Origin of the sequence: Lactococcus sp. S-13 (genome assembly GCF_004210295.1) — a bacterium.
Taxonomy (GTDB): domain Bacteria; phylum Bacillota; class Bacilli; order Lactobacillales; family Streptococcaceae; genus Lactococcus.
Window position 1 is genome coordinate 1 of the sequence record NZ_SDAK01000002.1, and the last position, 57671, is coordinate 57671.

Annotated in this window: 60 protein-coding genes and 1 pseudogene; 16 read left to right on the plus strand and 45 right to left on the minus strand. The window is 36.2% G+C overall.

The window, feature by feature from the left end; genetic code table 11:
- The 6 genes from EQJ87_RS10635 to EQJ87_RS10660 all read right to left on the minus strand — a co-directional run.
- Positions 1–345, minus strand: a 345-nt coding sequence (locus tag EQJ87_RS10635; protein ID WP_370449782.1) for an arsenic resistance protein, incomplete at its 3' end; no start/stop codon positions are given.
- Positions 346–359: 14 nt separating this feature from the next.
- Complete coding sequence (locus tag EQJ87_RS10640; protein WP_130124642.1) at positions 360–2021, minus strand: FAD-dependent oxidoreductase; 1662 nt, start codon at positions 2019–2021, stop codon at positions 360–362.
- Positions 2022–2038: 17 nt separating this feature from the next.
- On the minus strand, positions 2039–3754 hold the full coding sequence (gene arsA / locus EQJ87_RS10645; protein ID WP_130124702.1) for an arsenical pump-driving ATPase: 1716 nt from the start codon (positions 3752–3754) through the stop codon (positions 2039–2041).
- 14 nt (positions 3755–3768) lie between these two features.
- Entirely contained in the window at positions 3769–4203 is a 435-nt protein-coding gene (gene arsD / locus EQJ87_RS10650) for an arsenite efflux transporter metallochaperone ArsD (protein ID WP_130124643.1), read from the minus strand.
- The gene (locus EQJ87_RS10655) at positions 4200–4547 is read right to left on the minus strand and encodes an ArsR/SmtB family transcription factor (protein WP_061775491.1); all 348 of its coding nucleotides are present in this window, start codon (positions 4545–4547) and stop codon (positions 4200–4202) included. Before EQJ87_RS10655 ends, arsD begins: the two co-directional genes overlap by 4 nt.
- 246 nt (positions 4548–4793) lie before the next feature.
- Entirely contained in the window at positions 4794–5474 is a 681-nt protein-coding gene (locus tag EQJ87_RS10660) for an IS6 family transposase (RefSeq protein WP_130124644.1), read from the minus strand.
- A gap of 278 nt (positions 5475–5752) precedes the next feature.
- Here EQJ87_RS10660 and EQJ87_RS10665 point away from each other — a divergent pair, with 278 nt between their 5' ends.
- Positions 5753–6202, plus strand: a complete 450-nt coding sequence (locus tag EQJ87_RS10665; protein ID WP_130124645.1) for a hypothetical protein — start codon at positions 5753–5755, stop codon at positions 6200–6202.
- Between the two features lie 643 nt (positions 6203–6845).
- Here the strand turns inward: EQJ87_RS10665 and EQJ87_RS10670 are convergent.
- The 29 genes from EQJ87_RS10670 to EQJ87_RS10810 all read right to left on the minus strand — a co-directional run bounded on the left by EQJ87_RS10670 (position 6846) and on the right by EQJ87_RS10810 (position 34801).
- Positions 6846–7601 carry a hypothetical protein gene (locus EQJ87_RS10670; protein WP_130124646.1) on the minus strand — a complete coding sequence of 252 codons (756 nt, stop codon included), beginning with the start codon at positions 7599–7601 and terminating at the stop codon, positions 6846–6848.
- Positions 7602–7608: 7 nt separating this feature from the next.
- The gene (locus EQJ87_RS10675) at positions 7609–8481 is read right to left on the minus strand and encodes a hypothetical protein (protein ID WP_130124647.1); all 873 of its coding nucleotides are present in this window, start codon (positions 8479–8481) and stop codon (positions 7609–7611) included.
- 11 nt (positions 8482–8492) lie between these two features.
- A complete protein-coding gene (locus tag EQJ87_RS10680) occupies positions 8493–9269 on the minus strand; it encodes a DNA/RNA non-specific endonuclease (protein WP_130124648.1) in 777 nt (258 codons plus the stop codon).
- Complete coding sequence (locus EQJ87_RS10685) at positions 9266–10267, minus strand: DUF3991 and TOPRIM domain-containing protein (RefSeq protein WP_130124649.1); 1002 nt, start codon at positions 10265–10267, stop codon at positions 9266–9268. Before EQJ87_RS10685 ends, EQJ87_RS10680 begins: the two co-directional genes overlap by 4 nt.
- Before the next feature lie 29 nt (positions 10268–10296).
- Positions 10297–11541, minus strand: coding sequence for a MobP2 family relaxase (mobP2, locus tag EQJ87_RS10690; protein WP_130124650.1), 1245 nt, complete (start codon positions 11539–11541; stop codon positions 10297–10299).
- Complete coding sequence (locus EQJ87_RS10695) at positions 11538–11987, minus strand: hypothetical protein (RefSeq protein WP_130124651.1); 450 nt, start codon at positions 11985–11987, stop codon at positions 11538–11540. The genes mobP2 and EQJ87_RS10695 overlap by 4 nt, the downstream gene beginning before the upstream one ends.
- A 3-nt stretch (positions 11988–11990) precedes the next feature.
- Entirely contained in the window at positions 11991–12233 is a 243-nt protein-coding gene (locus EQJ87_RS10700; RefSeq protein WP_130124652.1) for a ribbon-helix-helix protein, CopG family, read from the minus strand.
- Positions 12223–12480 (minus strand): hypothetical protein, encoded by a 258-nt coding sequence (locus EQJ87_RS10705; protein WP_130124653.1) that lies wholly within the window; start codon positions 12478–12480, stop codon positions 12223–12225. The genes EQJ87_RS10700 and EQJ87_RS10705 overlap by 11 nt, the downstream gene beginning before the upstream one ends.
- 328 nt (positions 12481–12808) lie before the next feature.
- Positions 12809–13594, minus strand: coding sequence for a hypothetical protein (locus EQJ87_RS10710; RefSeq protein ID WP_130124654.1), 786 nt, complete (start codon positions 13592–13594; stop codon positions 12809–12811).
- Between the two features lie 8 nt (positions 13595–13602).
- Positions 13603–14226: a hypothetical protein gene (locus EQJ87_RS10715; RefSeq protein WP_130124655.1), complete on the minus strand. Its 624-nt coding sequence runs from the start codon at positions 14224–14226 to the stop codon at positions 13603–13605.
- A 60-nt stretch (positions 14227–14286) separates the two neighbouring features.
- Positions 14287–14739, minus strand: coding sequence for a single-stranded DNA-binding protein (locus EQJ87_RS10720; RefSeq protein ID WP_130124656.1), 453 nt, complete (start codon positions 14737–14739; stop codon positions 14287–14289).
- A gap of 19 nt (positions 14740–14758) precedes the next feature.
- Positions 14759–15391: a hypothetical protein gene (locus EQJ87_RS10725; protein ID WP_130124657.1), complete on the minus strand. Its 633-nt coding sequence runs from the start codon at positions 15389–15391 to the stop codon at positions 14759–14761.
- 9 nt (positions 15392–15400) lie between these two features.
- Positions 15401–16585, minus strand: coding sequence for a phage tail tip lysozyme (locus tag EQJ87_RS10730; protein WP_130124658.1), 1185 nt, complete (start codon positions 16583–16585; stop codon positions 15401–15403).
- Positions 16578–17060: a hypothetical protein gene (locus EQJ87_RS10735; RefSeq protein WP_130124659.1), complete on the minus strand. Its 483-nt coding sequence runs from the start codon at positions 17058–17060 to the stop codon at positions 16578–16580. Before EQJ87_RS10735 ends, EQJ87_RS10730 begins: the two co-directional genes overlap by 8 nt.
- A complete protein-coding gene (locus EQJ87_RS10740) occupies positions 17060–19711 on the minus strand; it encodes an ATP-binding protein (RefSeq protein ID WP_223804549.1) in 2652 nt (883 codons plus the stop codon). Before EQJ87_RS10740 ends, EQJ87_RS10735 begins: the two co-directional genes overlap by 1 nt.
- Positions 19698–20126 (minus strand): hypothetical protein, encoded by a 429-nt coding sequence (locus EQJ87_RS10745; protein WP_130124660.1) that lies wholly within the window; start codon positions 20124–20126, stop codon positions 19698–19700. Before EQJ87_RS10745 ends, EQJ87_RS10740 begins: the two co-directional genes overlap by 14 nt.
- A gap of 30 nt (positions 20127–20156) precedes the next feature.
- Positions 20157–20465, minus strand: a complete 309-nt coding sequence (locus EQJ87_RS10750; protein WP_130124661.1) for a hypothetical protein — start codon at positions 20463–20465, stop codon at positions 20157–20159.
- A complete protein-coding gene (locus tag EQJ87_RS10755; protein WP_223804550.1) occupies positions 20458–22668 on the minus strand; it encodes a pLS20_p028 family conjugation system transmembrane protein in 2211 nt (736 codons plus the stop codon). Before EQJ87_RS10755 ends, EQJ87_RS10750 begins: the two co-directional genes overlap by 8 nt.
- Positions 22669–22678: 10 nt before the next feature.
- Positions 22679–25036 carry a type IV secretory system conjugative DNA transfer family protein gene (locus EQJ87_RS10760; RefSeq protein WP_190289091.1) on the minus strand — a complete coding sequence of 786 codons (2358 nt, stop codon included), beginning with the start codon at positions 25034–25036 and terminating at the stop codon, positions 22679–22681.
- Complete coding sequence (locus tag EQJ87_RS10765) at positions 25020–25814, minus strand: UbiA family prenyltransferase (RefSeq protein WP_130124663.1); 795 nt, start codon at positions 25812–25814, stop codon at positions 25020–25022. The genes EQJ87_RS10760 and EQJ87_RS10765 overlap by 17 nt, the downstream gene beginning before the upstream one ends.
- Before the next feature lie 12 nt (positions 25815–25826).
- The gene (locus EQJ87_RS10770) at positions 25827–26183 is read right to left on the minus strand and encodes a hypothetical protein (protein WP_130124664.1); all 357 of its coding nucleotides are present in this window, start codon (positions 26181–26183) and stop codon (positions 25827–25829) included.
- Positions 26170–26451: a hypothetical protein gene (locus tag EQJ87_RS10775; protein WP_130124665.1), complete on the minus strand. Its 282-nt coding sequence runs from the start codon at positions 26449–26451 to the stop codon at positions 26170–26172. Before EQJ87_RS10775 ends, EQJ87_RS10770 begins: the two co-directional genes overlap by 14 nt.
- A gap of 15 nt (positions 26452–26466) precedes the next feature.
- Positions 26467–26988 (minus strand): hypothetical protein, encoded by a 522-nt coding sequence (locus EQJ87_RS10780; protein ID WP_130124666.1) that lies wholly within the window; start codon positions 26986–26988, stop codon positions 26467–26469.
- A gap of 55 nt (positions 26989–27043) precedes the next feature.
- Positions 27044–31426, minus strand: coding sequence for a VaFE repeat-containing surface-anchored protein (locus EQJ87_RS10785; RefSeq protein WP_130124667.1), 4383 nt, complete (start codon positions 31424–31426; stop codon positions 27044–27046).
- A gap of 254 nt (positions 31427–31680) precedes the next feature.
- Positions 31681–32748, minus strand: coding sequence for a hypothetical protein (locus tag EQJ87_RS10790; protein WP_130124668.1), 1068 nt, complete (start codon positions 32746–32748; stop codon positions 31681–31683).
- 17 nt (positions 32749–32765) lie between these two features.
- Complete coding sequence (locus EQJ87_RS10795; RefSeq protein ID WP_130124669.1) at positions 32766–33218, minus strand: hypothetical protein; 453 nt, start codon at positions 33216–33218, stop codon at positions 32766–32768.
- A gap of 33 nt (positions 33219–33251) precedes the next feature.
- The gene (locus tag EQJ87_RS10800) at positions 33252–33440 is read right to left on the minus strand and encodes a hypothetical protein (protein ID WP_130124670.1); all 189 of its coding nucleotides are present in this window, start codon (positions 33438–33440) and stop codon (positions 33252–33254) included.
- Between the two features lie 655 nt (positions 33441–34095).
- Positions 34096–34464 (minus strand): hypothetical protein, encoded by a 369-nt coding sequence (locus EQJ87_RS10805; protein WP_130124671.1) that lies wholly within the window; start codon positions 34462–34464, stop codon positions 34096–34098.
- Positions 34465–34489: 25 nt separating this feature from the next.
- Positions 34490–34801, minus strand: coding sequence for a hypothetical protein (locus EQJ87_RS10810; protein ID WP_130124672.1), 312 nt, complete (start codon positions 34799–34801; stop codon positions 34490–34492).
- 889 nt (positions 34802–35690) lie between these two features.
- Between EQJ87_RS10810 and EQJ87_RS10815 the strand changes: the two genes are divergently transcribed.
- Complete coding sequence (locus EQJ87_RS10815; protein ID WP_130124673.1) at positions 35691–36008, plus strand: helix-turn-helix domain-containing protein; 318 nt, start codon at positions 35691–35693, stop codon at positions 36006–36008.
- 234 nt (positions 36009–36242) lie between these two features.
- Positions 36243–37397, plus strand: coding sequence for a RepB family plasmid replication initiator protein (locus tag EQJ87_RS10820; protein ID WP_130124674.1), 1155 nt, complete (start codon positions 36243–36245; stop codon positions 37395–37397).
- 228 nt (positions 37398–37625) lie between these two features.
- Here EQJ87_RS10820 and EQJ87_RS10825 read toward each other — a convergent pair whose 3' ends face one another.
- Positions 37626–37820: a DUF6019 family protein gene (locus tag EQJ87_RS10825; protein WP_130124675.1), complete on the minus strand. Its 195-nt coding sequence runs from the start codon at positions 37818–37820 to the stop codon at positions 37626–37628.
- Positions 37821–38623: 803 nt separating this feature from the next.
- Between EQJ87_RS10825 and EQJ87_RS10830 the strand changes: the two genes are divergently transcribed.
- The 3 genes from EQJ87_RS10830 (at position 38624) to EQJ87_RS10840 (ending at position 41767) form a co-directional block, all read left to right on the plus strand.
- Complete coding sequence (locus EQJ87_RS10830; RefSeq protein ID WP_130124676.1) at positions 38624–39982, plus strand: replication initiation protein; 1359 nt, start codon at positions 38624–38626, stop codon at positions 39980–39982.
- Between the two features lie 651 nt (positions 39983–40633).
- Positions 40634–41425, plus strand: coding sequence for a ParA family protein (locus tag EQJ87_RS10835; protein WP_130124677.1), 792 nt, complete (start codon positions 40634–40636; stop codon positions 41423–41425).
- Between the two features lie 105 nt (positions 41426–41530).
- A complete protein-coding gene (locus tag EQJ87_RS10840) occupies positions 41531–41767 on the plus strand; it encodes a hypothetical protein (protein ID WP_130124678.1) in 237 nt (78 codons plus the stop codon).
- Positions 41768–42520: 753 nt separating this feature from the next.
- On the opposite strand, the gene EQJ87_RS10850 is transcribed toward EQJ87_RS10840, so the two are convergent.
- The 4 genes from EQJ87_RS10850 to EQJ87_RS10865 form a co-directional block, all read right to left on the minus strand.
- Positions 42521–42871 carry a hypothetical protein gene (locus tag EQJ87_RS10850; RefSeq protein ID WP_190289093.1) on the minus strand — a complete coding sequence of 117 codons (351 nt, stop codon included), beginning with the start codon at positions 42869–42871 and terminating at the stop codon, positions 42521–42523.
- On the minus strand, positions 42861–44327 hold the full coding sequence (locus tag EQJ87_RS10855; RefSeq protein ID WP_130124680.1) for a Y-family DNA polymerase: 1467 nt from the start codon (positions 44325–44327) through the stop codon (positions 42861–42863). Before EQJ87_RS10855 ends, EQJ87_RS10850 begins: the two co-directional genes overlap by 11 nt.
- A 273-nt stretch (positions 44328–44600) precedes the next feature.
- Positions 44601–44960: a type II toxin-antitoxin system PemK/MazF family toxin gene (locus EQJ87_RS10860; RefSeq protein ID WP_130124681.1), complete on the minus strand. Its 360-nt coding sequence runs from the start codon at positions 44958–44960 to the stop codon at positions 44601–44603.
- 17 nt (positions 44961–44977) lie between these two features.
- Positions 44978–45277 (minus strand): hypothetical protein, encoded by a 300-nt coding sequence (locus tag EQJ87_RS10865; protein ID WP_130124682.1) that lies wholly within the window; start codon positions 45275–45277, stop codon positions 44978–44980.
- Positions 45278–46102: 825 nt separating this feature from the next.
- Between EQJ87_RS10865 and EQJ87_RS10870 the strand changes: the two genes are divergently transcribed.
- Positions 46103–47305 (plus strand): IS110 family RNA-guided transposase, encoded by a 1203-nt coding sequence (locus EQJ87_RS10870; RefSeq protein ID WP_130124683.1) that lies wholly within the window; start codon positions 46103–46105, stop codon positions 47303–47305.
- 142 nt (positions 47306–47447) lie between these two features.
- Here EQJ87_RS10870 and EQJ87_RS10875 read toward each other — a convergent pair.
- Positions 47448–47714: pseudogene (locus EQJ87_RS10875) on the minus strand (single-stranded DNA-binding protein); the annotation flags it as partial.
- A gap of 139 nt (positions 47715–47853) precedes the next feature.
- Here EQJ87_RS10875 and EQJ87_RS10880 point away from each other — a divergent pair.
- The 6 genes from EQJ87_RS10880 to EQJ87_RS11600 all read left to right on the plus strand — a co-directional run bounded on the left by EQJ87_RS10880 (position 47854) and on the right by EQJ87_RS11600 (position 51897).
- A complete protein-coding gene (locus EQJ87_RS10880) occupies positions 47854–48393 on the plus strand; it encodes a Crp/Fnr family transcriptional regulator (protein WP_130124685.1) in 540 nt (179 codons plus the stop codon).
- A 72-nt stretch (positions 48394–48465) separates the two neighbouring features.
- On the plus strand, positions 48466–49062 hold the full coding sequence (locus EQJ87_RS10885; protein ID WP_130124686.1) for an NAD(P)H-dependent oxidoreductase: 597 nt from the start codon (positions 48466–48468) through the stop codon (positions 49060–49062).
- Between the two features lie 370 nt (positions 49063–49432).
- Positions 49433–49534 carry a type I toxin-antitoxin system Fst family toxin gene (locus EQJ87_RS10890; protein WP_130124687.1) on the plus strand — a complete coding sequence of 34 codons (102 nt, stop codon included), beginning with the start codon at positions 49433–49435 and terminating at the stop codon, positions 49532–49534.
- 264 nt (positions 49535–49798) lie between these two features.
- Positions 49799–50950, plus strand: a complete 1152-nt coding sequence (locus EQJ87_RS10895) for a DUF6287 domain-containing protein (protein WP_130124688.1) — start codon at positions 49799–49801, stop codon at positions 50948–50950.
- A 281-nt stretch (positions 50951–51231) separates the two neighbouring features.
- Positions 51232–51636 (plus strand): hypothetical protein, encoded by a 405-nt coding sequence (locus EQJ87_RS10900; RefSeq protein ID WP_130124689.1) that lies wholly within the window; start codon positions 51232–51234, stop codon positions 51634–51636.
- Positions 51637–51735: 99 nt separating this feature from the next.
- The gene (locus tag EQJ87_RS11600; RefSeq protein WP_190289094.1) at positions 51736–51897 is read left to right on the plus strand and encodes a hypothetical protein; all 162 of its coding nucleotides are present in this window, start codon (positions 51736–51738) and stop codon (positions 51895–51897) included.
- A gap of 44 nt (positions 51898–51941) precedes the next feature.
- Here EQJ87_RS11600 and EQJ87_RS10905 read toward each other — a convergent pair whose 3' ends face one another.
- Positions 51942–52334: a hypothetical protein gene (locus tag EQJ87_RS10905; protein ID WP_130124690.1), complete on the minus strand. Its 393-nt coding sequence runs from the start codon at positions 52332–52334 to the stop codon at positions 51942–51944.
- Between the two features lie 314 nt (positions 52335–52648).
- On the opposite strand from EQJ87_RS10905, the gene EQJ87_RS10910 reads away from it, so the two are divergent.
- Positions 52649–52750, plus strand: coding sequence for a type I toxin-antitoxin system Fst family toxin (locus EQJ87_RS10910; protein ID WP_130124399.1), 102 nt, complete (start codon positions 52649–52651; stop codon positions 52748–52750).
- Positions 52751–52878: 128 nt separating this feature from the next.
- Here EQJ87_RS10910 and EQJ87_RS10915 read toward each other — a convergent pair whose 3' ends face one another.
- Both EQJ87_RS10915 and EQJ87_RS10920 read right to left on the minus strand, forming a co-directional pair.
- Positions 52879–53463, minus strand: a complete 585-nt coding sequence (locus EQJ87_RS10915) for a recombinase family protein (RefSeq protein ID WP_130124691.1) — start codon at positions 53461–53463, stop codon at positions 52879–52881.
- A 135-nt stretch (positions 53464–53598) separates the two neighbouring features.
- Positions 53599–54150, minus strand: coding sequence for a leucine-rich repeat domain-containing protein (locus tag EQJ87_RS10920; RefSeq protein WP_130124692.1), 552 nt, complete (start codon positions 54148–54150; stop codon positions 53599–53601).
- Positions 54151–54229: 79 nt separating this feature from the next.
- On the opposite strand from EQJ87_RS10920, the gene EQJ87_RS10925 reads away from it, so the two are divergent.
- Positions 54230–54910, plus strand: a complete 681-nt coding sequence (locus tag EQJ87_RS10925) for an IS6-like element IS1216 family transposase (RefSeq protein WP_190289095.1) — start codon at positions 54230–54232, stop codon at positions 54908–54910.
- Positions 54911–55059: 149 nt separating this feature from the next.
- Here the strand turns inward: EQJ87_RS10925 and tet(S) are convergent, their stop codons facing one another.
- Positions 55060–57000 carry a tetracycline resistance ribosomal protection protein Tet(S) gene (gene tet(S), locus EQJ87_RS10930; protein WP_002405437.1) on the minus strand — a complete coding sequence of 647 codons (1941 nt, stop codon included), beginning with the start codon at positions 56998–57000 and terminating at the stop codon, positions 55060–55062.
- Between tet(S) and EQJ87_RS11830 the strand changes: the two genes are divergently transcribed.
- Entirely contained in the window at positions 56985–57110 is a 126-nt protein-coding gene (locus tag EQJ87_RS11830) for a hypothetical protein (protein ID WP_193393255.1), read from the plus strand. The genes tet(S) and EQJ87_RS11830 overlap by 16 nt on opposite strands.
- The last annotated feature ends 561 nt before the right edge of the window (positions 57111–57671 follow it).

The following is a 57671-nucleotide window of genomic DNA, read 5'->3' on the forward strand; positions in this document are numbered from 1 at the left end:
TAAACCAACCATGTAGCTAGGATAACCTTGTAAAAATACAATTGCAAGGACAAACATCAATATTGGACCAATAATCCAGTTTTGAATAAGAGAAAGTAAGAGTACTTTCCAATCTTTAAATACTTTCCCCATTTCTCCATATTTCACTTTTGCCAATGGAGGATACATCATGAGAATTAAACCGATAGCAATAGGTATAGATGTAGTGCCGATTGATAGGTTATTAATAGTTGTTGCAACACTTGGTACAAAATATCCCAAAGCTACACCTATACCCATTGCTACAAAAATCCATAATGTGAGGTAACGATCTAAAAATGAGAGCTTCTTAGTTACTTGATTCATTTTTTACTTTTCTCCTAATTTTGTTGTTTCTTTACCAACTCCTGATAATTATTATTTCCACCCGATAAGTTATAAACTTCTTTAAAGCCTTTATTTCTCAATACATTTTGAGAAGCGTTACCTGTCACTCCTTTATTACAATAAACAATTGTTTTCTTATTTTTATCAAGTGTTGAAGCCTTTTCTCGTAGCTCTGACAATGGTATGTTAATAGCGTTAGCTACATGATTTTTTTCATAACTTTTTGGAGCTCGGGTATCAATAATTGTAATATTTTCATTGTTTTTTTGAAGTTCCATTAAGTCATGCGGAGTGATAAGTGGAGCTGTTGTTAGTGCATTGGTTAATGCCATACCTGTATATGCTAATGGATCTTTTGTAGTAGAAAATGGTGGTGCATAGGCTAAGTCCATGTGGAATAAGTCTTCTGCAGTGACTCCTAAAGTTATTGTTGAAGCAAAAACATCTATCCTTTTATCAACTCCTTGAGGACCAATAATTTGCACACCCAAAATACGATGAGTGAGCTTGTCAGCCACTGCCTTAATAACCATTTCTTTACCGTGCATATAGTCTGGTTTATCTGCCTTAATATTAAACAATACTGCAACTTCATAACCTTCAGCTAAAGCTTCTTTTTCTGTTAGTCCAGTTTGAGCAATTGTTAAATCAAAGAAACGCAAGATACCAGTTCCTAAAACACCTTGAAATCGAAGGGGACCACCTGTCATAGCATCTCCTGCAATTCTCCCCATCTTGTTTGCTGTGGAAGCTAAAGGACGATAAGTAGGCTTGCCTGTAATAACGTGGAAACTTTCTGCTACATCACCCACTGCGTATACTCCAGGTATATTCGTTTGAAGTGTACTATCTGTAGCAATTGCACCTGTTTCTCCAAGTTTTACGCCAATGGATTGAGCTAAGGATACATTAGGTTGGACACCAGTTGCTAAGATATACATATCCGCAGATAATTTTGTTCCTTTATTGGTGATTGCTTCATCAAGTCGAGAACTTCCAATTAACGTTTGTATTGTTTCTTCAGATCGGAAATCAATGCCTTGTTTTATCATTTCATCTTCAATACGAATAGACATATCCCAGTCTAAATGTGACATAGGATGCTTACCACGTTGAAGAATTGTGACTTCAATTCCACGTGCTTTAAGCTGCTCAGCAACTTCAAGACCTATATATCCTGCTCCTACAATTACAGCAGTCATAGGCTTTTCGTTTTCAATAAAAGACTTAATTTTTTTTCCGCTATTAATATTTCTCACTTGAAAAACATTTTCGAAATGTTTACCTAAAAATGCATCAGGAGTACGATATGTTGCTCCTGTAGCAAAAACTAAAACATCATAGTTATCTTCAAATACATCCCCAGTTAATAAATTTTTTACTGTTACTATTTTTGTAGAATGATTAATGCATAGTACTTCATGTGAAGTATGTATATCAACGTTATAACGCTTTTTAAACCACTTTGCATCACGTGGTGTCAACTCTTCAAAATCAGCTATTTCTCCACCAATTGCGTAAGGAATACCACATACAGCATAAGAAATATCAGTATCTTTATCATAAAGAGTAATCTCTGCACTTTCTGTATTTCTACGTGCTTTAGCAGCTACACTAGTTCCAGAAGCAACAGATCCAATAATAATTATTTTCATAGAAGTACTCCATTTTCCTATTTTTCAAAGTTAGGTTGCCATTTTTCAACAGCGTATTTATTATCAGAGAGCTTAGCAACCTTTTCAATCCATTTGATTTCATTTGAAGCTATAGCTTTCAAAACAGCATTATTTGTATGAGTAGCAACCATGCTTTGGTTTACTAACCACCAAGTATGAGCAATATTTGCTCTATCTAAATCATCAGCGAGTCTCATTGATTCATAAACAGGTGTTGTCTCAGGCAATGTGACCATAAGAACTTCTGTTTCTTCAGGATTTTGCAAACGAGGGAGTAGTTTCTGAATTGCTTCAGGAACTTCACCATTTGTTCTTTCCACTTCTTTAGCATAACTCTGTGTAGATTTTAAAAGTAACAATGTATGACCTGTTGGAGCCGTATCAATGACAACTATTTCATCTTCAGCTTTTCCAACTATTTCAGCAAAAGCACGGAATACAGCGATTTCTTGTGTACAAGGAGATTCTAAATCTTCTTTGATATAATCAAAATCATCCCCTGACATAGTTTCTCGTGCTTTAGCTAATACTTCTTCTTTGTATTCTCGAAGTTCTTTTTCTTCATCAATATGACTATAAGATAAGCCTGAAGTATCACCTAAATAAAAATTAAGATGGTCTGCAGGGTCTGTCGTTGCCAGATGAACTTTTTTACCACGTTTTATCAAGGCTTGCGCTATTTTTATTGCTATTGTCGTTTTACCAACTCCACCTTTACCCATTGTAAAAATAATTTTCTTATCTGTATTAACAAAATTATTAATAATATCAGATATATCGGAATAATCTATAAAGTTTGAACTTATTAATGCAATCTCTGGTTGTTTTTCAGATAGAAGCACACGTATTTTATCTAAACCAGTGACATTATATGGTCGTAACGGGATATAAAGCTGTTCGTAGTCTTTTAATTCTTGAGGTAGGTTATCTAAATCATTTCTTTGTTGATTATAAATAATTTCTGATATTTCATCGTCGGCACTATCTAACAAACCATTGATGATTAATTTTTGATTATGGATACCTAAATCAGAGAGATCCTTTGAAGCTTTGCTTGCTTCTTGAATTGCTGCTCTTTGTGGACGAGTTACAAGCATTAAGGTGGTTAATTTACCGTCAGATAGGGTTTCTACAGCCTGTTCGTAGCTTTCTTTTTTATCACCTAGTCCAGAGAGTTGACCTAAACAAGAAACACCTATATCATTTTCATCTAAATAATTAGACCATGCAGAAGGTAATGCAAGCATTCTTAACGTGTGACCTGTTGGAGCTGTATCGAAAATAACATAATCATACTCGCTCTCAACTGACTTATCAGTTAAAAACGCTGCAAATTCATTAAACGCTGCAATTTCCACCGTACAAGAGCCAGATAACTGTTCTTCCATATTTTCAACTACAGAATCTGGAAGAACTCCTCTATAAGGGCCTATAATACTCTCTTTATAATCATTAGCAGCAGTGATAGGGTCAAAATTAGCAACTTTTAGATTTGGAATTTGATCAATAGCTTTTGGTTTATTTGTTAGTTCAGTTTGAAAAACATCTTGAAGATTTGAAGCAGGGTCAGTACTTACAAGAATTACCATCTTTCCTGAATCAGCGAGATTAACGGCTGTTGCACATGCAGAAGTTGTTTTACCAACTCCACCTTTACCTGTAAAAAAGAGATACTTTGTTAAGCCTATTTCTTGCGGATTATATAACTTCATTTTCTTTCCCTCAATTAACAACATCCTGTATTTCCGCCACAACAAGGACCTTTAGTTTTCGATTCAACTTCTACTCCTATTTCTTCATCAACAACGCAACAACCTTCTGAGGTATCACAGCAAGAGCCACTCTCCGCTTCATCAAGAGTTTCACAATGTGCCTGAAATTCTGACATTGTTGGATAGTCACCTGTTTTTATCACTTTACCATCTACCATAGTTACAGGCAATATTTCATTACCTTTGCTTTGAAGAAGGTTCAAAATAGTTTTGTTGACAACAAACACTTGCGGATTGCTTGTCAAATTATATCGAAATGCTTTGATTTCTTTATTATCTTTTAAACTATCCATCAAATTTGTGATACGTAATAACTCTGAATCAACTGATGGCCCACATACTCCTGTAGAACAACACATTGCTGGTTCAAATATTTCAATTTTTTTCATTTTAATCTATTTCCTTCTTTATTGCTGCAAGAGCAATCATTTATTTCTATGCCACATATGCATGTTTTGTCATCATGAGAAAAAAGAGATTTACATAAATCTTGAAAATTGAATGTAAATTTTTCACTCAATGAATAGTAATTCCACGTTGCTTTTTTCTCAACCGTTATTATTTCCGCTTTTTCTAGCACTTTCATATGGTGTGAAAGTGCTGGTTGAGAAAAATCAAAGTGTTCTAAAAGATCGCAAGCACATTTTGTTCCACATGAAAGTAAATCAACAATCTTTAAACGGTTTGGTTCAGCTAAAGCTTTAAGTCCAACAACCATATTTTCATAGTCCATATTATTCCTTCCTAAAACATAAATAATCATTTATATATATAAATATAAATGATTATTTATGTTTTGTCAAATCAAATATAGATGAATTATCAAGAGTGTTAGAGTTACAACTAAGAGATTTTATTTGGACAAAATTAAGGGCACCTCTAATAACTACCAATTAATTCACCTCTAAATGAAATTAGAAAAAAAGGTTCTGTTGCGAAGTTTGAAAATCAAACTCGCCCTTTCTGAACTCCAAATATCTTAGGCTGGTATTCCCATTAATACCTTGATTTCAGTAGACACCGAAAAGCCGAAGAGCGTTCCATTTCTTCGGTTCTTTTTATATATTCCTCGAAGGGTCTCCATGCCTTTAATCGTGGAAGATGCTGTACGGAGACTTTGATAAAATTTATTCCGTCGTTTAATAGGTCGATGGTCTTGTTCTATTAAATTGTTAAGATACTTCACAGTTCGGTGCTCTGTCTTAGTATATAAACCCACACTCTGTAACTTTCTAAAGGTGGAGCCAAGAGAAGGTGCTTTATCGGTCACAATTGATTTCGGCTCACCAAACTGTTTATGGAGTCGTTTTAAGAAAGCATAGGCTGCTTGCGTATCCCGTTTCTTTCGTAACCAGATATCTAAGGTTAGGCCGTCCGCATCAATTGCACGATAAAGATAATGCCAACGTCCCTTAATTTTGATATAGGTTTCATCCATTTTCCACGAATAGAAGGACTGTCTATTTTTCTTCTTCCAAAGATGATAGAGGACTTTACTGTACTCTTGAACCCAGCGATAAATCGTAGTGTGACAAACATTTATTCCACGATCATACAGTAGTTCTTGAACTTCACGATAGCTCAGATTGTAACGCAGGTAGTAACCAACAGCGACAATAATCACATCTTTTTGAAATTGTTTCCCTTTGAAATGATCCATCTGTCTACCCTCACTCTCGTTTTCTTACATTTTACAATAAATCAGGAGTTATGGGGAACTTTGCAACAGAACCATATTCTTTATCCTAAATCTACGCTATAGGTAGACTTAGGATAAAGAAAGTTATACGTAACAAACCCAAAAAGGCGCTAAAGTCTAACCTGCTTCGGCGTCTTTTTACTTTTTATCCTTAATCATTGACACTCACATTTTGAATATGTTATAATAAGTTTGTAGTCGGAAGTGCGACTAACGACTTTCAGGTTTAAGGAGGTAATATGGACATTAAAGATGTAATGACAACAAGAGAGCTTGCAGAAGCATTGAATCTAAATCAAGCTTATGTTTTGAGAAGAGCCAAGGAGGAGTTGGAAATGAATGTTGATTACAGAAGTACTGGGAAACGGAGTTATATATTTGCTCCATCTGCTTATGAAAAAATGAAAGTTAAAGCAATCCCAAAACTGGTAAAAGCAGCGATGTTGCCCAATTTACGTATATACTTAGAATTTGATAATGGTGAAAGTCGTTATTTAAGTTCTCAGTTAGAACAAGATTATTTTAAAAATATTAAGAAGATAAGAAACTGGGCAGTGGGATTTAATATGATTCCAACGATCTCATGGCAAGGAACTGAGTCATCAATTGATGAGAATGGTAATTTAAAAATAGCTGGTAAGACTTATACAAGCCAAGAGCTTTATGAAAAAAGCACCCATCATATTTGAAATGATACTCCTTGAACAATTATCAAATAACTAGACGTATCCCCCCTCAAGACTTATGAGGGGGTTTCTTTTACTCTCAAAGAATTTACATCTGGATTGATATCAATAATGAGATATAAAAAGAAAAAAACTCATAACGGTTAAGTTATGAGCTATTCAAAGGATGAATTGCAAATTTAATTGCAATTTGAATTGACAAAATTAAAGATAACTTATATAATTTAATTATAGATAATTAAGTTAAATAAAAAAGGACTTGCTCGAAACAAGTCCCAATGTAGCCGATTAAAAGTCGGTGGCAGAATTGATTCTAAGAACCGTTTACTCAGCCAAAGTACAGACGGTTCTTATTTTTTTGTGATTTTTTCAATCAACAAGATGACAAACGTGAACAAATTGATTAGTAAACTACAAATTGCAGTAACTAACATTGCCACAGCCACCATAAGAGTGCTCCTTTCTGTTGGATTTTAAACTTACATACATAAGCCTCACCACCTTTCAGAGCCACCATCTATTTAAACTTCTACTCAACTATTATAACAAAAAAACCCTTCGCAAGCCACCAGGACTAGCGAAGGGTTTTCATTTTATTCTCAGAGAATTTACATCTCCAATTCATCAGATTTATCATAATCATTTGTCACATCACGAGCTGTTCCTGTATTTCTAACCGTTCTTCTGTGAGTGCGGTAACTTTTTCGTGTTGAGCAAAAATTTGACGAGAAAACTCTTGAGAGAAATTATTTGCCAAGGCAAAACTACGTAAAAGATTCACTTGTTCAGAAGTCTCCTCAAAGGTTTTTAGTACCGATTGAGCAATTTCTTGATAGTAACTATCTTCTTCAAGGAAAGCCCCAAATTCCTCTATAATATTGTATTTAGCAATATCAAGAGCAAGGTTAAGTTGTTCGCTTGTATAATTGGGAAGTTTTGAAACGGATTTCTCAATATACGCTCGCATAAACCGAGAGAGCGACTCATTATACTCATCTAAATCGAAGTCGCCCAACAAGTAATCTTGTCCTGTCAACTCTCCGACCGTGTTCACAAGCACTCGTTCGTCCAAAATCGTCTCTTGAAAACGGAACGCTTCATGTAACGTGGTTTGTGTGATGTCATAGAGTGTTTCTTTGGTTCTTCCATTCTCATCCCAAAGTCTAACACTTGCTTTTTGCCCGAACTCAACACTAGATTCTGTGCTTAAATCTTTCCAATATTGAAAAGAACCTAAAAGCGTGGCTTCTGGATTCTGTATATAAATGGACACAATATCATTGATTTTTCGATGGTGGTGGAGTTGATTAAAATTTAAAAAATTTAGTTTTTCTTCTCTTGAAAGCGTATTGAAATTCCCTAAGAAATCATTCATTGCTTGTATGACTTGTTCTCTTTTCATATTGTCCTCACATTTCTAGCTGATCATTTAACATTTTATTTTCTAAATAGTCTGTACGATTTTCTTCTAGGAGTTTATTAAAGTTCTTATTTAATTCCTCCCAATCAAGCTCATCTCCATACTCAGCAGTTAGAGTATCGTGTTCTACGCTAAAGCTTGATACAAATTCACGTAAGGAAAGTTCACCCGAACCAACCTTACTCCAAAAAACATAATCATCTTCTGTTTCTACCAGCTCATCAAAAAAATCTTCATAAGTTTCAATTCCAATATCTACCTCTTTGGGATTCAGTTCATAGGCAACCTTGAGAAGCAAATCAGGAGTTGGAGCTACAAAGAAATCATTTAGCATGATGAGATTTTCATCATGGACTGGAATTAATTCTTCTTTATCTCTCCAATATTCTTCCTCATCCATAAATGACTGGGTTTCTGTGAGTGCCTCTGCAGTTATTACTGAAAAATAAGAACTTTGTTTCTTTGCTTCCTCATCCGCTATCCCTATAAATTCAATCGGATCTAGCTTTTTACGTACTTCGTCCTCGAAAGCCCAGCTATTGACAATATTTTCTAAAGAGCTGGACGCTAAAAGCAGCTTTCCAGTCCCCGAATAAAGCTCATAATGAGGGTCATCAATTTTTGATAAGCCTAACTTCACTTGTGTTCTATAGACCTCCAAAGCATCCAAATGGTTAGCGTTTAAGGCTTGATAAACCTCCCAATCGAGCCCAGCTTCTCCGACTTCTTTTTGTGTGGCATTATCAGCCACTTCACTATATCCAAAAGGCTCAAAGCCTCCTTCTGACAAATAAATGACTGATTGATAACGCTCAAACCAGTTTGTAACCAAATCATTCAATTTTTCTTGTGAGATTTCCATTTTTATTCTCCTTACTTTTGTACTGCAGTCCCATCGCTGTAGTTGATAATCGCATTTGGACTGATATTATCAAGGGTAACTTGTGTATTCCCATTATCATCTATTGTCTCGTTCCCTCCAACCGCAACTTTTACAGCTTTACCCTTTTTATCAAAGCCGTGATAAGAAAGGCTCACTTGTCTTGGAATCAGTTCATTTGCTTTGTAGAGTGGAGTGACTTGATAATTTAACCAGTCGTTAGGGTGTGTTTTAAGCCATACAGCGAGCCGATTTTCATAATAAAGCATACTCTTAGGATTGGAATCATCCATTCCTGAGAGGCTGCCTGCATTGAGATATGCTGTTTCAGGGACAAGGTTTTTCGGCTCATCATTCAGTCCTGAAAATTGATAACCGACCAAATGTCCTCGATTCATAAGCCAATGCCCGTTAAATTTGTAGTTATGCCAGCCAACAGGATTATAAGAAAGCCTTGGCTCTCTTTTTTGACTGGGTAAATCTTTGGCTTGGAGTTGAATTTGTGCGCCTGTTGCTCTTTTCAATAGATCAAGAGGGCTTAATTTAATTTGATAAGCAGCTCTAAAGGTTGAATTAGGCTTTGTTGGAGGAGTTGCTAAACGGGAAGAGCTTGTACTGCTTTTAGGGGTTGTATTGGTAAAAATTGAAGTAGGATTAGCAACTCGAGTGATTTTTTCTCCCAAGTCGATCCCTAAAACTTTAGGCAGAACAATTGCCCCAGAGATAAGCAATAGAATCAGAAAGACAAGGACTTGTTTTGCTTTCTTCATCCCATCACCATGTCTTTATCCGTTGTTACTTCAGATAGATTTTGTTCATATTCTTTGGCATGATAGGTTAAAACATCATTCCAATCTTTTCCATAGGCTGGATCAGGACGATCGTCCTCAAAAAGGATAGACTCCCCGTTCCATTCAAGTACAAGATCGTTTTGTTTCTCGAATTTTTTCCAAAACTTACTTCCATATTCATCGTTATCAACACAAATATGAATGGAGCGTTCCATTTCTTTTGGCTCTTGACTCATTCCATAGGTTGCCTGCGCATAATTCATGGCGAGTTCAACACGATTGGCATTAGATGTTCCACTCACCGAGAACAGTAAGCAATCTTTAATTTCAGGGTGGAGCGCCCAGTAGGACAATAAGTCAACAGGCGCTTCAAAAATATAAATATCTTTGACCTTCCCACTTCCTATTTTGATGTTATAGCCAAAGTTTTCCGAGTTTTTTGCAATCCCTTTAAAGTAAGGATTTTCCTCATCAGGACGATAAACCGTTCCTTTGACATCTGCACCAACCACTTGCCCATTTTTGTACCAAGGAAAAACAATTTGTTGGTATTTGTCTTGAATGATATATCGTTTTTCGATTAGTAATTTTACTAATTTTTCGGGAAGTTTTCGTTTATTGACCAATTGGTCTGTGGCACGATCTGCATTAGGAGAGGTTTTAAAATACCAATAAAAAGGTTCTTTAGGCTGCGGAGTGTGGTTGATTTCAACAAGGCTGACATCCGTTTTTCGTAAGTGTTCCACTGCTTTTGCAAAATCTAACCCTGTTTCGTTTTGGACAAGGGCAATCACATCCGCCCCCTTGACTCCTGTGCGATAATTCGAGTAGGTATTGGTATGAGCATTAAACTGATATGCAAGGTTTTTACCTGAGCGGTAGCCTGACCCTACCTTAGTTATTGGGAGTCCTAGAGATTCCGCAATTTTTAGAATGTCTTTAGCATTCGCTTCTTTAATTTGTTCATCTGTAACCATAATTTTTCCTTTCAAAAAAACAACACAGTTCAATATTCTGCGTTGTTTTCGTATTCAATTTCTTCTTTCATTCGTTCATAGTCACGAAGATTTTTTTGTTCATTATAGGACTTCTCAAATGCAGCATTCAAGTGATTTAAACTTCGTCCCCTCCCATGAAATGAAGACGGGTAATTGGGATATTTTACAAGTAACTTTGCTTGTGTTTGATTAGCTTTGTAAAACTCATTCATATCTTTTAACAGTCCATTTCCAAGACTGGCTTTAAGATCATTAAGTTTATTCTCCTTAAAGTCATCATAGCGACTCTCCCCATAAGTCTCTTGGTAAAAGAATACGGCATGATCCAATGCTTCATTGAGCTGTTTAAATTCGTCAGAATGGTAACGTTGGATATAGTCGTCAATGAACTCCTCTATCAAAGGACGAACACCATTGAGCGCATTGTTATTGTATTTCCAAAGTGAACGATTAGAGGGGAGTTGCTGATAAATTTCATCGTATGCTTTTTGAAGTTGACGGTCACGACTAAGGGCATGGTAGAGTGAATCACGCTTGCCCACGTGTTGCCTGGAGAGGTCATTAATTTTGGATAACATCTCGCTCTGATCCGCAATAGCACTTGCGACCTGTGACTTAATCCGCTCCAAGTTTTTCTGATTGAGTTTTCCTTTGTAGTCCCAAATCACTTCTCCTGTTTGAGAGGAATAAAGGCGATTACCTTCTTTGTCTAGAGGATAGTATTTTTTTCGAGTCGGTTCAGGTTCAACCATCGCAATATGGACATGAATGTTGTCTGTATTGTAGTGGATTGCGGCAGTCCAAACAGCTCCTTCCATTCCCTCGTTATGAATCAACTCTTTCATAGCACTGCGTGTTCCATTCATCACAGCTTCTTCATCTAATAAATGAGTGTGGGGATCATATCGTCCATGTTTCTCGAGCCATGCATTATCGAAAGAAACAACGTGCTGCCACATGAGGGAACGATTGTCTTGGGCTTGATTGAATAAGACAACCATCTGCTCCATTTGCTCAGGAGTGAGGAAGTCATGAGCCTCACTAAATAAAGCAGAGGTTTTTTCAGGATTGCTCATATATTGATTGTAAGCTTCAAAGTTCGATGTCTTTAAATCATCCATTGCAACATTGTACCAATCATAAGCTTTGGTACGTACTGCTTCAGACCGATTCATATAGTCAAGATAAGATTGAAAGCCTTTAGAGGTAGGGGAAACAAACTTGGTCGAATCAATGACCCCTGGGCTACTCATTTAAGTCCCTCTTCCCATTTTTCCATCTCATAACTAGCACGTTCAGCTCGTTCTTGGCGAATCATTGTTAACATATCTTTCCACTTCCCATCAAGGATGGCAAACGGTTCTGAACGGTAGTCTGCGATTGTTTTTGCTTTGGGAAAAGGCTGATCTGGACGAAGCACTTCTCGCTCATAAAATTCAGTATTTTTGATTTGAGAAAGTATCCAAGTTTGCTTTTCCGTTGCTCGAAGCGCAAGTCTCATTTGAAGGAGTTCTGGCTTTAAAAGCCTTGTGAATTCCTCTAAGATGGTACTCCGTTCTTCAAGCATTTTTTGTTGCACTTCATTTTGAATAAGAAGTGCTTCAAGTGCTTGTAAAGGCGTCCCGCTAAAAGACTCAAAATAATCAAAGAGTTTGGGGTGGCGTTGCTTTGTAAGTTGGATATTTATTTTTTCAGCCATTGGCTAATTCCTTTCTTCTATCTGAGTAATTAAGACATGAATTAAGTCATTATTTTTTTTGAGTTGTGAGGCAAGGGCTAACCTGATTTTGCTTTCAGAATCCATTTCTAAAAACTCCCCTGCAGACATCAATTCTTTTCTTATCAATCGACGCAAATATTCCTGTCTACTAATCTTTCTTTGTTTTGCAAGTCGGTCTAATTGAGCAACTTCCTTCTCTGCTAAAAAACGAAGTTTAATCTCCATTTGTTTCCTCCGCATCGAGAAAGTTTAAAGCTCGCTCCATGACCTGATTGTTCTTTTCAAGTTGGGGAATAATTTTGGTGACTTCTTCTTTGAAAAAAGTGCGATGGGCTTCTAAAAAATTTGTTCCATCGAGGTACTCTCCGATGATTTTTGAAATGAGTTTATCCCTCGAAAGTTTGTTCTCATTAGCAATCTGGTCAAGATTTTTCACTTGCTCATTGGTCAATGTTCTAACTTTAATTTCCATCTGTCCCCTTTCTTGAAGAGCTTTTTTGGTTTTCTAATCTAATTTTGTGTTTTTTTAATAAGAGCATAAGATAAACTGTCCCCAAAAGTTGGGTAAAGTCGCAGTGCGACTTGTTTTAGCTAGGGGTCAGATTTTTTCTCATTTATAGTGATTGTATAGGATTTAAAATGGCTCAACCACAACCTCGTATAGTGTTATTATAGGATTGTATTATGAGAGTTTTCTTATTTTATAGTGTATGTATAGTGTTTTTTGAGGCTGTTTTGAACCGATTAAGGAAGAAAAAAGCTCTGTTTTCTTCCTTTGGTCAACATTGGTCAAACGCTCACTATTGACTTAGAATATTACGTTGTTCTTCAACCTTTTTTTGGTTGTCTTTAACGGTTTTAATTTGACTATTGATTCCTGAAATCGAATTATTATTTGACTGAATTTGGGAGAAAATCTCTTTTTGCTGGTCTGAGGTTTTTAAGTCCATATCTGCCAAATAAAGTTGATTTTCTTTATTTAGGGCTTTAATTTGAGCATTAAATTTGGCGATGTCTTTGTCGTATTCCTTGATTTTTTCTTCAACATCTTGACGGGCATATTCTTTATATTGACCGACATAAAAGTCTAATGGTTTCGCTTGGTAGGAGGTATTATTTTTAGAAACATTTTTTGGCGTAACGGCAATTCCACCTACCGAATAAGATTGTTTTTGATTATCTTTTAAAGTAATATTGTTAATGATTTGTTTGAAGTTTGGAGAAATATTTGGAATGAATACCACGTAATAATTGGCATTGATTTTCTCAACGGATGCTTCAATTCTTTGTTGTGTTCGGCCGTTAATGGTTTCAATTTTAATCGTATCCGTTGGCACAACTTCATCACTTTTTAAATAAAAGCCCGTGACCAATAGGTTACTTTTTTTATAGTAATCTGCTCGCTCGAAAATGATTTTGCTTGTCTTATTTTCGATATTTAGGACACGACCGAGTGAGGTTGTCACAACGGGTTCCATTTTCTTTTTGATCACTCCGCTTGATAAAAAACCAATCATAATGATGATACATAGCACAATTGGAATGAAGTAACGAAGGTTATATTTATCGTGAATTAGTGATTTCATTAGCTCTCCTATAACTCTAAATCGAGTTCTTTTTCTTTTACTTTTTGGTACTTCTCACGGTCATGATGTTCAATGCGGTGGTAATCAACAGTGTGCTTAAGTAAGTCGTACTGCTTTTGGCTATGAATATCATAAAAAGGTTGGACGAGTGGGGCTTCATCTTCCAAAACGTCAAGCTGATTTTCGTAAATTTCAAGCTGAGGTTTAAAGTACTTTAGTGAGGCATTTCTAAACTTATAATCATTTGGTTGGAGCTGATAATCCAAAACATAATGTGATAAACGTTGTTGGTATTCAAGCTCTTTGACTTTCAAATTTCGATATTCATTGGGGGCGATAATAGCCTGTTTTGCAATATCCTGATCAAAAAATTCATCCTCTAAAACGATTGTTTTTTCCAATGAAATAATGTCTTCAGGCGAATCATTTGGCACATCTGACAAGCTCACAAAACTGTTTGGGTCAGACAGGGGATGAGTCAATTCTGCGACATTTAAGAGCGGTGAGAAATAAGTTCTCTGACCGTCATTGACGACTAAACCTAGAATATTTTCATCACGATGTCCAACAAAGAGGTCATCATCTGGAAGGTTTTGTTCATAAAATTCTTTTGGGATTTTAACGAGTAACATGGTTTTCTCCTTCTGTTTTTTGGTTGGAGCTGACTTTGTCAACATAATAAAAAAGAGACATTAGAAAATGTCTCTGTCTTCTTCTGGAAGATTCATCTGTTCAATATCTGCAGTATAATCTCTATTAGGATCGTAGCCTGCGAATAAAGAAGATGGTGAGGTGTTTGGGGATAATTTTTCACGTTCAGTTTTGGCTTTAGAGAGCAAGTTCCAATTCATCACGTGCGTTTTAGTGTAGTATTGTTTTTGCCCATTTTCACTTAGAATAATATCTGTTTGGCTACGCCCTGTGATACTGATTAAGTCCCCTTTCATGCACAATTTTGAGAAGTTAGTGGCTTCCCTTCCTTTGAGGGAGATATTGATGAAGTCGCTATCGTAAGTTCCTTCTCGATTTTTATAGTTACGTGCGCTGGCAATTGTTGCATTCAGAAAAATCTGATTGTTTTTCTCATCAACACGATAGTCGGGATTTTTAGTTAATCGTCCCTCAACAATATGTAAATTGATCATTTTATGAGTCTCGCTTTCGTTATTTTGTAGTAATTACTTCAACATCAGAAACCTTATTATCTGTGACAGATAACCAAAGCAGCTGCGTTTTAGATTGACTTTCATTTGTGGTTACTGGTGTTTCACCATAACTCAGCTCCACATAAAAACGATGAGGTTCTGAGGCGCTTGGCGTAACATTTGCGGAGTGATATTTTTGACTCGCTAGCTGCACATCTCCTGACGAAGTGTCCACTTGTTTTGTCGTTAGCCATTTGTTAGTCATTGCGACTAGGCTGTCCGTCGTAGACTGGATTTTTAATTGCTCATAAGCCTCTTTGGTCATTATTTTCGAGAGCGTTTCTGAACGTGAAAGGAGTGATTTAACCGTCAAGTCGTAAGTGACATCTGCCTCCAAGAACTGGCTGACCACTTCTTGTGTCTCCTTACTGACTTCAACTTTTTCTTCTTTTGATGACGATGATAGCGTTGTTGAACTCGAGCTTGAACTCGACGGTTCGGATGCTGATGGTTCTGTTTCAACCTCCTTATTCGTAATATATTCTTTCGTGACCCGCTCTACAGGATGTTTTCTTGCTTGAAAGAATGAAAATAAAGCAAGAAGTGCAAGTACAAGGGTTAGCGCTGAGATAATAAGTGATTTCTTTTTCATAATTTTTCCTTATTTGGGTGGTCTAATAATTGAAGCAACGCCCTGGGCATGATAGGTATAGGTACTTGTGTGAGCTGGAGCTCCTCCGCCTTGTTCATAGAGTACGTAGCGATTATTGCCAAGCACTTTTCCAATGACACCCGTATGACCATAAGCGCCATCCGAATACCATCCATCCACTAATCCGCCTGGTTGGTAATCAATCACATCACCTGCTTTCAAATCGGTGTAATTGGGGTGTTTGATAATTGACCATTGATGGCTTGTCCATTGCTCAGAACTATCCGCAAACAACCCTGAAGCACCATTTGGAGCGATTGGTCTAAAGTGTGAAATAGACTCCACGTAATAGGCAGATAAGTCATAACATTGAGCGCCATACGATCCATCAATATCAAGGGCTTGACCAAGCACTTTATCTAATCCCGAAAGTCCTTGCCCACCTGAATTTGAACTTCCTGACAGGTAGTTGTACCATTGTTCAGCTGTACCTAGATGCTTTTGTTTGCCATCATTTCCCGCACTTGGTGCATTATCCCATCCCACAGAATACTCAAGATTACCATACCACCATTTGGCAGCGTCTGTGGCAGTTTTAAAGGACTGTGTGAGGTACTTTTTATAATTGGGCGCATAGCTGTCCGCATTTCTTAAATAAGCAAACTGAGTATCAATTCGCCACCACTCTTTATTTATTTTTTTCGCATAATTGATTAAGCCAATGAGCCGAGAACCATCCCATTGCATCATTCCGCCTGCATAACCAATACCATCTGCAGGGTAGTTTCCGCTTGGATAAGCGGAAATAAACCAGTTAATGGCTGCTTTTTTTGTATCTGAAATAACGAAAGCGGGTTGATTGTACATATCTGCTGTTGTGATTGTCCCCCAGTTTCGTTTTTGGACGCTGGTAGGATCGCCCCCAGATTCTGCGTCCCAATTTGAAAGCGTCCCTGCAATCTGTTGGAGTGATGCATTTTCTTTTTTCATCTCGGAAACAATGCCCATTGCATTGACTAAGGCTTGCCCCGAAACGGGCGCATTACCGTCTGGAGCAGTGGGATTTTGTTGATCGTTTTTTAAAGAAGATATTCCCAAGAAAAGGAAAACCAGAATCGCAAGGATGGTGAAAAAAGCACCACCAAATCCTGTAAGTGATGTAATGACCCACAGGGTCATTTTTCTTTTATTCATTGACAACCACCGTATAATTTTGAATGGTTGGTACAGAAGAATAATTTTGACTTACATTAATAACTATTGAAAACCGATGAGATTTTCCTTTATACTTCCCACTTACCTCATAAGTGATAAAGATATTCGAGGGGTCATCTTGCGTGGATTGTTTAATTTTGTAAGTAATTTCTTCCCCTTGACCATATTGTTCATAATAGTCCTCTAAATCTGAAGCACCCCCTTGAATGGAGTTATATTCTTTAACCTTATCCTTGTCGAATAGAAAAAAATTAGAAACAAAGTCGTTTGTACTTTTCAAAATATTCGGGTCGATTTCTATTTTTTGTTCTGTACTTCTTTGCGAGTTAATAAACTTTTTGGGCGGTGCAACTTCTTGAGCTTTAGGCAGTGACACAAACCAATAGGCAAAAATCGAACCTAAAAAAAGGATAATTATACCAATAATTACCCCTATTTTTGTTCCTTTATTCATTAAGCACCTCCTTGGAAGATTGATAATTCATGAGGAGTGGCATAGTGATACATTTCAAGCCCTCGCTCCCCAGTCCCTGATAGAATCAATTCACTCCCGATTTTTTTGTCTACTTTAAAGTTTTGTAAGGCGTGGTAATCACTGTCCTTGAAATAGCCAGAGAAATTATTTTTGATGGTTTGAATACTTGTGTTTGACTGCCTCATCCACGCTTTGTACTGACACAAGCCAATAATCGCTTTCAGGTTCTGAACCGCAAGCCCTGGATTTCCACTCATTTGTGAGGCATTATCAGGAATCATCGTTTCAATAAGTTGCGTGGCAAGAGCAACGCCATAATAGAATTTCCGATTTTCTCGCAATGCTTCCAGAAACATCTCCGTTGCCTGCAATTTATAAGGATTTAACATATTATGACACTCATCCACCACAATAAGTGAACGAACAATCTCTTCAAAAGTTTTTTGCCCTGTTTCATAAAGATGTTTTTCTTTCCGTCCTCGATTTTGAGCCATAGAAAAAAGAAGGGAGAGCGTCACATCAAATAAAATATCCGCATCACCTGTCGTTCCCGTTGCGATATTAGAAATATCAAAAGTAATCAATTGACTGGTTAAAATATTGTCCATTGTTGTATGTCCAACAAAAGTTGAGCGTTTGCGTGTCACGACATTTTTGGTCATTTTAATTAAGCGCTGAGTGGTATTAGGGTCAACTTCTTTCACTTTCCCACTCACAAGATAAGCATAAAAATCATCAAAGGTTGGATAATCTTGATTCGCTAAGCCAGTAATATCAAACTTTTTCCATTGGTACCCTTTTTTCAAAACAAAATAATCTTGATAAAAATCATCAAGAATACTATTGACATCAAGGACTTCATCTTTTGAGAGGTCAATCCAGTTTTTAAAACGGTTGATGGTTTTAGAGATATGAAGATTATAACTCCCCCAAATATCCTTGGTCACATCCTCACCCTCATCTCCACCTAAAGACAAAAGAGGAAGAACTTGTAACATATTAACCAGCCCTTTTGTGCCATCAAGAGCCAAATAATCGCCTCCTAAGACACGTGTCAATTCTTTAAACTCTCTCGCTTTATCAAATACATAGACAAAGCGACCCACAATAAAGTTCGACAAGACCAATTTTTTAAGAAAAGTTGATTTTCCACTTCCTTTCATTCCTGAGATAAAGATGTCGTAAGACAGACGATCTGCAGTTTTGGTAAATATATCTAAATACACTGAACATTGCGTTTTTGTTCGCCCAATATACTGCCCTGTAGGATCACTTAAATAAGTTTGATTATGGGCAAAACCCAATGCTAAAGCAAGCGCTGAGCGTTCTACTCCCTCTCGTGTGATTGTTGATTTTTTTTGAAAATCAGAAGAAACAAAGCGACTTGACCAGTCGTAGAAGCCCATATTATTATAAACTTGAACCTGCGTTCCTTTGCCGCTGGTATTTCTAGCAATCGTATCCACTTTATCATTCAAGTTTTTTAAATCAGATGCAGAAACAAGCATTCGAATTGTGACCTCTTTGATCACTTCCCCATCATTATCCATATCAAAGACTTTCTGCCTTAAAATATTATATTGTTGCTGGGAACGATCTTTATTGGTATCGTTTCTTGCTTTTTTGTATTTCTTTTTATAGACTTCGATGGAGTCAGACATCATTTTTGAGTAATTGACTTCTTCTTTCACTCTATAATCAACTGTCGTCGCATCCGCATACTCATGATGAGTAAAATTTTGAAGCCAGCCATTCTTCACGTTTGTAGAAAGTGCTGTAACGACAACAATTGCCTCTTCATGTCCATTCACGGGGATATGATTCGCATAATCAAAAGAGATGTCTGATGGAGCAGTTTTTTCACTGAAAGTTTCCGAACCAGTTTTTTCCTGCAGTTCTCCTCGATTCAAAAGTTCAAACAAAATTTCGATTTCTTCTTGTTCTAATTTTTGAAGTCCGAGTAATTTTCCCCCTGCTCCTCTTACTTGACGTAAGCGGTCATCTAATTCCTCCTCAGTTTGTCCATAAATCGCAATAAACGAACGTTTGCTTCTAAATTCTTCTTCGACAACCTTTAATTTTCGGATTTCTTCTTTGAGGTAACTATCATTAATAGCCGAAAGTTCTTGATTGCCTTTTTCTCCAGAAAACTTGCGGAGTAAGTAAGCTTGATTTTTTGAATTATTTTCTGGAAAATTCATATAAAATTCTTTAAAGGGGTAGGTGTAATTTTTATGAAAAGACCAGTATTTTGCCTTGATTGTGCTATATTCTGCCTCCGACTGTCCCGCCAAATCATAGCCTTTAACCGCAAGTAAATAAGAATATTCTTCTTTACCGTCAATCGTTGCATGAAGGCGCCCTTCTGAGTCAATTGGGCGATCAATAGGATACGCTAATAAGGTATCTTTTTTTAATTTAAAATACTTCTCAAAATCTTTTTTTATTTTAGAAAGTGGGCGATTATCGCTTGTTGCCATTTCTAAAGACTTTGTGGGCAGCTTTGTTGCTTTGGTTTTTTCTTCAGCTTTTTTCCCTTTTTTATTTTTTACGAGACTCAGGAAATGAAAAGAGCGCTTTTTTTTCCTATCCTCTTGAGGAGGTTCTTCTATAAAATTATAATTCTTCATTTTCTAGTTCTCCTACGATAACATTAGTTTTTTCACGGAGTTGGATTGCGACTTGCGACACCTCATCTTCAACGTCTTGAGATCGCTCAGAAATAAGCCCTTTAATTGCCTCAAGGGTTTTCTTGGCTTTATCTCGAGCTTGTTTAATCGCTTCAGGTCGAGCTTTTTCAAGGCGCTCCATTTCATTAAACAAGCGATTGATTTCTTTTTTAGTCGCTTCATGTCTTTGGGTTTCTTCTTCAAGAGCTTGTTTGCGCTCTCCTTGGATAAATTCCATAAAATCAAAAGACTCAGCGCTCAAAGGAGATGCCGTTGGCGATGCTTGGGGTGTTTGTTCTGATGTGGCAATCTCCACAGTTTCTTGTTCTTGATTGTTTTTCGCTGCAGCGTTGTTATTGACGAAATCGTATTTCATAATAGTCTCCTTTTAGTTAGGGTTATCCCTTTATTGCTTGATGTTTTTATTTTTTGTGAGGTCATATCTCCCTCTTTTGCAAAAGAGGTAAGTATAAATAACCATGTAATTTCTCATGTTTTTGTTGGAATGGCTCCGCATGGTAAGCCAAAAAGTCAAACCTACCACAAAAGCTAACCATAGGTAGCGAATGAAATCAATAGGAACAACAAAAAATGAAGTCAGAGCTGCAAAAACAGCCCCAAAGATAAACACGAGTAATTGAGATTCATCCCAAATATCATTTTCCGTTCCGTTTTTGACTTTATATCGGGTAGGCTCTTGAGTTTGATTAGGCATTATCTTCTCCTTTCTTATTTGTTAAATTGGATACTGTATTAATAGCACCTCCTGTTAGTTCCTTGCCTGATTGATAAGCAGTGTGATAGCGCTGAATCAAGTTAGGTTTAGGGGAGTTAATCTTGTTATTCACAAAACCCTGGCCTATATTTTTGGCTGCCATACCCAAAGTCACTGGACGAGCAGGCGAAGTGCCCTTCATAGAAACCGAATCGCTCTGAGCTATTTTTTCGCTTGTAGAGGCCTGTTCGTGATTTTGCGAACTTTCTCCTTGACCCATGCGTTCGCTTGCTCTATCGTCCATTTTCGACGTATTTGAAGGGGTATCGCCAAAGCCTTGTCCGTTTTCCATTGGTGTCTCATTAAATGCTTGATAAGCCCCTTGTTCTGCTTCAAGACCATATCCACCCATTTCAGAAGCCATACTCGCTAGATTAGGGTCTGTGTCATTTAAAGAACCATTCGATTCGTCACTATCAAAAGTGCTTGTTTGTTCAGTTTGAGCATCGCTACTCACTTCTTCTGATTGATTATCATTGAGCTGTTCATCGTTATTCATACTAGAAGATTGATTATCGTTAAGCTGTTCATCGTTATTCATCTGAGAAGTTTGATTATCTTTAAACTGTTCGTCATTATTCATCTGAGAAGTTTGAGTTTGTAGTGCTTCATCTTCTGAATCAGAACCTGTTTTATCTGAGGACAACTGATCAGAATCGCCACCAAGGTTTGTTGTGTTTTCTCCTCGACTAAAAGCACCACTTACCGCTCCTGCAAGACCGCCCGCAGAATAAGCACCAGTGTTCATGATTCCTCCAGCCATTGCTTTACCTCCAGAAACAAGGTTTTTAGCTAACATTGAACCTTGTGAGAGGGTCATTAAATCTTTCAATCCTGTATCCAGTCCTGCAGAAACGCCAAAGAGAGATTGGAAGACATTCGGCCCTTCAATGACCGCAAAAGCAAGGGCAAGTCCTGCAATAAATTGAACAAAAACACCCCCTGGTAAAGTCGAAGTCACCGCATAACCGTCTGAAAATAGGACTTGTAAAAAAATCACCATAATCATCGCACTAAAACCAGATGAGATTTTAGTGATGAGTTCCCAATTACGTTTACCTTTGGTGTCTGTCATCGCCGTCGCTTGCAAAATCGCTGAATTGGTCACAATCTCAAACTCAATTTTCATGAGCTTATAAAGCAAGAAAGCCGAAACAACTAAAACTAATAGCTCATAGAAAATGATGGTAAAGAAATTGATATGGTAACGGTAATAGCTTGCATCCCCTGTGAGCAGAGATTGCCACCAACTTTTACCTACCCCGTCATTCAAAGAAACAACGGCTACTTTTCCTTTTTCATTAACAGATAACATATTTTTTGTTATGTCTGTCCCTGCCTTACTGAGTTTTGACGGGTCGGCAGTCCCATTGACATCCATAAGTTGTAACTCTTTTTTATTTGTCTTCCCTAAGAAATTTTGCTTTTTGGTTGTCTCATCATTGCTCTCAGTACTTGGTTTAATCCAGTCATAATTTTTATCAAGGGCGTAGAGGTCTCGAACATTTTTATTAATGACCGCATAACCAGTATTGCTTTGTGTTGCAATATATTTTCCAGTTGCCGTCGTCAAAGTAGAGAACTGACCAAAACAAAAAGGAAGTAAGACAACGATTGAAGCAGATAAAAGCAACGATTTCAACAACCCTACCACTTCTTGATTTTTTGAGAAAACAATTCCTAGCGTCATGGCTACAAAGACGAGCGTACCAACCGCCACAAAGATTGGCATATAATTATCAATTGTATTCTGAAGCGGCCCAGGGTTTTCTTCTGTTCCATAAATATTTAATAAATCAAAAGTGTTTTTGGAGGCCCCAGTAATCCCATTGACAATATCTCCCGCTTGAATAATGCCCCACCATCCAAAACCGCGAAAAATACTTTTGAGAGGGTCACTTACTTCTAAATCATCTTGCCAATTCAAGAGGTTTTTTTCGAGTTCACCATTCAGCGCTCCTGCAGCTTTCCCATCATCCACAATATTTCCCGTTGTTTTTGAACCTCCTGTATTAAAAGTGGGAGGAGAAAAATTGGTGTTTGGTGGATCAAAAGTATCTGCGTGTGTTGAAATTGAAATGGCACACAAAATAAATACCAGAATTCCTAATACAAGAAGTCTAGCGCTTTTTATTTTCTTCATTTCTTTCCCTTCATTTTTTAGTTTGGGCTAAAAGCATAAAAAACTCTTTAAGCTCATATTCTGATAGTTTTACTTTATTTTGTCTAATCAAATGATCCAGCTGAAAAACAAAAGTGACTTCCTCTTTGAAAAAAAGTTGAATACCCTCTCCAAAAAAGTGTGTGAGCAATTTTCCCACTTTTTCACGTTGGTAAACTTCTTCAATTCGAGGAGAAACTCTTCGTTCATCTTGTGTTTCAACCACTTCTGAGAAATTAGCCTCAACACTTTTAGGCTCTTCAACATGATTATTTGAGGTTTGTACGGAATCAGATTTTTTCCTTTTTATATTATCGGATTTCGCTTTATTCTCAGCCTGTGAAACATCGCTCTTGCTCATTGTAGGGGCTTTAATGTGTAATTGAACTGCCTCTTCGGAAACCAGAGTGTCCTCTAAAACAGTTCCCACGTTGAAATTGAAGTCATTTAAGCCCTTCCCGTGGTCATCAAAGTCACCTCCTGCTTCCACAAATAAATATTCCCATGCACCAAGCATATTCGTATAATCTTCGAATTCGTCAAATTCTTTTTCACCTCCGCCTTTTTTGATTTGTTTCTTGGAAGCTTTGATCGGGTGGGGACGAATATCTCGCCCCTCTAAATCCTTACGTTTTTTAGTTCGGTCAAGAATGATTTCACTTTCTAGCAACTTCCTTAATTCATAAGTGTTAATGAGTTCACGACCATCTTCGAGTTCTGTGAAGCTCTTATTTAAGTCCATTGGGGAGCCTGAGCGTTGTTCCACAATCACCGTTGTCTCTCCCAAATTATCCGCAAAGTCTTTGGCGTCATCTTTATCATCTGACTGGATAAAAATGCTATTCCCAGATGCTTGCAAAATGACTTTTCCAAGAGTGTCGCCATAATTTTCATAAACTTGTTGGTAGGATTGAGAGTATATCCGAATAATGTTTCCTGCTTCAAGACCCACGTTTAAATGCTTTTTGAGGTTCATGATAGGCGGAATGTTAGGGAACTCTTCAAAGATAGACTGCAGTCTAAAATCATATTTTTTCCCTTTTTCCGTTGATGTTTTAGCAATCGTTTGATACAACTGATTGTAAAAGAGACTAAGCATAATGGCATTAGCTTCATCCGCATAAGGAAAGACCACAAATAAAAGCGTGGGTTTCCCATCGCTTGGATAGACAAGCTCACTAAAATCAATGTCATTACCACTTGTCAAATGAATCATCGACGAGGTTGTCAAAAATGACAGTTTCCCATCAAAAATCATCATGAATGATTTTCTTTGCTGCTCTGTTCCTCGTTTCGCTTGGCGGTAGAATTTACGAGCGACATGATTTCTTGAAAGTCCTTCAACATAGCGGTCAAGAAGATATTCCCCTTTTTTATTTAAGTCTTTGGGTTGTGTGGTCAAATCAATAAAATCTGAGACAGATGGAATATTAACCCATTCAGGTTTACTTTCTTTTACTGCAATTTCACAGACAAGGACAACCGCTGTTTCAAAAACGGACTTCGCACCCAAATTCCAAATAGGGTCTTTGGCGTCAGGGTCATCAAAGAGGACGGTACTGACAGTTTTAATTGCTTCTTGCGCTCGATCATTGTCTGATACCCAATATTTAATCACCTCATGAAGAGGATTATACCTTAAGGAATTTTTAGGGTTGACTAAGTTAAAGGTCAACCTATTAAATTTTTTTCGTGCCAATGGATGTTCCCACGTGCGTCTTGTAATATCTCCTTTAATATCGTTAATAACCATTGAATCTGGCTGTTTAGATCGAATATTTAAGTCAATCGTTGGATAGGTAATATATTGCGTTTTCCCTGTTTGTGTCCCTCCCATAACTTTAGAGTTTGTGTTGGCTGGATCAAAATAGATTTCTTGACGATTGGGATCTACTGCAATCGGCAGACCAGGGGGAGAATCAAACTCAACATCTTTAGCAATTGACGCCTTTGGATATTGTCTTTTAATCTCTTCAAGTGTCGTCCATTTTGATGTCCCTTTTGTGCCTTTGTTTAAATCTCTGTAAGAGCGTCTAGCCTTGTAACTGAGAATTGCTAGAAGAATACCCACAACAACTAAAAGAAGGAGGTACAACAACCAATAGGAACGTTTCGACCAGTAAGGGAAAAAAAGGGAAAAAAGATGATGTTTTACTTGATAGCCAAAGTAACTCAAATTTTGGCCATAACTTAGAACACTTGCCCCTTTCATTGAATCCATGAAAAAAGCGAGGAGATGATAAATGACATTAAAGGCGACCGAGGTCGTAATAAAAACAAAAGTGGCTAAGCCAACCAATAATTTTGGTTCAGCTAACCACTTTTTCCATTGTTTATAGCGTTGATTCATCTTGAAGGACCGCCATTTCTCCAAGTAGCTGCTCAGCAGCTTGGACACCATCTGCAGTTGCTAAGCGTTTCAAGTTTGTGTTCCCAAAAAGATCATCATACACTTGAAGCTGTTTCGCAACTTTTTGACGCTGCTTGAGTTGTTCTTGACCCACATAAAGAAAAACTTCCTTGGTTATCGTTTTTTCCAAGACTTTTCGCTGTGAGGATTTGATCACTTTTGACAAGTACCAAAGTAAAATAAATCCTGAAACAATCAAGCTTAGCCCAATCAACCAAACATTTTGAAAATGCAGGGTTGTAAATAGGACAAATAAAGCAGAGAGATAAATCAGAGGTAAAAGAATGACAATTAAAACCACTTTCCAACTGGCAATCACACCAATTGTTTTTTTCCCTGCTTGAGCAGCCACATGATGCACTTCTGTTTCAATTTTTTCTACTTGTTCGAGTTCTTCAATTGGTGCGGGTTCTGCCACAATTTTTTTCTGTTCTTGTTTAGGCTGAGCTTCAAAAAGCTCAGACAAAAAGGACACAATTTCATCAGTTGGAACACCGTTTTTTTCCAAAGAATCTGAAATATAGGTTTTCAAACTACTTGAACCATAGGGCGAGAGTACGACTTTATCTGTCCAGACGGTTTCTTTTGAGTCATGAACAGCAAACACAACTTCTGTCTCCTTTTTTAACGTTTGTTGGAATTCGTTAATTTGAACGGATGATTTATCAAGCGTTGAGGTGGTAGTCTGCTGGTCTGAAGTTAATTTTAAATTAAACATAGCCTCTCCTTTTTACAATAGCGATTTTAACGTAGCAAGAGGAGAAATTGCCAATTGTTTTGCGATTGTCCCCACCGCATTCAACTTGTACTTATCACCTTGTCCCAAAATATCTAGCAACCATTTAACCAGTTGAGGAATGGTTACAACAAGTACTGCAATGACAAAGGCAATTTTAGCACGACCATACCATGTATCTTTGCTTCGTTCACTTGCCGCCACGGAAATAACTAAAGCAGCAACTGCAGATAAAACAATAACAGCAATCCCAACAACTTGAATAATGCTCAAAAGGTCTCCGACCTTAGAAACAATGGTATCTTGATTGATGGCTGCATCTGCTAGTACAAAAGAATTAGAAATGTTCATTTGTGTTTTCCTCCTTATTTGAAACCTGATGAACGTTTGTGCTATCAGGGTGTTTGGTTGGTTTATTTTCTAATTGAGCCAAGCTGAAGTTGTTTTTTTCAAGGGCTTTAACTAAACGTTTTTGCCCTTCTTCAGCGTAACTTTTATAGTGATCTGTTTGAAGATCAAGAGCCTCTTTTTCAAGCTCTGAGAAATGATCTCCTAAGAGACCAGCAATTGTTTTGGCGCTTTTTTTATACTCGGTACGTTCCGATTGTGTGTATGACATTTTCGTTCCTTTCTGTCAGTTCACATTTTGATAGATGAAATTGACGGTGTCTCCTTCAGCTTCATATTCTGCTTTTAAACGTTCAGCTTCCTTCTGATTTTCCGCTTCTTGTTGAAGCTCAGCCTCTCTTAAAGCTTGTGCTTGATCATTTGAGTTTTGTTCAGGAACTGGAGCAGGCTGTGAATATTGAGGTTGTGAGCTTTCAGGTTGATTGGGGCATGGTTGAGGAGGGGCGACATTATTTTGAACTTGGCTTTGTGATGTTGTTTGAACCGCTTCAGCATTCACTTTAGCCTTCTTTTCCTTAACTTGAGGGCTACTTTTAGCCTTTGCATGGTTGGAAGATGCCGTAGAGCTCACTTTTAACGTGTGAGCTTTAGTTGCGACTGCAGCTTTATCTGTACCCACTCCTGTTAAAAAAAGGGTAACAGCAGCAAAAATAACGACCATTAAGAGAACAACTGATGTTAAACCAAAAAGTAAGCCCCCACTTGGCGAACGGATCAGATTTTGGAATCTCTTTAAATTAACTTTCATAATCACTTTTTCTTTCTTATTCAAAAAATAAAAGCAAAAGGTTACTTTTGCTTTTTTAAAATTTAATATAACGTTTGAATTTATTGATTCCTGCCATCAACGTGTGCCGCTTACGTTCGTTAAGAACAGCTCCTACAACAAGAGAAACGGTAACGAACCATGCACCAACTGCTGTCAAGATCGATTTGGAATCGCCTGTCTTGGGAAGGAAAATATTTACCACCTTGTGGGCAATCGCTTTTGGAGTAGGCGCTTTAACCTCTGGTTTTACCACTTTTTTAGGTGCTGCAACAGCGGGATTAGTCACTTCATTAACCCGTGTTTCGGTTTTAATCGTAAGTCCTTTAAGCGGTGTGCCGTCAGGGTTGAGTCCTTCAACCACTTGGGAAGCCACGTTTAAAATGTCGGTGTGATCTGGCGTTCCTGCTTTGACCGTCATGGAAATAGAAGCTTTATAATACTGCCCAAAAGGCATATCAAGCACTTTAACGGTTTTGCCCTTCGCCAAAGTGCTCTCTTTAAAGTGATTCAACAGAATTTGAACTTTTCCATCGACGTTCGTTACCACATAATCACTTGGCGCAAGGAACTCCCCTGATGCATCCCAAACCTTGACGGAAGCAAGATCAGGGGTCAAATAACGTTCGTCGTAATCGTCAACGAGTCCAAGTTTCGTTAGAAGCGCTGTTTGGTCAAAAGGTGTGGTATCGAGCCATAATTGATAAGGAATGACTTGACCAATCTTGACCAGTGTATTGTTTCCGTTGGTGGTTTGATTATTTTTAACCTCATCCACGTGGGCATCTTTTGCCGTTTTTTCAACTTCAGCCTTAAAAGTGGCCTCCGTTTCTTTAGTCGTGGTGTCTTTGGCATCGCCCGTCAATTTGAAGCCTTTGGCAATTTCAGAATCATCTTGCAAGAACGTATTGTTGGTCAGATTATCCGTTGCGCCTTTGGTTTCAAATTTGTGAGGCTGCAGCGTTGGTGTTGAAACGGTCTCTTTTTCATCCTTTGGATTGTTATTATTAAGAATAGGCTGTTGAGTCGTGTCTGTCCCAAGATAGAGGGCTTCGTTGACAAAAGTTAACTCCGAGCCATAAACACTCAGTGAGTCAAGCGTGACAGGCACATCAATCTCCCCTTCAGCTTTTGTGGGAGCGAACGTCACTTGACCCTCAACTGGAATCAACTGGTTGGTATGATTAACAGAAGCGTTTGAGATTTTGACGGTGTAGCTTTGACCAGGGACGAGTCCTTCGTAATGATAAGTATCAACCACTTGAACTTTTGAGCCGAGCGGTACCGTCGCTGATTTGACTTGTGTTGCCCCCTCCACTTTTGTGACCGAAACGGTTTGAGCAGGGTTGTTCTTCCAATGATCCTCTTTGACAACCACCGTGCCGTTTTTATCCGTCACAGTTTCAAGCATGGTATACTTCTTGCCTTGATCCGCAGTGGTATCAAAATCAGGCGTTTTAAGTGGCACAATCGCATTCCCACGTAAATCTGTTGTGAAGCTTACCGTTGCTGTGATTGGATTGCCATCCTTATCGAGCTTAGGTGTTCCGTCCTCACTATGAACTGCCTCACCCTTCATGGTGTAGTCGGTGTTTGGCGAGAGGTTGGCGACGACCGCATTATCGTTGATTGAGGCAAGCCCTACGCCTAAGGTTGAATCTTTATCTGCCGCATCGCTTGCGGTGGTTGTGATGGTTGGAGGGGTAATCACCTCGTCCGCAATCATACCGAGATTTGGACGAACGGTCAGAACTTTATCATCAATCAGCGTTGCTGCACTGTAAGTTTCTTCGTGAATGACTTGTTTGGTATCCGACCAGTAGAATTTATAGGTGTAGCTTTGAATCGCCCCACTTTGGTTCACATTCGCTGTGACATCAATATTGATCGGCACGATTGTTTTTGTGCCTTTTGGTGTCACAATTTCTTTGAGCTGGTAACGAGCAATAAAGCCATTAGCATCCAGTTCCGTGCCAAGAGGGACATTGTAAAAAGCAGTCAAGCCATCCGAAGTAAAGCCATTGCCGCCAACAGTCGTTCCCGAAGTTGCCACATCGCCTTTTCCTTCAAAACCATAGGCTTTAAAAGCCGCTTTGGTATTCGCATCTTGTGCCACCAGTTGGAATTGCGCATCATTCAGTCCTGTTAGTGAATGATTTTGTTCCAAGACTTTAGTGAACATTGCGTTCCAACGCAAGGCTTGGTTTGGAAGGTCTTGTTTGACGTTAATGATTGCCGTTTTTTCATCTTTTTTCTTAACATCAAAGTTGTATTTGGTGCTATTGAGCGATTCCCCATAGCCAGCTTGCGTTTCTTGAACCATCCACTCGCCTGCAGGGATTCCTGAAATGATGACTTTATTTTGATTTGAAAGACGAACCGTCACATCCCCTGTTTCAGAAAAGGCAGCTTCATCTTGTGTACCAGAAGTGATGGTGATGGGCTTGCCTTTTAAGCCGTCCGCAAGGTTGAGCTTATCGCCTGCTTTGTGAAGGATTTGACCTGTCGCATCTTTCACATCCGAACGGTAGAAAATCGTGAAATTAGCGCCTTGCGTGTTTTGTTTGTTTCCAAGCGTTGTGGCATCTTTGACTGTTTTATCAATCTCAATCTCACCAGTAACCTCGGTGTTTGTGCCAGAAACGTCTTCCCAATCAATGACTTGATTAGCACCTTTGTAAGTGAAAGTCACTTCTTTAGGCGCAAAAGTGTTGACAAAACCTGCACCAGCCGTGATTTCAAAAGCGGTATATTTTTGTCCGATGACCAGAGGGCTTGATAAAGGATTGTCAGTCGTGCTGCCTTCTCCTTTGGCATCTAGCGTGGCTTGAGCCACGACATTGCCTGCCGCATCTTTAACGCCCATCACGGTGCCGTTGAATTGATAGAGGTTGTTTAAAAGGTTAGCACCATTGTAAAGTCCTGCTTTGTGGAACTTAATCCCCCCAACCTGCTTATTGTCAGTGAAAACCGCTTGAGCAGTTCCTGTTGTTGAATCTTCTGTGATTTTACCTGTAATCGGTGTGTTCACGAGTTTTCCAGTTGAGTCTGAATGTCCGAGGGTGTAGGGAGCTGGGACAGCAACTTCTGTGACTTTGTACACATCCCCAACCGCAGAAAAGTCTTTAATCGTAATGGAGCCATCTTTTCCTGTTGTAACGTTATGAGCCACCCCTTTAGAAAAGCTAATGCTTCCGTTTTTAGCGCCACCAGCATCTAGCGTATCAAAAGTGCCATCAATGCCTGTATCAACCGTCGTACCATCTGCTTGATAGAGGGTCACATCAAACTTAGCCCCTGCAATATTTCCTGAGCCTTGATGAGCATCCTGTGCAGTCTGTTTTTTAACGATTTTCAATGAGCCATCGAGGGTGACATTGACGTTGAGTGAGGCTACTTCTGCCGAAGGATCTGTTGCGGCAATAACAGGTTGACTTGCATTTCCTGAACTATCTCCGTTTGTGCTGTACACAAACCTTGGTAAACCATTTGGATATTGTTTAGATGTTGCATTCCTAAACTGAATTGCATTAGAAGTAGATCCAGCTTTTACTGCAGATGTTGGGTTGAGAGTGAGAGTATTTCCAGAAACAGTCTCACTTAATCCAGCAACGTTACTTTTGATAAATGGAAATGTAGAAAGTACTCCATTTGTATCCGTTATGGTTTTAGGTACTCCAACAACCAACTTAACTGTTTGACCGTCAAAAGATGGTTTTGAAGTTAAGGCTTGTGCTTGATTGATAAGGCCGTCAAATTCAGTTTGAACCGTGGCAACCGTCACGCCTGATGAATCAGGACCAAAGCTAACAATCATTGACGGAGTCGCATCTTCAGAAGCGACTCCATAAACAAATAATTGATGCCAAATCCCAAGCCGTGCAGCAGTATATATTGTCCGATTAGTTGCCGCTCCTGCTTTGTTAGCTAAATAAGCAATATTATTGATGACTGCTTTTTGAGTCTCTGTCAATTTTGCCCAAATGGCATTCATGGCATCCTGCTGGGCTTGGGTACTTGGATTATTAAGCGGCACACCCATTGCCAAACAATAAACAGGATCGCTACTGTCCAGCGAAAGATAGGTCACAACCTCACCGTTTGAAAGGGTCGCAATATCATTTTGCGGAGTCCAATTGACTGTGCCAGAAGCGGGAGGCGCCGCAAGCACAAAGTGTGAAGTCGTAAGTGTCCCGCCCCCAACTCCAAGTGCAAGCAGGGTCGCAATCACGAGGTGGCGTGCTTTTTTAGAGCCAATCATTACTTGACTGGTCTGAGCAACAAGTTGAATGGCAGGCTTAACGAGGCGTGATAACAAGGTCTGACTCGAGGTTACCCACTCTTTTTTCGATTTGCGTGACCGAAAATGACTATTTTTCGGTTCACGAAGCAAATCTTCCAATTTTTTGAATTTCTTCATTCAGAAATCCTCCTTTTTTTGAATGTTTTTGAGAACAAAAAAATCTGACAACCCTGTCAGATTTAGGAGATATGGCATAGTTTATCGTCAATTTCGGACGAATAAGAGCAGAAAGAATCGAACTTTCATCAAGCATTTAAACATTCAACCGTTAATTGTACTTGACACAGCCTTGTCACTCCTTTATTCCTTTCAATTTTAAGATTTTTCCAACAAAAAAAACACGGAAGTATTTCAAGGCTTCCGTGTTTTTTTTATGAGAGTTGGGTTACTCCATAATTTAACTGATGATTTTCAAATGATAAATTAACTGCTACATCAGAATCCATATAAGAAGTCGCTGCACTTGAAGCCGCATTCCAACTTGAATAGTTTTGGCTAAAGATAATAGCACCTGTTGTACTATCTCTTACCCACCCTTGATATGTATGCGCCACTGGTGCTTGAGGTTGTGTCACGGGTTGAGAAGGAGCTGGAGTGCTTGGAGCCTGAGTTGGTGTCGACGGAGCCGCAGGCTGGGAAGGGGCTGGCGTGCTTGGAGATTGAACTGGTGCTGAGGGAGACGGAGCAGTGTAATTGCTGCTCCCACCATTTCCTGTAGCAGTTGGAGCTTGAGGCGTTGTTTCAGACGAGCTTGAATTAGCCGCAGGAGCGTTTGTGCTGTCCACAGAAGAATCGCTATTAGCTTGCGCAGGCGTGCCTTCTGAAGGAGTCTGAGATGAAGGCGCAGGAGTTGTTTTGGCTTGTTCCTGAGCAGCTTTTGCGGCTTCTTGAGCTTGTTTGTTGCTGGCATCGAAAAGCTTTTGAAGTTGAGCTTTTACATCTCCATCATTTTTATCTTTTAAAGCACTAATCGCTTGTGCTGCCGCCTTTTGTTTAGTGGCATCATTAGCGTGTTTCTGATAGTCACTCACTGCTGTTTGAGCAGTTTTAATCAGAGCAAGACGAGCATTCAAAGTTTTAACCAAATCAGTATCTTTAGTTTTTTCTTTTTGATCCGTCAATTTAGCAATCGCATCATTGACCACTTTAATTGAAGCATCACTTGGATTTGTGGTTGCTGTAGCTAAAAGTGTCGCAACTTGTTTTTGTTGAGCGGTTTCTTTATCATGAGCTAATTTTTCTGCAGCAGCTTTTTTATCCGCTTCGAGCTTGGCTTCATGAGCTTTTACTTGTGCGACGTGTTGGGCATGGACAGTATTATTGTGATTGACTACTCCTGCTGTAATTCCTCCAACAAGAAGGACTCCAATAACAGCTGATGTTGTTATAATTTGTTTTTTGCTAAATTTCTCATTGATTTGTTCCACAATATTCTTCATAACGTTTCCCCGTAATCCTATTTATTCTTCTGCTCATCCCAAGAAGCAAATTCTTTCATCATTCCGCTTGCAGTTGCCTCGTTCATTTCAGGAACAAAAATTTCTCTGCCTGTACGCATTCCTTTGAATTGCTTTTCAAGCATTTCAGAATAGACCCCTTGCTCAAATAATGCTTTGTTGACTGCCTCCATCGGTTGTCCATAAGCTTTTCTCTCACAAATAAGTTCTCCATCCTTTTTAAACGAAGCAATCGCTTGAAATTCTGACTCAAAAAAAGTGACAACTTGAATTGCAGCTTTCTCGTCCCCACGCATTCTTGCTACGGTGCTATTTTTTTCAACATAAGCAGGCAAGGGAGATAATTCAGTATCAGATAAACCTTCTTCTGTGCGAGGCGAATAGATTCTAAACTCAAATTCACTCTCTCTATGCTCTGCCATTACTCTTAAAACATCTATTGCTTTAATCATTAAACTCTCCCATCCTTTTTATTATAAGTATTTTTACCAACCCATTTTTTTTGTTTTAATTATAAAATCTCTTGTTTTATAAAAAAGTTTAGTTAATCCAATGAGTAAAACACCCATTAAAAACATAAAAACAAACATTACCCTGACCATCACATTGAGAAAAACAGATAAAAAAGCACCAATTCCTAAAATGATAATCACTATTACAGCTAAAAACATCATGTTTACTCCTTTTTTTGTATATATTTCTTTTTAATTTCATTAAGTATAACATTTTTAATGATTTTTTTTAAAACATATTGGTCGTCCTTTGGACGTTAATAAAATTTACGCAAGGTTTCTAGTTAACCCCTAACTCTGAGGCTCCTTTACGCATTCAGCGACCTCAACTGTGGCAATGTTCACCCTGACCCGCAGGCAGTAGGTTTTCTCCCAATGTTTTCTCACATCTAGGCGTCCCGACTTCTCTCATTGGCAAGTCTTGCTGTTATTGGACTGATTACGTATACGTGCCATCAATGGACACGGTGTGATTTCACCCAAAAGGGAAGAAGAAAGCCTAATCAACTGACACTCCCCTTTTGCCCCCTTTAGTAGCCACGCTGATGAGGGGGGCGGTCATTAACCAAGCTCAATTGATAGCATCTTAACCGAGTTAATGCCGACTATTCAAATTTTCAAAGATCAAATTCCATTTGCTTTGACTTCTTGTGTTTAGCCTACTTCTACCTCCCCCTTGAATCAAAGAAGTGAAGCAACATTCTTAAATGTTTAATGTTCCACAAAGCGGGAATATAGGAAATAAAGGCGTCGAAACCTTTTCGTAATTTTTTTGCTCCCAGCGAGCCTATTTCCTTTTTGATTTTTAGTACATGAGCTAGAATGAATATTTTTTTCTCACTCGGCTTATCCCTTTGCCTGTCGAGTAAAGTGGTGAATTGTGATTAACTCTTTCAGCAATGACCGTCTTACCGAATTTGATCTGCACAATTTCTTTGAACACTCTATGATTGGTTAAACTCACATGGCAAAATTCTTTTCCCCTTTTGATAATAACTAATGGATAAGCGATACGCCCTTGTTCGCCACTTTGGAAAATAATTGTCTTACCATTTAGTCTTTTCAACTGTCTTGGTTGTATGATTGCTCCTTTAGAAAATATATCCATCACAAATCCCTTTCTTTTTCCCTCATCAAGCCTCAATGGTTCATTTAAAATATCTTTTATTATTTTCTTTGTTCCCACGAATCAATTTTTCGTGTAATCCAACCTACATTCCAATCGCTGCGAGCGCTTGCTCTGCATATATTGATGCAACACTTGCCTTTGAAGAATTGTTGAAATCATCTATGGACACTTCAGCTATTCCATCTGATATTTCTGTCAGTGCCTTTTTCATGGCTTCGTTATCTTTTTTGAGCTTTTCAACTTCTCTTTCGGCAGCTAATTTTTCTTGATGAAGCTGCACAAATTCTGAAGCAGTGACTAGCTGCATTTTTTCGTCTCTAATTTTCTGAATCGAATCTGACTTATAAGCTTTAAGATAATTCTCTAAACAATCTTTTACAGTTCCTTCTGCCATAAATAATCCCTCTTTATTTTCTACTGCACTCCAAGCATTGGGTCACATGACCTCTTGTTTCTGTGATCTCACTCTCTTTTTTACCCTTCTGACAATATTGACAAATGTTTTGATAGCTTGGTAACTGATGAATTTGACCGCATTCCTTACACGTTTTATCCCCTTTCATTGATTGCCTCCAATTGTATTCTAAAAACCGCATTAACGGAAAAACCCTATCCTCATTTAAAGAGAATAGAGTGCTTATCATCAGCAAGAACTGCTTCGCTAATTTAGATCCCCATATCTCCCGTATGATATCAATGCCACTTATTTTAAATTTGACATTAGGATAAATTAAATTTGTTTTGAATAGCACTGACAGGAGTCGAACCTGCGATAAACTATATACGGGATGTTTATAGAATATCATTACCAATAATCAGTGCTGCCTTTAGCAATTGCTAACTTCTAGGGAAGCCCTAGAAATGCCTATCAGAGGAGTTGAACCTCTTTGTGATCGTTGTTCCCAAGTGAACGAGACAGGTGTTTAAGCCATGTTTAAGTAAATTATAAAGTAAGGGGTATGGTTTAATGGATAAAAATGTTATAATGAGGGTTGGTATTATAAGAGAAATAGTACTCTAATTTTAGCTTTTATCATCTAAAAATAGGCTATTTTTATCCATTACTCTTGATTTCTTGTTTAAACAAGAGTTGAGAGTTTTTTTGTGAATTCCAAATATTATGGATTTCGCTTTTTAAAGGTACCATAAAGCTTGATAGGGAAAGTGTTGTTCGGGTTTTTTTAAATGCTTAGTAACAAGAAGTTTTCTTTTTCCCTATAAATACATAATATACCTTTTTGCGTATATTGTCAACTATTAATTTGGAAAAAGGAAATTTTTTTATGAGTCTACCAGAACGGTTAAAAATTCTTAGAAAAGAACATAAAATAACACAAAAAAATCTTGCAATAAAACTTGGAATAGCCCAGCCTAGAATACTAGAGTGGGAAAAAGGAAAGAGAACTCCTAATAAAGATAGCCTAGAAAAACTTGCAAAAGTATTTAATGTTTCTGTTAGTTACCTTTTGGGAGAGACAAACATCCGTTCAGCAAATAAGATAAATGAACTAATGGAACATCTTTCTGAACCAAGCCAAGAAAGGGTAATAAGTTTTGCCCAAAAATTATTTGAAGAAGAAGAAAAAAATAGGACTCCTTAGAGTCCCTTTTAATTTATTTATATTATATATTTTGTCTTTTGTTCTTTTGGGAAAAAATGTAAGCTTATTTTCATTGCCTATACAGCATTAAATACCTACAAAATACTGTGTATTCACCTACAAAAAACTGTGTATTCACCTACAAAAAACTGTGTTAGCCCCTACTTTTAAATTGACGATGTAGGTGTGTTGTGTTAATATTAGGCTAAGTAAAACACTTTAGGAGTTATACCTATGCTAGAACAGAAAAATACTGAAGAATTACAATATCAATTAGAATTGAACTCAAGAAAAGTAGCGCAACACAATGATTTAATTACAAGTGTCGCAAAAATGGATAAAACACCATTAAAAATTTTTGAGTTAGCAGTATCATGTATTGATACTAAAAACCCTCCCAAAGACAATATTGTGTATTTATCCAAAAAAGAGGTATTTGATTTTTTTAAAGTAACTGATAATGATAAACATACTCGTTTTAGAGAAGCGATTGAAAAAATGCAAAAGACTGCTTATTTTGAGATAAGAGAAGAACAAAAAAAGGGATTTAAGTTTAGAAGTATAATACCAATTCCAGAAGTAGAGTGGACAGATTATAGTGATGAGGTATTGATCCGTTTTGATATAGCTATCATGCCTTACCTAATAGAATTAGGGACTAAGTTTACTCAATATGCTATTTCAGATATAATTGAGCTTCAAAGTAAGTACAGTATAATTTTGTATAAATGGTTTTGTATGTTTTATAATCAATTTGAAACTTACCAATTTTCAGGCGAACGTAATCAAGCACAACTTTACGATTTAAATAACCCTAAAATATCTGTAAATAAATTGAGAGAGTTAACAGATACGTTGGAAGATTATAAGAGGTTCGATAATTTTGAAAAGCGAGTAATCAAAGATGCAATAAATGAAATTAGCCTTCATACTCATTTTAATATCACTTATGAAAAAATAAAAAAAGGGAGATCAATCGACTCAATCCAGTTTCATATCGTCAAGAAAATAAATTGGAAAGATGAAAATTATAAACGTAATGATGTACAAGCACAATTGACCGAAGAACAAAAACAAGCTCAAAATCAGGTTAATTATGCGGTAGCAGTCTCCAATCCATTAACTATGAAGCTTATCACCGCTTCTTTATTGTCTGCAGCAGATATTGCAAATCAAGATACAATTTTAGGACTTGCTGAGAGTGTTTATCCGATTTATGATAAACTTGTGAAGGAACTAGGGGAAGATGCGTTAGAAACGCACATGAGTTACGTAAGAAAAAAAATGGTTGACTATACAGAAACAAAGAAAAATATTGTTAAATATTTAAGTGTAGCAGCAACGCAATACCTTAATTCAAGATTGAGCCAGCAAGAAATTAGAAAATAGAGCTACAATTCTATCTGCAAAAAGAGGTGAATAAGATGGTTCAACTAAATGAAAACACAAGGATAATTGGGAAAGTTGTAGAAGCTTTTACCCCAATTAAAAAATAGTATTAAAAAAGTGAAAATCAACGTTTAAAAGATTTGTTGATTTTCACTTTTTTATTCTTGTTATTTATTATGTTTTTAAACCCTTTGAAGGATTAGCAGACTAACAACGATGAGGGTTATCTTAGAGCTCTTCTAACTCTTCTTTATCAGAATTTTTGGTTGTTGGTTTCCATATTTTTTCTTTAGGTAACATATTGCTAGAGATATCTCTATACGCTTCTTTAATTCCACTTTTTACAGCCCATTTGATAACAAAGTATAAAGTAACAAAAAATATAAAACCACTTCCACCGCTAAGACCTAAATTTTCCCACATAATATCTCCTCTTTCAAATTCAATTTATAATTAAATACTAGCCTTCATTTTTAGCTAGATTTTAGCATAATGTAAATAATTTAGCAAATAGAGAATAAGGTTTCTCTAAGAGATAATACTCTCTGAAAGAGGTTTGTCTTATATCAAATCAGTTTTTGTTGAAGATTTTACTCCTACTGGAAAATTTTTTAGAAAGAAAGTGGGAGTAAATGGAGTCCTTTTATTTTTATGTTTGAAAAAATACGTCAGTTATTTTGTTAAAAATAAATAGTTAATAGTTATATATAATAGTTACAGTTACAGTTACAGTTAAGGGGCGATTTTAAGGCTTAACCATGCGGTTTCTAGAGGTTATAATCGTAAAAATGTTGTACTGAGGAGTAAAAATGTTGTACTGAGGAGTAAAAATGTTGTACTGAGGAGTAAAAATGTTGTAGGTATGTCGTAAAAATTGCGTATTAGTTCCTAAAAATGTTGTAGGTATGTCGTAAAAATGTTGCTTATAATCGTAAAAAAGTTGTTTATGGTCGTAAAAATGTTGCTTATAATCGTAAAAATGTTGTATTTGTACTGGACATAATGGTAAAAAAAGTGTATATTAAAAAAAATAGCTTTCAAATCGTAAAAATGTTGTACTTTTGATGAAGTTTTCCTTAGATAAAAAGAAAATTTATATAAAAATATGGTTTTTCTACTATGAAAGGCATAAAAAATACACCTTTTTTACGATTATAAGCAGTTTATGGATCACGGTACACTTCTAGTACTGTTAAGTACACTTTTAATACTGGTAAAGGAGTCCTATGCAAAATTTTAATCTTTTAGATGAACTTGAGGATGAAGAGAAATTTAGAAACGATATTAAATACAGCCGTCAACTTCCAGAGATGTTTTCTACGGAGGATATTAACGCAGCAAGTGAAAATATAACATTTGCTATCTTAGGGGAATTGAGGGATAGGTACAATGGCGCTGAACCAGTAACCTTTTCCTATCAAGAACTGGCAGAACTTGGTGGCTTGTGGGTAACGAGAAAAAATGGGACTAAAAGCTTATATAATGGCAAGAGATTACAAAAAATAATGTATGATCTCAATGACGCTCTCAAAAACTTTTCCTACTACCAGGTTAGAGAGACTAATGAAGACGGAACTCCTAAGTCTTGGAAGACAATTAATATCTTCAGTATCATAGATTTTGATGGTACAAAAAAAGAGGTAAAATTGACCATCTCGAATGCTGAAATTAGTCCTCAACAAGTTGATGCCAAAGGGAATATAATCAATAAACCTTTACACGTCTATGATTTGATAAATTCAAAAGATTGGCGAACTGTAAAACATCTTCAGTACAGTAGGGGGATAAATAACAGTCTACCTTCAAAATATTCAAAAAGAATTTATCGTTTCATCAGCGAATTTAGAGGATTTCCTAAAGGGACTAAGATGCGAATAGATGATTTTGACAAGAAAATCTTAAAGATATTAAAAACTGAGGAAGAAGTTTTTAGTAAAAATAGTGAAGTTTTTGATTTAAGAAAAAACAGAAAAAAATATTTGGAGACAGCAGTAAAAGAGATTTCTGAATTAAGAACAGCTGAGGGTGAGCAAATAGTAAAAAATCTTGATTATGTATACCACATGACGGGGCGGAGAATTCAATCAATCGAGTTTATTTTTACACCATTTAGTGCAGATTTAACAGGTAATAGTGGTCTTGCATTAACTAAACGTACTTCTTCTCCTGGTAAAACTAGCCCGTTTGTAGAAGATGCGAAACGGGTTTTAGAGTATTTAAATTACCTATGGAGTGTTGATATTGAACAAAATGATACAGGAATGTTAGTTTATGTTCCACATAATGGAAGTATCCAATTTGATACTGACGATAGTAAACTTTTACAGCCGATTCATAGTTTATTAGAACATGGTGTGCCTATTGAGGAACTATTTCAAGTAGCAGAAATGAAAGCTATTGAGTGGAAGTTCATGAGCCCTGGAATGAATATTAATCTTAAACCAAGTGTTGTTTTTGGACTTAAGTACTCTGAGTACAGGGTATTTGTGGAATTTTTTAGAAATAATAATTTATCATGGTTCATCTGCGATTTAGATCAACAAGATTTTGAAATTCCTCTTGATGGTCCATGGAATGAATGTTAAAAGTGTATTCGTATTTAATATACGGAAACCCTATTAAATAGCATCCATACACAACAAACATACGTATAAACAACAAATGTAAATATACTTGATATTTGTGGGTGTAAGATACTTAAAAACAAGTATTTGATAAATTAAGAGTATATGATACAATCAATCTATAAGAATGAGGAGCATAAGCTCATATGGAAAAGTCAAGCAGTTTGGTCACTGTCTTGATTTTTTTGTATTGAAAAAACCAGCTAATCAGTTTGGTTTGACTCCTACGAAGGTGCAGACTATTTTTTGTGGCGCTTTTTGCGTTTTTTTAGGAAATGTTTATGGTTAGTCATCCATAATTTAAACAAAAAAAGTAACATTTCCACCACCAGTGTGGCAACGGCTCGAATGAAAATAAGAAACTTACAAAATTACTCCGTTTAATTTATGACTCAGATTAAGGGAATCTTCACACAGGGTAACAACGAGGACGATTATATGTAACAAACACAATCATGAATACAAGTATAAACATACGTAAGGTATATATTTACACCTACCTCTTGACATCATAACTGTGTGCTGCTATAATAAATACAAGCAATAAGTATACGTATGTTTAATCCATATATCCATGTAATTGTGAATATACGTACAAATAAAGGAGTGAAAATGAAAATTGTAACCTTTTCAGCCATTAAAGGCGGTGTTGGTAAAACTACATTAGCGTATAATTATGGAGAGTGGCTAGCAAAATCAGGGAAGAATGTACTCTTTATTGATTTGGATCATCAATGCAACTTGTCCCAAATTTATGATATTTACGACAATGAAGAGACAGTAGGAAATATTTTCAAAGGATCTGGAAGAGTAAAAATTCATGAGATTTCCGATAAAGTTAGCTTAATTTCAGGAGATATGAGACTGGATGCTATCGAGAGAGATATTGAAAATAAGACTAATAAAAATATGTTACTTTATTTATGGTTTGCTGATAATTATGAAAGAGTAAATTTAGAGCAGTATGATTTTATTATAATAGATACTCACCCAGATTTTTCAACAGCAACTAAAAATGCTCTTATTGTAAGTAATTCTATAATTAGCCCTATAACACCAAGTGAACATGGCTATAATGCAAAATTTAATCTTGAAGAAAGAGTAAAAGATTTAAAAATTGAAGCTATCGACTATAACACCAGAAAATCATACTTCACAGCAAATTTATATTATGTTGCTAATATGGTAAAACATAATACAAGCTCATCAAGACAATTGTTAGAAGCTCTTAAAGACGAAGATAATGTTGTTGCAGTAATCCCAGAAAAGGAACTTTTCAACAGAACTACTCTGGATAAAAAATCAATTGCTGATTTAAAACTTGATACAAAAGTATATCAAAAACAGAAAAAATTCTTTGATGATATTGCAAAGAGTTTTGATATTATTAGCGAAAAAATATAAGTAACTACATCACATATAAATGTAACGATTGCTATTAAATAACATTTATATGTATACGTAATAAGCATGAATTATAAATGTGAATATATTCAAGAGGAGAAACAAATGGCATTTGAACCACGTAATAAAAATATAACTGAAGCATTACGCACCCCTACTGAGAGTGTAGTTAATAAAGAAGAAGCGTTAATCATTCCAAGTTTTAAGGATACAACAGAAAAAACTCAAAATTATACTTTTAGTTTACAGCCAAGTGTGAGAAAAAAATTGACTGCTGTATCAAAAGAGCAGGGATTTCCTTCAGCATCAAGCTTCCTAAATTCTCTTATAAAAGGACTCTAGTAATGGATAAAGATGAATTAATCAGGCAACAACGAGAAAACAGCTAAAAAGCCAATTACACAATTAAAGAAAATTGAGACTCAATTAGAAAAATTAGAGTTTGAAGGAACGGAAGAAGAACAAGAAATTAAGAAAAAATTGATTGAGTTGCTGATGAAATAGAAAAGAGGGCTAAAGTTAGCCCCTTTTCATTTAAGAAATATTTATAATTTGTTCAATGGATATACGGATTTTAACAAATTACTTGCTTATTTCCAGGAAAACGAGTAATTTAATTTGCTCTAGCTTTCAAGGAGTTCTACAAAACAACTTTTATTATGATATAATTTTTAGTGGCGCACCCTGACCATGTGAAACATGCCTGGAAAGGGGGTGAAGTTTTATGTTTCTCATTTTCGTTCAAGCCGTTGCCACACTGGTGGTGGAAATGTTACTTTTTTTGTTTAAATTATGGATGACTAACCATAAACATTTCCTAAAAAAACGCAAAAAGCGCCACAAAAAATAGTCTGCATCCCTAGGGGAAGAGAGACCAGCTTGACCAGCTGGTTTTTGCATATAAAAAAACCAAGACAGTGACCAAACTGTACTTGGTTTTTTTTTTATGTGAAGCTTACGCTCCTCATTTTCGTTAATATAATTATATCATATTTCATTTAGTTGTCAAACTTACAGACTAATATTTTAAGTACTCATATCTAAAAGTTTCGAAAAAACTCTAATTGAAGAAGAGACTAATTTTAGCCCCTTTATTTAAGAAATATTTATAATCTGTTCAATGGATATGAGATAGATTTTATCTGTTGATTTTATTCTGACTTGATTATTGATAAATTCAGAAACAAAACCATAGACTTCAGTTAATTTATTTTTAGAATGATATTTAACTTTGATTTGTACCTGATTAGAAAAAGACTGGTTAAGAAGATGAAGTACTGCATGAGTTGATAAAGTTTGAGTGACTTTATCATTTTTTTGTTCCTTTTCAAAGGTATTTTGAGCCTCCATAAGTTCTCCAGTCGCAAATGCACCCCATTTCATCATCCCTCGATCGTGATAAGTCCGAATGACCTCATAAGGGCTATAGGAACGATCAACTGACATCTGTTTCCTCCTTGTTTTGGCTTGCTGCATGACCTCCGATAAGCTTGTTCCGATGGATCACACGTGATCCCGCAGATAAACTACTTGCCTTTTGGATGGAGAGAAAATCGAACTTTTCTCTAATTTCATCAATGGTTTTTTGAAGGGCTTCTTGCTTTTCATTGGATTGATTCTCTTCAACACTTTCAAATAGCGAAAGTTGTTTGAAAGAACTATCAGAGAGCTGATTCCCACTTATCCCTATTTGCCTTATTGCTCCTCCCTGGTATTTTTCACGGAATAGTGAGATTGCCAGTTCTTGTAAATCTTTTGTGTTTTGAGTGGCTTCAATATTGCGTGAAACCTTAATCGAAGCGTATTCAGAGGTTGCTGCAGCCCCTGCGTAGAGCGAAAGGTTACTTGCTAATTTATCCCCTTTTCTCAGCCTTACCGCTAAGTTTTCCGCCATTTCGTTAATCACAAGCTCAATTTCTCTTTGGTTATGATAGTCACGTGGTAGAATTTGAGAATTGCTGAAGCTAGAAGATTTAGGCGTATATTTCTCTCTGACATTGCTTTCGTCGATGCCGTTAGCGTGGAAAAAATGCTGCAGTCCGATCGTTCCTAATTTTTGCTTCAGCAAAAGAGGGTCAGCATTCGCAAGCTCTTTGATAGAAGTGATCCCCAACTTGTTTAAACGTTGCTCAGTGCGTTTCCCGATTCCCCAGAAGTCTGTCATCTTAGGAAGCGTCCACAGCTTACTAGGCACATCCTCATAACGGATTAATGCCCTCATATTCTGATTATGCTTAGCATAGTTATCCATCGCAAGCTTGGCGAGCAGGGGGTTATCTCCCATTCCTACAGTGACGTAAAGCCCTAACTTATGCAAAATTTCTCGTTGCAAATCTAAAGCAATCAAATTCATTTGCTCATATCTGTTTTTAATACCAGGATAAAATAGATTAAGGGATTCAGTAATATCCAAAAAAGATTCATCAATCGAGTAAGAATGAATTTCTTCAATTGATGTGTAATTGGTAAGAATATCGGTTACCTTTATTTTATAATCTACATACAATTGCATTTGAGGGGGAACAATCCAAGTGCGCTTTGCCCAAGATTCAATAAAAGCAACGTACTGCAAAGTCGGTTCAGTTCGCTGTCCATGAATGTCCGTATGCGTTCTATACCATCGGGGATAATTGAATTTTCTTGTTTCTATAAGAAAAGGTAAGTCGCTGGCACGACTTATGTTTTTCATCCCAAAAACTTTTTTAAATGTGGGACTAGAGGCAAGAGTTAACCCTTTAGTATTATCCGCTCGACTCATGACGCAAAGAGAAGTCGTTAGAGGGTTGAGGTTTCGTTGAACGCACTCAATAGAAGCATAATTTGACTTGACATCCTCAAAAAGAATCGCTCGTCGAGGTTCAAGGGAGTAGTCAAAAAAATGGTTTAGTTTTTGGTTATCCATTTGTCCCTCCACCAATAAACACAATACGAAATATAAGTTTTACTGATATTATACCCCAAAAACAACCGCAAATCAATATAAAATATCAGAAAAACTATTAAAAACGTTTTGAGTTATATGGAATGTGCTATCATGAACAGGGATGTTAGAAGCAAAAATTCTGACCTCTAAATTCATAGCGACTAATGATTAATGAGTTAGCGTTACTTAATTGATAAAGAAGTCTAAACATATTTTAAAAAAAAAAGAGACTCTATAAGAATCTCTTTTTTTTTAACCTGGTAGTATAAAGCTAACTGCATCTAATAATGGTTCTAAATCTTTCTCAGAAAATTCACCCCATTTATTTTTTGCTCGTTTTGACATATCTACTGTTCTCACCTGATTTGCAAGAAAAAAACCAGATGTCCCAAAACCATTCTTTGGAACATCTAGAACCCAAGGATACTCAATCCATTTTGGGTCAGTTCCATATTTTGGAGATGTTGAAATTGGAACAACAAGCCGCATACTACCCGTTCTATTAAATTCATCATTACTGATTATAATAACAGACCGCATTTCGCCTTGTTCATGTCCTTTTGTTGGGTTTAAATCAATATACCAACATTCGCCAAAATTATAACTTTTCATAAAACTTCACTTTCTATTTAATCATATTCTTCTTCTCCCATGTTAGTTATATCTCCAAAAAATTCAGTATCTTCAACTGTACCGTATTTTTGTTGGAAACTATTAACTTGACTTAAAAACTTTTCTTTTTTCGTCATCAAGTCGCTAGGTGTTAAAACTATTGTTCCATCCCTAAACACGGATTGTTCAAATTTCGCTGACTTAGAAAGCATTTTTCTAGCAGCTGCAGTAATTACAATTTGTCCTTTACTGGACAGTTTACTCTCCCCTCTATATCTGGGTTCTTCCAAAAATTTGATAGTTTTTGTGCCTCCCATATGATAGCCTCCTCACTCTATTTCCTTATAGTACACTATTTCCTTATAGCCTACTTTAGATTATATCACGTTCTTTGGCGGCTTACAAGTAAGACGATTTTAATTAAATGTTTTATGTAATAAACTAGAGGATGTTATTTAACAAATAATATTGGAAAATATAATGAAGTATCTGTGATTTTTGGTTATCAGGTACTATTTTTATATCTTGATTTAAGATTAGGACAACAGGGTATACTTAGTTGCTATTGCTGGGATTGGAGATTGCTTTCCCCAAAGATTTATAGAGGCAGCAAACATGGTTAATTCACATCTAAATTCAGGCAGAGTTTAGATGTATCTCGATCATTGTACATATGCTCATTTATAGTTGAGATATGATATAATTTAAAATAATTATGTATAATTTTTTAGTCTATGTTGTTTTAATAATATTATTTTTCCGTCTTAGGAGAGAATACAAGAACGGTAGTGAAAAAAAAGTAAAATTTTTTCACTACGTTATTTTGCCCTTGCTTTTCATTTTGGCAATATTGCCCATAATAATTTCGATATTCGTTATCAATAGTTGAATTTATAACAAAACATACTAAGATTAGTAGTGAAGAATCTCCGACGGGAGATTCTTCACTACTTTTTCTTTTATGTTAAAGTAGAGGTGTCTTGTTATGTCGTGGGGCTTTTAGACGCTAGACGTCGATAACAAAACGGACAAGACACTTTTTTAGTTAAGTTTGTTCAAAGTATGTAGGACGCCTGACGTCGAGTATTGAAAATGAAACTTTCTAAAAAATACGTGTTATCAAGATAAAACGAGGTGAAATTATGCGTACTGTATTTGGAATTGATGTGAGTAAAGCAACTTCTGAAGTAGCTATTTTAGTCAATGGAGAAAGAGTGCATGGCTACTCTATCCCTAATGATGTCATTGGTTTTTCTAGACTCTACCAGGATTTAACCCAAGTGGTTAATCCAGAAATCATTTTTGAGGCAACGGGAGTTTATTCCCGTCGTTTAGAAGCCTTTCTTAAAAATAATAATTATACTTACACAAGACTCAATCCCCTTGAGGCAAAAAAACAGCTAGATGGTTTGAGACACAGAAAAACAGATAAAATCGACGCTGAAACTCTAGCACAAACACAATTTGTTCTCGATCGTAAACCAAGTTATGTCCAAGAAGAAATTTTTGAACATCTTCGTGATCTAAGTCGGTTCTATCAGAATCTGACAGAAGATATTGTTAGGTCTAAAAATCGTCTTCATAAAGGCCTTCAAGCAACTTTTCCAGAGATAGAAAAACTATTATCTATACCAAGTGGGGCACAGTATTGCAATCTAGTTATAACTTTTCCGAGTGCCTCTCTTGTTCTTGAAAAATCTAGGATCGAGTTACAAGATATCGTACGTCAATCCACTGCTAAACAGATTTCAGAAAAACGTGTCATCGATTTGACGGATAAACTTATAGAGAGCGCTGAACAATCCTATCCTGCTGTAGCTATGGACTCTCCCATGTTAGAAACTGTACGTTACTTTGCTAAAGAACTTTTACGGTTAAATGCACAAAGAAAATCTGTTTTAGATCATATGGTGGAACAAGCTCAAACTTTGCCAGAGTATGATGTACTTTTATCTATTCCAGGAATAGCAGAAACGACAGCTGTTTCTATTATTGGGGAGCTAGGTGATATTCGTCGCTTTCGTTCAAGCAATCAGATTAATGCTTTTATCGGAATTGACCTCAGACATTATCAATCAGGAGATTATTTAGCCCAAGAACATATTACAAAGCGTGGGAATCCTTATGCAAGGAAAATCCTTTTCAAAGCCATTCACAATATAGTCTCTGCTAGTAGAACCAAACCCAGCCATATTGCAGATTTTTACTCGAAAAGAAAGAGGCAAACACCTAATGCTCCAACAAAGCCTTATACGATTGCCTCTATGCACAGACTCATTCGCTGTCTATATTACCTTATTATACACAATAAAACCTATGATTACGCATTAACCCAAAATCAATAGGAAATCTTGTGTAAGATTATTTTAGCACCTTATTATAAAATTATATAGATAAGGTTTTTTGACATCTTCTTTTTTAAAATAAAGTTAGAAATTTCCTCACCATTAACCAACAATTTACAGATTAAAGAGTTATGGGAACGGCTTAATACTTGACAAATGGTAGATTATCATCTTGGATGTTCATTGGTTCTGAGTTCGCAAATGGATCATGGCTATCTGCAGGGGAACTTTGTTTTTGATTATTTTGAGTTGCTGAAGGTGGTGGAGTGGGTACATTTCCTATTTTCTGACAACTTTCGAGTAGTTGGAAACTGTCAGCCACAACTTCAGTTACATTAACATAAACATGTTGGACTTGTTGTTTTTCATAGTTACGTGTTTGAATACATCCAGTAATTCCAATTAGAGCTTCCAATTCGATTAAATTCAAACCTTGAAAGACTCATATTTTTTTGCGGATTTACTTATCTTGTGCTTGCGTTTGATTTATATACCTAAAGTTTTTTATTATATAATAGGCAGTATGATAAAAATAAATGGAGGATATTATGCTAAATTCAATCGATTTTTTTCAATATATTAGTGATAAAATATCATGGTCAAAAAAAGTGGTCCCTTCAAAGACAACATTACTTTATGAGGGTGACTTATCTAATAAAGTATATTATATTAAAAAAGGTGCATTAAGAATGTGGAATAATGATGATGGAAAGGATATTACGTTTCAGTTTTTCTTTGAAAGCCAAATCGTATCATCTTATGAGAGCTTTTATTTGAATATTCCCAGTAAATTTTCTATCGAATCAATTGAACCCACAGAATTATTAATCATTGATAAACAGCAGGTATATCAACTTTTAAATGACTACCCTGAAATGAACAACTATTTCATTGAACAACTGTCTATGAGGTTGATTACTTATACAGATTACTTTTTATCTAGAATTAAGGAGTCTCCTGAAAAAAGATATCTTTCACTTCTTACTCAAAATAGTGACTTAATAAATCGCGTACCTGATTATTATATTGCTTCATTTTTGGGTATTACTCCAGTATCTCTCAGTAGAATAAAAAAAAGAATAGAATAATTATCTTTTGTTAATGACAATGGTATTCTTTTCTTTTATTATAATCATATAAAAGAAAAGAGGAATCCAAAAATGAAAACATTAATTATATATAATCATCCCTATGAAGGAAGCTATAACCATGCCATTCTTGAATCTGTTATTTCAGGAATCCAAAAATCCAATGGTGAGTATGAAGTTATAGACCTAGATAAAGATAACTTCAACCCAGTCATGACCTCAGAAGATTTATTAGGATTTGTAAAACACAAAGCAGTAGATCCAGCAGCCATCGCCTATGCAGAGAGAATGCGAGAAGCTGACCACTTAGTATTTATTTTTCCTATTTGGTGGGAATTGATGCCTGCCCTAACAAAAGGATTTATTGACAAAGTGATCTTCCCGGGATTAACTTATTCTTATAAAAAGAATGGGCTTAGTATGGAAAGTCTACTACCTAAGTTAAAATCCACAACAGTCATTTCAACTATGAATACGCCAAAAATAATGTATAAACTAACCTACGGAAACGCTATAAAGAAAGCTTTAATAAAAGGAACATTTAAAAAATCTGGAATGAAAAATGTAAAATGGCTTAGTTTAAATATGGTCAAAATGAGTAAGACAGAAAAAAGAAAAAAATGGCTCCAAAAAATCGAAGAAAAATTTTCTAAAAAAGACAAGGCATAATATGTAGGTAATAGATGACATTGCTCCCAATTTATGCTTGAAATCATATTTATCACTTTACAAAGATTTAAAAATTAGAAAGTTAGGATTAAATATAGGTAAGGTATTGAATTATCAAGCGTGTCAAAGGAGACAATCATGCAAAGGCAAACAGAATTTTTTAAGGTAAAATCTGAAATAGCACCTATCTCAGTAAAAGAAAGTTTGAAAGGCTAAATACTTGACAAATGGTAGAAAAAATCCTCTCGTAGAGGGTTTTTTTCTAGAATTTTCAAGTACTTGAGAGATAAGATAGATGATTGATTTTATGCTATAATAATCAGTGGCGCACCTTACCAATGCAGAAATGCCTTAGGGAGGGGGTGAGATAATGCTTCTGCAACTGTTCGTATCAGTAGTCGCTCCTATTGTGGTTGGAGTAATCCTTGAGCTGGTCAAGGATTGGTTAAAAAACCGACATAAGCGCCATTAGTCCACATTTGCTCAGTTTCGCAGAACTGGGCATTTTTTGTATAAAAAAACCGAGAAATTCGCAGTTTCTCGGCTTATTTTGTGAGATACCACTCCCACAACTATTCGTTATAATAATTATAACATTTCACTATTTTTTGTCAAGGCTTCTATTTTTTGATACTGACAACTTTATAAATCTTCTCTTTTGAATGGCAATCTCCCGAAAATTTCAACAACAAATATTGATTATCCGCTCCGTTTAAGTTATGATTAAGGAGGAGAAATGATGAAAAAAATAATTAAATTCAGTATTTTATTTTTGGTGGTCTCTGTAATGCTTCCTTTATCTGCATGTAGTGGCAATAAAGTTGAACAAGGTACAGATTTCAACAAAAATAGTAGACAAGTAAGCACGCAAAAAACTCAAAAAAATATAGATGAACTTCCAGTAAGAAACTGGGTTGGAAATTATCGGCTATATAATGTGCCTTCCTCAACTTCTTCATTGATGTTCAGTGGACTTTCAATACAAAAAGAAGGTAAAGCAGCAGTATATTTGAACGGTGCTGAAATTATGGCAAATGGACAAGGTGATGCATTAATTGGGAAAATAAAAATCACAAGAAATAAGCCAAATACTTTTTCGGATAAAAAGATTTGGGGATATCAAACTATAAAAAATACCCCGATAGTAGGAGAAGATACTCCATCCCCTATTGAAGTGACACCAAATGCCTATATTACAATTACATTTACGCAGGAAGCATTAGACGAGATTAATCATAAATATGGAGATAATCTAACTGAACTAAGTCAAACTTGGATTAGTTACGAATCAAATAATGGTGAAAATATCTTGACCAGCGGTAGTGAGATTCCAACCGTGTTGATTCCTAAAACTACGGATAATACGTATTCGAGTTCAGTTGCTACAGAAGTAAGTGAAAAAATGAATTTTGATGAAATATCAAGTGGAAATTATTCAAGCATTGAAGGAACTTGGGAAAATTCACAGGGAGAAACAATAACAATATCTGAAAATACAATTGAAGCAAGTGCTTTTAAAACCTTAAATGGAGATGCACAAGCAACAATTAACGGACTGTCCATTAATATTCCAAGTCAGAATGATGCACAAGGAAATCCGAAAGTTGTAGAAGAAGATAATATCTATAAAGGAGAGCCTGTTTACTCTAAAACCTTAGAAGTGGCTGTCGATACAGGGGCTAATCCTAATGCAAGTTTCAATTTTTTATCTTTGGGAACGAGTTCCGTAAACGGGATTTCACAGATTGCTTTTTTACCCGCTAATAAGACGCCTTATAATATGCAAGTTGAAATCGGAAATGATGCCTCAACAGAGGATAGAATATTTCTAAATATGGCACAGCAACCTGTTGTTGACGTAAACAACACCTACTTAAAAGTTAATTAGAACGCAAGCGTAGTTCATATGGAATGTTTCTAAACATGAATAAGGCTATCCAATAAAAAACTCATCACTTAATAGTTTTGAGTTTTTTTTACATCTCAAGCAACATGAAATAAATTTCCCTTTTTGTTATTATTTGAGGTCGTCCGTTACTTGAAAAGAGCATTGCAGCTGATCTCAAGAGTGTATTAGCATTTATGTTATACTTATAGTCCGATTTCTGGAACTCAATATTTTGTTGCTGGTACGAACTAATTTTGAGTATTGTATGGTATAATTTTTGTATGAAAAAGAATATTATACTAATAGTGACTATGCTTGTTATTCTCCTTGTAGGGGGAAGTGCTTTTAAACTGCTTCAGAGTACAAATGACAAAAATACTAAAGAAATCGTTCTAAAAAAAGAAAAATCTCAAAATTATACAATTAGTTATGCTTTGCATCATTATAAAAGTTATGATGAATTGTTAAAAGATAATAAACCGATTCAGGGGAAGTTATCTGATAAAACTTATGTCATAAAAGGGGATGGAACTCCCAAACATTCTGGAGGATGGACCTTCAAAGAAGGAAAAGGGACGATGTTTGAGATCAGTCATAAAAAAGTGCAAGTAGATTATAAATTGACTACTGATAATAAAGATGTGACAACTCTTGGAGCTATAAAAAAAGCTTTTCTGGAAAAATAAAAAGCATTAATCCTGAACTTCCTATTTTTTAATCAGTAAGTCCCCAGACTACTCTTAGAAACAAAAGGGTCACTTTTGTGGAAAGCAATCCACGATAGCATGTATCTTGGAGGCTCTGAACGTTGGAATGATCCTTATAATGGTTGGATACTTGGTGCTGGAGCGTCTTATTACGTTGATTTTGCAGAAGGAAACATTAGTGCTGGTTGGACACAAGCTCCTTTAGCATCTGGTGCTGCATATTACGTAGGAAATGTCTAATTAAAAAAATACTTTCGGGTACATTACACGAAAGTATTTTTCTATTATTTTGAAGGCTCAATATTTACATCTTTTGTTATTTTTTTTGTAATTTCTTTTCCGTCTGTTCCGGCTATCCCTGCAGTAACTTTGACCGTTGATTTTTTATGTGGATCGCTAGCTAGTTTTAACGTAAAATTTCCGTCAGAATCAGCACTTTGGGAATCAACTGTAAGACCCTCTCCAATTCTAACTTTTCCGTTTGGAATCGTTTTAACTCTTATTAAAGCTACTCCTCTGCTGTCCATGGAAGCGCTAGAAGGAACTTTTAAGAATAGAGTTTGCTTTGTTTTATCAGATTCTTTTGAAGAAGAAGTTGACTTTGTGTTATTACTTGAACACGCTGAGAGTGAAACCGCTACAAGTAAGGTAAGGCTACCGATAATAATTTTTTTCATAACTTTTCTCCTATCAGTTCTGATGACTGAGAATATTGTTTACAACTAGATAGTTTATTATATCAAAAAAGGGTGAAGTATCTAACAAAAATAGGGATAATATATATTAACTTTTTATTATAAAATAATTATAAATAATTCTGAAAATGTCATTTAAAATAAATATATAAACCCGCTCATAGATTAACCATTATGAGTCATTTTTTCGTTAATTTTTCAGTATTTGAGAGATAGGATAGATGATTGTTTTTATGCTATAATAATCAGTGGCGCACCTTACCAATGCAGAAATGCCTTAGGAAGGGGGTGAGATAATGCTTCTGCAAATCTTCGTATCAGTAGTCGCTCCTATTGTGGTTGGAGTAATCCTTGAGCTGGTCAAGGATTGGTTGAAAGACCGACATAAGCGCCATTAGTCCACATTCGCTCAGTTTCGCAGAACTGGGCGTTTTTTTTGCATAAAAAAACCGAGAAATTCGCAGTTCCTCGGCTTGTCTTGTGAGATACCACTCCCACAAATCTTCGTTACTTTTATTATAACATTTCAAGACTCTTTGTCAACCGCTTTATCTTTTAAAGCTTTCATAAATCGTCTTTTTTGAGTAGCGATACTTATTCCTGTTTTTCGCTCAATCATCTTGTATGTCATTCCTTGCTGTTTTAGCTCAAAAGCAAATTGAATTTGTTCTTCAGAAAATTTCTTTGGACGTCCCTCTTTAAAATTGGGATCATGAAGTTTAGCAAAAGTTTTCCCCTCTTGAGTTCTCGTTATGATGAGATCTCGTTCAAATTGAGCAAAGGCACTAAAAACAGTAAAAATTAGTTGACCTGTTGGTGTATTATCAATGAGTCCGATATTTAAAATATGAACTTTGATGCCTTGAGCAAATAACTCTTGAACGATTCCTAGCGCTTCTCGAGTGTTTCTTGCAAAGCGATCCATTCTGGCGACAATTAAAGTATCCCCTGATTTTAATTGCTGCAGCACAAGATTGAATTGCTTTCGTTCAACCGTAGTGCCTGTAAATTTTTCTTGGAAAATTTTCTCAGCTCCTGCCTCTTTCAAAATTTCAATTTGATGTTCTAATTTTTGTTCCAACGTACTAACACGTGCATAGCCAATTTTCATCTTTTTACCTTCCACTTATAACCCTAAGTTACGAGCCGTTCTTTTTCCTTTAATTATAACACACAAAAAAAGAGCTCACAACTGTTAAGTTATGAGCTCTTTTAAATATTGAAGCAAGAAGTTTCTTTTTATCCTTTATTTTTTAGTAATATCCGCAGGTTGCCAAACATAAGTCCCAGACATATGTGCTCTATCATATTGCTGGTACATTTTATCTGAAGTGTTAAACATAAAAGGTCCCTGAGGATTTAATGGATTCCCGTAAGTTTCAACCTGTTGCCAAGCCCCCGAATATTTACCACTGGCTTTGCTAATAAGTGGGAGGTACGGATTATACTTAAATGTAAAATTCTTTCCCAAAGTTATTGTATTTAAATTTACACATCCCTTAAACATATTTCCTGTGCTTAAATTTGAATTATGGTCGGTGTAGAAGTGGGAAATATCTACGTATTTTAAATTGGTCATCCCGCTGAACCAATATTCTAAATTATTCACATCATCTATCCTTAGATAGTTAAGACCCTCAATCGTCTCCAATTGATCCATATCTTCAAACATATGCCGACTATCTGGTGCTGCCCACGTTTCAGATTGGAACACCAAACGCTTCACTTGACTCTTTAGCACTTTCCAAGGGTATGTTTGATTTCTATCATTAGGGAATTTTCCACCGTTGATATACATTGTCCGGTTCTGTTGCAAAGTTTTAAATCTACTATCAGATAAGGTAGAATAATAGAAAAAGATAGCAGGAGGAATGACGTTGAGTCATTTTAAAGGAAAGCAATTTCAGCAGGATGTGATTATTGTAGCCGTGGGCTACTATCTTCGTTATAACCTTAGCTATCGTGAAGTTCAGGAATTGTTATATGATCGTGGCATTAACGTTTCTCATACGACGATTTATCGTTGGGTGCAAGAATATGGCAAACTACTCTATCAAATTTGGAAAAAGAAAAATAAAAAATCCTTTTATTCATGGAAAATGGATGAAACGTACATCAAAATTAAAGGAAAATGGCATTATTTGTATCGAGCCATCGATGCAGATGGTTTAACCTTGGATATTTGGTTACGTAAAAAACGGGACACACAAGCAGCCTATGCTTTTCTTAAGCGGTTAGTGAAGCAGTTTGATGAACCGAAGGTTGTAGTCACAGATAAAGCCCCCTCTATTACAAGTGCCTTTAAGAAACTAAAAGAATACGGCTTTTATCAAGGGACAGAACATCGTACCATTAAATACCTGAATAATTTGATTGAACAAGACCATCGTCCAGTAAAGAGACGCAATAAATTCTATCGAAGTTTACGCACTGCCTCACCCACGATTAAAGGTATGGAAGCCATCCGAGGATTATATAAGAAAACCCGAAAAGAAGGCACTCTCTTCGGGTTTTCGGTCTGTACTGAAATCAAGGTATTATTGGGAATCCCAGCTTAAATCATAGATACCGTAAGGGATTTTATTCTTTATTTAAAACTTTGCAACAGAACCGGGCACAGTATCCACCTAGTATTTACAATATCTATATCCTCCTGTTCTAATTAACAACTCAATATTCATTTTAAAAATTTCTCTTTAGTTCACTATCAATGTAAGTTGATTTTATTAAACATATGCCTTACTTTGTCTATTCTATTATTTGGACGACGTGGTTGGAAAGCAGACTTAATGTTAGTAACCTGATAACCTTTTAACTCTGTTAAACAGACACTGCGTCCATTTGTAAAGAAAGTTAAACTGTTTCGATACTCTTGAATACAACGGGCTGGAATTTCACCAATGAGAATGACCTCGTTACCTTTTAACTTAGTATTTAAAATATTTGCACAATATTTGGAAGCATCATTATATGCTCTCGAAAGATATTCTTGTGGTACATAAATTTCGAAGCTAAGATATGGCTCTAATAACTCTGTACCACTCTTTCTAAAAGCCTGCTCTAGTACAATAGGCGCAAGCATTCGGAAATCTGCTGGCGTACTGACAGGGCTGTAATATAGACCATACTTAAAACAGATCTTACAGTCTGTTAATTTCCAACCGTACAATCCTTGTTCACACCCATAGCGTATACCTTCCATAACTGCATTTTGAAATGATTGATTTAAATAACCTAGAGAAACCAGGCTCTCATACTGAATGCCACTACCCAAAGGAAGTGGTGTTACAGATAAACCAATAGAAGCCCAGAAAGGATTTGGAGGTACTTCGATATCAATGGTAAATTCAGATTTTTTTAATGGTCTTTCCATATAAATGACAGTTGGTTTTCTTGTTTCTATCTCAATATGATATTTTTCTTGAATCAGAGTACAAGTTACCTCCATTTGGACCTCACCTAAAAAAGATAGCACAATTTCGTGAGTTACTGTATCTACATAATATTGTAGAAGGGGATCACTATCGGATATTTCAAAAAGTGCATCTAGTAACTTTTCTCTTTGTACTGATTTACATGGTTCAATTGTTGTTTGTAACATAGGAAGAGGATTCTCAAGAATTTCTCTATGTGGTAATCTTTTTTTATCTCCAAGTACGTTATTTAGTTTTAAAAGCTCATTTTTTAAAATAATAATCTCACCAGGCTCTGCCTTATCTATCTGGCGTAATTCTCCATTTATTGAAGTATACATTTCTGTAACTTTTATTTTTTCCTTTTCTGATATATTGACTGAGTCTCGCAAATGTAGCGTTCCACTATAAAGACGTACATAGACAAGCCGTTGACCATCATCTGAATATTCTACTTTAAAAACATTTCCACAAAGTTTATCTGAATTGAGTTGTGTGGGTGAAAATAATTTGCTAGTAATTACCTCTATAAGTTGTTTAATTCCAATATTATTCTTTGCACTTCCGTGATAAACAGGATATAAGGAGCAACTTTGAATTCTTTCGTTTTCCTCCTTTTCAAGTTCTGCAATATTCAATGTTTTCCCAATGGTATATTTTTCTAATAAATAATCATTTCCCACAATTACTGTCTCCCATTGTTCTGGTTCAGTATAATCTATTACATAAGGTTTCAAATTTAGATTCACAGTCTGCTTAATTATGATGTCGTCAGAAAGTTTGTCCTTAATATCTTGATAAACATCTGGCAAATTTATTCCATTTTGATCAATTTTGTTAATAAAAAATATTATAGGTATGTTCATCTTTCTAAGTGCATGGAATAGTATACGAGTTTGTGACTGTACTCCATCTTTTGCAGAGATTAGCAAAATAGCTCCATCCAAAACAGATAATGAACGGTATACATCTGCCAAAAAATCCATGTGTCCAGGAGTATCTACAATATTTACTTTAACATTTTCCCGTTGAAAAGATGTTATTGCGGTCTGAATAGTAATACCTCTCTGGCGTTCCAAAAACATAGTATCCGTTTTCGTTGTACCGCTATCTACACTTCCTAACTCTTTAATTGCTCCGCTACTGTATAGTAAGCTTTCTGTCAAAGTAGTTTTTCCTGCATCAACATGTGCTAAGATACCGATATTAATAATTTTCAATTTTATTTCCTCCATTCAAAAGCTCAAAAAGCAGAAAAAATCCCAGTGATAAATACTCTTATCACTGGGATTTTAATACAAAAATAGCTGTATACTACACACTGATAGCCACAGATGCTTTATGATAAAATGATAAAAGTATTCTTAAACTGGGCACAAAAAACCAGTCCTTATTTTAAATAAGGATGCTTAATTAATTATTCCCGCTATCTAATTGACAGTTTATTTAAGAATACCTTGCCGCATTTTTATTATCTCCTTTTGAATGTTATCTTAATTCTATCATATGATAGAATGCTTGTAAAGCCAACCATATTTTTTGAACGAAAGGGAAATTAATGAGAAATTAATGGAAGTTAGTGTAGTAGTTGAAGATAACTCTTCAGAATGGCTATCAAAATTCAGCGATTTAATAACGATTTACAAGTTCATAAGGGATTCTTTATTCATCCAGCTATTATATTACTTTTCAGGTCAATAGGACAACTGTCCACAACCTTTCTACAAATATATTACGTATAATTTTTGAAATATATACTGCTTAACAAAATATTTTGCAGTGGTTCCAATAGTTTTGAATTGTTAATATTAAGTTTGACTTGGAAAATATCATTAAAAGTTATACTGTTTATTTGGAAAAAATTGGAGAGACCTTTTTAAGTAATGTAATGAAAATAGTTATAAGT

What these genes read in the sequence shown, in the direction of transcription:
- EQJ87_RS10835 (WP_130124677.1), top strand. Translation starts at nt 40,634, where the DNA reads ATGAAAATTGTAACCTTTTCAGCCATTAAAGGCGGTGTTGGTAAAACT.
- EQJ87_RS10780 (WP_130124666.1), bottom strand. Translation starts at nt 26,988, where the DNA reads ATGAAAGTTAATTTAAAGAGATTCCAAAATCTGATCCGTTCGCCAAGT.
- EQJ87_RS10715 (WP_130124655.1), bottom strand. Translation starts at nt 14,226, where the DNA reads ATGTTACTCGTTAAAATCCCAAAAGAATTTTATGAACAAAACCTTCCA.
- arsD (WP_130124643.1), bottom strand. Translation starts at nt 4,203, where the DNA reads ATGAAAAAAATTGAAATATTTGAACCAGCAATGTGTTGTTCTACAGGA.
- EQJ87_RS10675 (WP_130124647.1), bottom strand. Translation starts at nt 8,481, where the DNA reads ATGGAAATCTCACAAGAAAAATTGAATGATTTGGTTACAAACTGGTTT.
- EQJ87_RS10655 (WP_061775491.1), bottom strand. Translation starts at nt 4,547, where the DNA reads ATGGACTATGAAAATATGGTTGTTGGACTTAAAGCTTTAGCTGAACCA.
- EQJ87_RS10750 (WP_130124661.1), bottom strand. Translation starts at nt 20,465, where the DNA reads ATGCCTAATCAAACTCAAGAGCCTACCCGATATAAAGTCAAAAACGGA.
- EQJ87_RS10920 (WP_130124692.1), bottom strand. Translation starts at nt 54,150, where the DNA reads ATGTATATCAACGGTGGAAAATTCCCTAATGATAGAAATCAAACATAC.
- EQJ87_RS10740 (WP_223804549.1), bottom strand. Translation starts at nt 19,711, where the DNA reads ATGAAGAATTATAATTTTATAGAAGAACCTCCTCAAGAGGATAGGAAA.
- EQJ87_RS10815 (WP_130124673.1), top strand. Translation starts at nt 35,691, where the DNA reads ATGAGTCTACCAGAACGGTTAAAAATTCTTAGAAAAGAACATAAAATA.
- EQJ87_RS10640 (WP_130124642.1), bottom strand. Translation starts at nt 2,021, where the DNA reads ATGAAAATAATTATTATTGGATCTGTTGCTTCTGGAACTAGTGTAGCT.
- EQJ87_RS10855 (WP_130124680.1), bottom strand. Translation starts at nt 44,327, where the DNA reads ATGGATAACCAAAAACTAAACCATTTTTTTGACTACTCCCTTGAACCT.
- EQJ87_RS10680 (WP_130124648.1), bottom strand. Translation starts at nt 9,269, where the DNA reads ATGAAGAAAGCAAAACAAGTCCTTGTCTTTCTGATTCTATTGCTTATC.
- EQJ87_RS10730 (WP_130124658.1), bottom strand. Translation starts at nt 16,585, where the DNA reads ATGAATAAAAGAAAAATGACCCTGTGGGTCATTACATCACTTACAGGA.
- EQJ87_RS10895 (WP_130124688.1), top strand. Translation starts at nt 49,799, where the DNA reads ATGATGAAAAAAATAATTAAATTCAGTATTTTATTTTTGGTGGTCTCT.
- EQJ87_RS10860 (WP_130124681.1), bottom strand. Translation starts at nt 44,960, where the DNA reads ATGAAAAGTTATAATTTTGGCGAATGTTGGTATATTGATTTAAACCCA.
- EQJ87_RS10665 (WP_130124645.1), top strand. Translation starts at nt 5,753, where the DNA reads ATGGACATTAAAGATGTAATGACAACAAGAGAGCTTGCAGAAGCATTG.
- EQJ87_RS10825 (WP_130124675.1), bottom strand. Translation starts at nt 37,820, where the DNA reads ATGTGGGAAAATTTAGGTCTTAGCGGTGGAAGTGGTTTTATATTTTTT.
- EQJ87_RS10905 (WP_130124690.1), bottom strand. Translation starts at nt 52,334, where the DNA reads ATGAAAAAAATTATTATCGGTAGCCTTACCTTACTTGTAGCGGTTTCA.
- EQJ87_RS10760 (WP_190289091.1), bottom strand. Translation starts at nt 25,036, where the DNA reads ATGAATCAACGCTATAAACAATGGAAAAAGTGGTTAGCTGAACCAAAA.
- EQJ87_RS10885 (WP_130124686.1), top strand. Translation starts at nt 48,466, where the DNA reads ATGAAAACATTAATTATATATAATCATCCCTATGAAGGAAGCTATAAC.
- EQJ87_RS10755 (WP_223804550.1), bottom strand. Translation starts at nt 22,668, where the DNA reads ATGAAGAAAATAAAAAGCGCTAGACTTCTTGTATTAGGAATTCTGGTA.
- EQJ87_RS11600 (WP_190289094.1), top strand. Translation starts at nt 51,736, where the DNA reads ATGTATCTTGGAGGCTCTGAACGTTGGAATGATCCTTATAATGGTTGG.
- EQJ87_RS10660 (WP_130124644.1), bottom strand. Translation starts at nt 5,474, where the DNA reads ATGGATCATTTCAAAGGGAAACAATTTCAAAAAGATGTGATTATTGTC.
- EQJ87_RS10880 (WP_130124685.1), top strand. Translation starts at nt 47,854, where the DNA reads ATGCTAAATTCAATCGATTTTTTTCAATATATTAGTGATAAAATATCA.
- EQJ87_RS10830 (WP_130124676.1), top strand. Translation starts at nt 38,624, where the DNA reads ATGCAAAATTTTAATCTTTTAGATGAACTTGAGGATGAAGAGAAATTT.
- EQJ87_RS10725 (WP_130124657.1), bottom strand. Translation starts at nt 15,391, where the DNA reads ATGAAAAAGAAATCACTTATTATCTCAGCGCTAACCCTTGTACTTGCA.
- EQJ87_RS10770 (WP_130124664.1), bottom strand. Translation starts at nt 26,183, where the DNA reads ATGAACATTTCTAATTCTTTTGTACTAGCAGATGCAGCCATCAATCAA.
- EQJ87_RS10915 (WP_130124691.1), bottom strand. Translation starts at nt 53,463, where the DNA reads ATGAAAATTGGCTATGCACGTGTTAGTACGTTGGAACAAAAATTAGAA.
- EQJ87_RS10705 (WP_130124653.1), bottom strand. Translation starts at nt 12,480, where the DNA reads ATGGAAATTAAAGTTAGAACATTGACCAATGAGCAAGTGAAAAATCTT.
- EQJ87_RS10720 (WP_130124656.1), bottom strand. Translation starts at nt 14,739, where the DNA reads ATGATCAATTTACATATTGTTGAGGGACGATTAACTAAAAATCCCGAC.
- EQJ87_RS10785 (WP_130124667.1), bottom strand. Translation starts at nt 31,426, where the DNA reads ATGAAGAAATTCAAAAAATTGGAAGATTTGCTTCGTGAACCGAAAAAT.
- EQJ87_RS10900 (WP_130124689.1), top strand. Translation starts at nt 51,232, where the DNA reads ATGAAAAAGAATATTATACTAATAGTGACTATGCTTGTTATTCTCCTT.
- EQJ87_RS10670 (WP_130124646.1), bottom strand. Translation starts at nt 7,601, where the DNA reads ATGAAAAGAGAACAAGTCATACAAGCAATGAATGATTTCTTAGGGAAT.
- EQJ87_RS10735 (WP_130124659.1), bottom strand. Translation starts at nt 17,060, where the DNA reads ATGAATAAAGGAACAAAAATAGGGGTAATTATTGGTATAATTATCCTT.
- EQJ87_RS10910 (WP_130124399.1), top strand. Translation starts at nt 52,649, where the DNA reads ATGCTTCTGCAAATCTTCGTATCAGTAGTCGCTCCTATTGTGGTTGGA.
- EQJ87_RS10695 (WP_130124651.1), bottom strand. Translation starts at nt 11,987, where the DNA reads ATGGCTGAAAAAATAAATATCCAACTTACAAAGCAACGCCACCCCAAA.
- EQJ87_RS10790 (WP_130124668.1), bottom strand. Translation starts at nt 32,748, where the DNA reads ATGAAGAATATTGTGGAACAAATCAATGAGAAATTTAGCAAAAAACAA.
- EQJ87_RS10745 (WP_130124660.1), bottom strand. Translation starts at nt 20,126, where the DNA reads ATGAAATACGATTTCGTCAATAACAACGCTGCAGCGAAAAACAATCAA.
- EQJ87_RS10865 (WP_130124682.1), bottom strand. Translation starts at nt 45,277, where the DNA reads ATGGGAGGCACAAAAACTATCAAATTTTTGGAAGAACCCAGATATAGA.
- EQJ87_RS10810 (WP_130124672.1), bottom strand. Translation starts at nt 34,801, where the DNA reads ATGGCAGAAGGAACTGTAAAAGATTGTTTAGAGAATTATCTTAAAGCT.
- mobP2 (WP_130124650.1), bottom strand. Translation starts at nt 11,541, where the DNA reads ATGAGTAGCCCAGGGGTCATTGATTCGACCAAGTTTGTTTCCCCTACC.
- EQJ87_RS10870 (WP_130124683.1), top strand. Translation starts at nt 46,103, where the DNA reads ATGCGTACTGTATTTGGAATTGATGTGAGTAAAGCAACTTCTGAAGTA.
- EQJ87_RS10795 (WP_130124669.1), bottom strand. Translation starts at nt 33,218, where the DNA reads ATGATTAAAGCAATAGATGTTTTAAGAGTAATGGCAGAGCATAGAGAG.
- EQJ87_RS10765 (WP_130124663.1), bottom strand. Translation starts at nt 25,814, where the DNA reads ATGTTTAATTTAAAATTAACTTCAGACCAGCAGACTACCACCTCAACG.
- EQJ87_RS10710 (WP_130124654.1), bottom strand. Translation starts at nt 13,594, where the DNA reads ATGAAATCACTAATTCACGATAAATATAACCTTCGTTACTTCATTCCA.
- arsA (WP_130124702.1), bottom strand. Translation starts at nt 3,754, where the DNA reads ATGAAGTTATATAATCCGCAAGAAATAGGCTTAACAAAGTATCTCTTT.
- EQJ87_RS10700 (WP_130124652.1), bottom strand. Translation starts at nt 12,233, where the DNA reads ATGGAGATTAAACTTCGTTTTTTAGCAGAGAAGGAAGTTGCTCAATTA.
- EQJ87_RS10775 (WP_130124665.1), bottom strand. Translation starts at nt 26,451, where the DNA reads ATGTCATACACACAATCGGAACGTACCGAGTATAAAAAAAGCGCCAAA.
- EQJ87_RS10685 (WP_130124649.1), bottom strand. Translation starts at nt 10,267, where the DNA reads ATGGTTACAGATGAACAAATTAAAGAAGCGAATGCTAAAGACATTCTA.
- EQJ87_RS10800 (WP_130124670.1), bottom strand. Translation starts at nt 33,440, where the DNA reads ATGATGTTTTTAGCTGTAATAGTGATTATCATTTTAGGAATTGGTGCT.
- EQJ87_RS10820 (WP_130124674.1), top strand. Translation starts at nt 36,243, where the DNA reads ATGCTAGAACAGAAAAATACTGAAGAATTACAATATCAATTAGAATTG.
- EQJ87_RS10850 (WP_190289093.1), bottom strand. Translation starts at nt 42,871, where the DNA reads ATGTCAGTTGATCGTTCCTATAGCCCTTATGAGGTCATTCGGACTTAT.
- EQJ87_RS10890 (WP_130124687.1), top strand. Translation starts at nt 49,433, where the DNA reads ATGCTTCTGCAACTGTTCGTATCAGTAGTCGCTCCTATTGTGGTTGGA.
- EQJ87_RS10840 (WP_130124678.1), top strand. Translation starts at nt 41,531, where the DNA reads ATGGCATTTGAACCACGTAATAAAAATATAACTGAAGCATTACGCACC.